This window comes from Muricoccus pecuniae, from assembly GCF_014199205.1.
In the GTDB taxonomy this organism is placed as follows: domain Bacteria; phylum Pseudomonadota; class Alphaproteobacteria; order Acetobacterales; family Acetobacteraceae; genus Roseomonas; species Roseomonas pecuniae.
Genome location: NZ_JACIJD010000012.1, coordinates 108,842 through 163,921, shown reverse-complemented (window position 1 = coordinate 163,921; position 55,080 = coordinate 108,842). Strand labels below are relative to the sequence as shown.

General features: G+C 73.5%; 53 protein-coding genes, 1 other RNA gene and 1 pseudogene (2 of these 55 only partly in view). 34 read left to right on the top strand and 21 right to left on the bottom strand.

Features of this window, described 5'->3' with window-relative positions; all coding sequences use genetic code 11:
- On the top strand, positions 1-114 hold the 3' portion of the coding sequence (locus FHS87_RS14455; protein ID WP_184519662.1) for a DUF1491 family protein. The gene continues 219 nt to the left of window position 1, outside the view; 114 of the gene's 333 nt are visible here — the last part of the coding sequence; the start codon falls outside the window, past its left edge; the stop codon is at positions 112-114.
- 4 nt (positions 115-118) lie between these two features.
- Here FHS87_RS14455 and FHS87_RS14450 read toward each other — a convergent pair whose 3' ends face one another.
- Genes FHS87_RS14450 through FHS87_RS14440 form a run of 3 tightly spaced genes read right to left on the bottom strand, consistent with a single transcriptional unit; the run spans position 119 to position 3,583 of the window.
- A complete protein-coding gene (locus FHS87_RS14450; protein WP_184519658.1) occupies positions 119-1,789 on the bottom strand; it encodes a peptidoglycan -binding protein in 1,671 nt (556 codons plus the stop codon).
- A gap of 37 nt (positions 1,790-1,826) precedes the next feature.
- On the bottom strand, positions 1,827-2,966 hold the full coding sequence (locus FHS87_RS14445) for an FUSC family protein (protein ID WP_184519655.1): 1,140 nt from the start codon (positions 2,964-2,966) through the stop codon (positions 1,827-1,829).
- A gap of 5 nt (positions 2,967-2,971) precedes the next feature.
- The gene (locus FHS87_RS14440; protein WP_184519652.1) at positions 2,972-3,583 is read right to left on the bottom strand and encodes a hypothetical protein; all 612 of its coding nucleotides are present in this window, start codon (positions 3,581-3,583) and stop codon (positions 2,972-2,974) included.
- 555 nt (positions 3,584-4,138) lie between these two features.
- Here FHS87_RS14440 and FHS87_RS14435 point away from each other — a divergent pair.
- Complete coding sequence (locus tag FHS87_RS14435; RefSeq protein WP_184519650.1) at positions 4,139-6,451, top strand: hypothetical protein; 2,313 nt, start codon at positions 4,139-4,141, stop codon at positions 6,449-6,451.
- 173 nt (positions 6,452-6,624) lie between these two features.
- Here FHS87_RS14435 and FHS87_RS14430 read toward each other — a convergent pair whose 3' ends face one another.
- The 5 genes from FHS87_RS14430 to FHS87_RS14410 all read right to left on the bottom strand — a co-directional run bounded on the left by FHS87_RS14430 (position 6,625) and on the right by FHS87_RS14410 (position 11,218).
- Positions 6,625-7,491: an inositol monophosphatase family protein gene (locus tag FHS87_RS14430; RefSeq protein ID WP_184519647.1), complete on the bottom strand. Its 867-nt coding sequence runs from the start codon at positions 7,489-7,491 to the stop codon at positions 6,625-6,627.
- A gap of 2 nt (positions 7,492-7,493) precedes the next feature.
- On the bottom strand, positions 7,494-8,063 hold the full coding sequence (gene efp, locus FHS87_RS14425; RefSeq protein ID WP_184519644.1) for an elongation factor P: 570 nt from the start codon (positions 8,061-8,063) through the stop codon (positions 7,494-7,496).
- A gap of 302 nt (positions 8,064-8,365) precedes the next feature.
- Positions 8,366-9,361, bottom strand: coding sequence for a tripartite tricarboxylate transporter substrate-binding protein (locus FHS87_RS14420; protein ID WP_184519641.1), 996 nt, complete (start codon positions 9,359-9,361; stop codon positions 8,366-8,368).
- 115 nt (positions 9,362-9,476) lie between these two features.
- Positions 9,477-10,163 carry an HAD family hydrolase gene (locus FHS87_RS14415; protein ID WP_184519638.1) on the bottom strand — a complete coding sequence of 229 codons (687 nt, stop codon included), beginning with the start codon at positions 10,161-10,163 and terminating at the stop codon, positions 9,477-9,479.
- Complete coding sequence (locus tag FHS87_RS14410; RefSeq protein WP_184519636.1) at positions 10,160-11,218, bottom strand: lysine-2,3-aminomutase-like protein; 1,059 nt, start codon at positions 11,216-11,218, stop codon at positions 10,160-10,162. Before FHS87_RS14410 ends, FHS87_RS14415 begins: the two co-directional genes overlap by 4 nt.
- 76 nt (positions 11,219-11,294) lie before the next feature.
- Between FHS87_RS14410 and epmA the strand changes: the two genes are divergently transcribed.
- Both epmA and FHS87_RS23790 read left to right on the top strand, forming a co-directional pair.
- Complete coding sequence (gene epmA, locus FHS87_RS14405; protein ID WP_184519633.1) at positions 11,295-12,470, top strand: EF-P lysine aminoacylase EpmA; 1,176 nt, start codon at positions 11,295-11,297, stop codon at positions 12,468-12,470.
- A 69-nt stretch (positions 12,471-12,539) separates the two neighbouring features.
- Complete coding sequence (locus FHS87_RS23790) at positions 12,540-13,712, top strand: tellurite resistance TerB family protein (protein ID WP_246418405.1); 1,173 nt, start codon at positions 12,540-12,542, stop codon at positions 13,710-13,712.
- 1 nt (position 13,713) lies between these two features.
- On the opposite strand, the gene FHS87_RS14395 is transcribed toward FHS87_RS23790, so the two are convergent.
- Complete coding sequence (locus FHS87_RS14395; protein ID WP_184519630.1) at positions 13,714-14,427, bottom strand: FkbM family methyltransferase; 714 nt, start codon at positions 14,425-14,427, stop codon at positions 13,714-13,716.
- A gap of 86 nt (positions 14,428-14,513) precedes the next feature.
- Between FHS87_RS14395 and FHS87_RS14390 the strand changes: the two genes are divergently transcribed.
- Positions 14,514-14,768, top strand: a complete 255-nt coding sequence (locus tag FHS87_RS14390; protein ID WP_184519628.1) for a hypothetical protein — start codon at positions 14,514-14,516, stop codon at positions 14,766-14,768.
- Between the two features lie 67 nt (positions 14,769-14,835).
- On the opposite strand, the gene thiE is transcribed toward FHS87_RS14390, so the two are convergent.
- The 3 genes from thiE to FHS87_RS14375 form a co-directional block, all read right to left on the bottom strand.
- Positions 14,836-15,483 (bottom strand): thiamine phosphate synthase, encoded by a 648-nt coding sequence (gene thiE / locus FHS87_RS14385; RefSeq protein ID WP_184519625.1) that lies wholly within the window; start codon positions 15,481-15,483, stop codon positions 14,836-14,838.
- A 58-nt stretch (positions 15,484-15,541) separates the two neighbouring features.
- A complete protein-coding gene (locus FHS87_RS14380) occupies positions 15,542-16,459 on the bottom strand; it encodes a class I fructose-bisphosphate aldolase (RefSeq protein WP_184519622.1) in 918 nt (305 codons plus the stop codon).
- A gap of 67 nt (positions 16,460-16,526) precedes the next feature.
- The gene (locus FHS87_RS14375; protein WP_184519619.1) at positions 16,527-16,988 is read right to left on the bottom strand and encodes a hypothetical protein; all 462 of its coding nucleotides are present in this window, start codon (positions 16,986-16,988) and stop codon (positions 16,527-16,529) included.
- Positions 16,989-17,116: 128 nt separating this feature from the next.
- Here FHS87_RS14375 and FHS87_RS14370 point away from each other — a divergent pair, with 128 nt between their 5' ends.
- The 6 genes from FHS87_RS14370 (at position 17,117) to FHS87_RS14345 (ending at position 22,225) form a co-directional block, all read left to right on the top strand.
- Positions 17,117-17,410 carry a hypothetical protein gene (locus FHS87_RS14370; RefSeq protein ID WP_184519616.1) on the top strand — a complete coding sequence of 98 codons (294 nt, stop codon included), beginning with the start codon at positions 17,117-17,119 and terminating at the stop codon, positions 17,408-17,410.
- Positions 17,411-17,429: 19 nt separating this feature from the next.
- Entirely contained in the window at positions 17,430-17,771 is a 342-nt protein-coding gene (locus FHS87_RS14365) for a cell division protein ZapA (RefSeq protein WP_184519613.1), read from the top strand.
- A gap of 71 nt (positions 17,772-17,842) precedes the next feature.
- A non-coding RNA gene (gene ssrS, locus FHS87_RS14360) (6S RNA) lies at positions 17,843-17,997 on the top strand.
- On the top strand, positions 17,984-18,595 hold the full coding sequence (locus FHS87_RS14355) for a 5-formyltetrahydrofolate cyclo-ligase (protein WP_184519610.1): 612 nt from the start codon (positions 17,984-17,986) through the stop codon (positions 18,593-18,595). The genes ssrS and FHS87_RS14355 overlap by 14 nt, the downstream gene beginning before the upstream one ends.
- Positions 18,592-19,413 carry a TIGR00282 family metallophosphoesterase gene (locus FHS87_RS14350; RefSeq protein ID WP_184519607.1) on the top strand — a complete coding sequence of 274 codons (822 nt, stop codon included), beginning with the start codon at positions 18,592-18,594 and terminating at the stop codon, positions 19,411-19,413. Before FHS87_RS14355 ends, FHS87_RS14350 begins: the two co-directional genes overlap by 4 nt.
- 310 nt (positions 19,414-19,723) lie before the next feature.
- Entirely contained in the window at positions 19,724-22,225 is a 2,502-nt protein-coding gene (locus FHS87_RS14345) for a mechanosensitive ion channel family protein (protein ID WP_184519604.1), read from the top strand.
- A 13-nt stretch (positions 22,226-22,238) separates the two neighbouring features.
- On the opposite strand, the gene FHS87_RS14340 is transcribed toward FHS87_RS14345, so the two are convergent.
- The 3 genes from FHS87_RS14340 to FHS87_RS14330 form a co-directional block, all read right to left on the bottom strand.
- Positions 22,239-22,802, bottom strand: a complete 564-nt coding sequence (locus FHS87_RS14340; RefSeq protein WP_184519602.1) for a DUF4337 domain-containing protein — start codon at positions 22,800-22,802, stop codon at positions 22,239-22,241.
- Between the two features lie 64 nt (positions 22,803-22,866).
- Positions 22,867-23,295 (bottom strand): alternative ribosome rescue aminoacyl-tRNA hydrolase ArfB, encoded by a 429-nt coding sequence (arfB, locus tag FHS87_RS14335; RefSeq protein WP_184519599.1) that lies wholly within the window; start codon positions 23,293-23,295, stop codon positions 22,867-22,869.
- Position 23,296: 1 nt separating this feature from the next.
- On the bottom strand, positions 23,297-23,926 hold the full coding sequence (locus tag FHS87_RS14330) for an MSMEG_1061 family FMN-dependent PPOX-type flavoprotein (protein WP_184519596.1): 630 nt from the start codon (positions 23,924-23,926) through the stop codon (positions 23,297-23,299).
- Positions 23,927-24,135: 209 nt separating this feature from the next.
- Between FHS87_RS14330 and FHS87_RS14325 the strand changes: the two genes are divergently transcribed.
- Genes FHS87_RS14325 through ruvA form a run of 3 tightly spaced genes read left to right on the top strand, consistent with a single transcriptional unit; the run spans position 24,136 to position 26,053 of the window.
- Positions 24,136-24,885 carry a YebC/PmpR family DNA-binding transcriptional regulator gene (locus FHS87_RS14325; RefSeq protein WP_184519593.1) on the top strand — a complete coding sequence of 250 codons (750 nt, stop codon included), beginning with the start codon at positions 24,136-24,138 and terminating at the stop codon, positions 24,883-24,885.
- 41 nt (positions 24,886-24,926) lie between these two features.
- The gene (ruvC, locus tag FHS87_RS14320) at positions 24,927-25,448 is read left to right on the top strand and encodes a crossover junction endodeoxyribonuclease RuvC (protein ID WP_184519738.1); all 522 of its coding nucleotides are present in this window, start codon (positions 24,927-24,929) and stop codon (positions 25,446-25,448) included.
- Positions 25,445-26,053, top strand: a complete 609-nt coding sequence (ruvA, locus tag FHS87_RS14315) for a Holliday junction branch migration protein RuvA (protein WP_184519590.1) — start codon at positions 25,445-25,447, stop codon at positions 26,051-26,053. Before ruvC ends, ruvA begins: the two co-directional genes overlap by 4 nt.
- 12 nt (positions 26,054-26,065) lie before the next feature.
- On the opposite strand, the gene FHS87_RS14310 is transcribed toward ruvA, so the two are convergent.
- Complete coding sequence (locus FHS87_RS14310) at positions 26,066-26,311, bottom strand: hypothetical protein (RefSeq protein ID WP_184519587.1); 246 nt, start codon at positions 26,309-26,311, stop codon at positions 26,066-26,068.
- Between the two features lie 171 nt (positions 26,312-26,482).
- Here FHS87_RS14310 and ruvB point away from each other — a divergent pair, with 171 nt between their 5' ends.
- The 13 genes and pseudogenes from ruvB to thiD all read left to right on the top strand — a co-directional run bounded on the left by ruvB (position 26,483) and on the right by thiD (position 40,656).
- Entirely contained in the window at positions 26,483-27,535 is a 1,053-nt protein-coding gene (gene ruvB / locus FHS87_RS14305; RefSeq protein WP_184519584.1) for a Holliday junction branch migration DNA helicase RuvB, read from the top strand.
- A gap of 57 nt (positions 27,536-27,592) precedes the next feature.
- Positions 27,593-28,030, top strand: a complete 438-nt coding sequence (locus tag FHS87_RS14300) for a YbgC/FadM family acyl-CoA thioesterase (RefSeq protein WP_184519581.1) — start codon at positions 27,593-27,595, stop codon at positions 28,028-28,030.
- 69 nt (positions 28,031-28,099) lie between these two features.
- Positions 28,100-28,846: a protein TolQ gene (gene tolQ, locus FHS87_RS14295; protein WP_184519578.1), complete on the top strand. Its 747-nt coding sequence runs from the start codon at positions 28,100-28,102 to the stop codon at positions 28,844-28,846.
- A 55-nt stretch (positions 28,847-28,901) separates the two neighbouring features.
- A pseudogene (tolR, locus tag FHS87_RS14290) lies at positions 28,902-29,288 on the top strand (protein TolR); the annotation flags it as partial.
- 135 nt (positions 29,289-29,423) lie between these two features.
- Positions 29,424-30,926: a hypothetical protein gene (locus FHS87_RS14285; RefSeq protein ID WP_184519576.1), complete on the top strand. Its 1,503-nt coding sequence runs from the start codon at positions 29,424-29,426 to the stop codon at positions 30,924-30,926.
- Between the two features lie 118 nt (positions 30,927-31,044).
- Positions 31,045-32,394: a Tol-Pal system beta propeller repeat protein TolB gene (tolB, locus tag FHS87_RS14280; protein WP_246418404.1), complete on the top strand. Its 1,350-nt coding sequence runs from the start codon at positions 31,045-31,047 to the stop codon at positions 32,392-32,394.
- 37 nt (positions 32,395-32,431) lie between these two features.
- Positions 32,432-32,938, top strand: coding sequence for a peptidoglycan-associated lipoprotein Pal (gene pal / locus FHS87_RS14275; RefSeq protein ID WP_184519573.1), 507 nt, complete (start codon positions 32,432-32,434; stop codon positions 32,936-32,938).
- A 171-nt stretch (positions 32,939-33,109) separates the two neighbouring features.
- The gene (locus tag FHS87_RS14270) at positions 33,110-34,015 is read left to right on the top strand and encodes a tol-pal system YbgF family protein (protein WP_184519570.1); all 906 of its coding nucleotides are present in this window, start codon (positions 33,110-33,112) and stop codon (positions 34,013-34,015) included.
- A gap of 50 nt (positions 34,016-34,065) precedes the next feature.
- A complete protein-coding gene (gene tilS / locus FHS87_RS14265) occupies positions 34,066-35,214 on the top strand; it encodes a tRNA lysidine(34) synthetase TilS (RefSeq protein WP_184519567.1) in 1,149 nt (382 codons plus the stop codon).
- 90 nt (positions 35,215-35,304) lie between these two features.
- A complete protein-coding gene (gene ftsH, locus FHS87_RS14260) occupies positions 35,305-37,230 on the top strand; it encodes an ATP-dependent zinc metalloprotease FtsH (RefSeq protein WP_312861999.1) in 1,926 nt (641 codons plus the stop codon).
- 104 nt (positions 37,231-37,334) lie between these two features.
- The gene (gene folP, locus FHS87_RS14255) at positions 37,335-38,399 is read left to right on the top strand and encodes a dihydropteroate synthase (protein ID WP_184519561.1); all 1,065 of its coding nucleotides are present in this window, start codon (positions 37,335-37,337) and stop codon (positions 38,397-38,399) included.
- 71 nt (positions 38,400-38,470) lie between these two features.
- Positions 38,471-39,850: a phosphoglucosamine mutase gene (gene glmM / locus FHS87_RS14250; protein ID WP_184519558.1), complete on the top strand. Its 1,380-nt coding sequence runs from the start codon at positions 38,471-38,473 to the stop codon at positions 39,848-39,850.
- Positions 39,847-40,656 carry a bifunctional hydroxymethylpyrimidine kinase/phosphomethylpyrimidine kinase gene (gene thiD, locus FHS87_RS14245; RefSeq protein WP_184519555.1) on the top strand — a complete coding sequence of 270 codons (810 nt, stop codon included), beginning with the start codon at positions 39,847-39,849 and terminating at the stop codon, positions 40,654-40,656. Before glmM ends, thiD begins: the two co-directional genes overlap by 4 nt.
- A 108-nt stretch (positions 40,657-40,764) precedes the next feature.
- On the opposite strand, the gene FHS87_RS14240 is transcribed toward thiD, so the two are convergent.
- Positions 40,765-41,799 carry an AI-2E family transporter gene (locus FHS87_RS14240; protein ID WP_184519552.1) on the bottom strand — a complete coding sequence of 345 codons (1,035 nt, stop codon included), beginning with the start codon at positions 41,797-41,799 and terminating at the stop codon, positions 40,765-40,767.
- Positions 41,800-41,962: 163 nt separating this feature from the next.
- On the opposite strand from FHS87_RS14240, the gene FHS87_RS14235 reads away from it, so the two are divergent.
- A complete protein-coding gene (locus FHS87_RS14235; protein WP_246418403.1) occupies positions 41,963-43,171 on the top strand; it encodes a phosphoserine transaminase in 1,209 nt (402 codons plus the stop codon).
- Between the two features lie 63 nt (positions 43,172-43,234).
- Positions 43,235-44,665, top strand: coding sequence for an MFS transporter (locus FHS87_RS14230; protein ID WP_184519549.1), 1,431 nt, complete (start codon positions 43,235-43,237; stop codon positions 44,663-44,665).
- A gap of 6 nt (positions 44,666-44,671) precedes the next feature.
- Here the strand turns inward: FHS87_RS14230 and FHS87_RS14225 are convergent, their stop codons facing one another.
- Complete coding sequence (locus tag FHS87_RS14225; protein ID WP_184519546.1) at positions 44,672-46,777, bottom strand: tetratricopeptide repeat protein; 2,106 nt, start codon at positions 46,775-46,777, stop codon at positions 44,672-44,674.
- Between the two features lie 66 nt (positions 46,778-46,843).
- Complete coding sequence (locus tag FHS87_RS14220; RefSeq protein ID WP_184519543.1) at positions 46,844-47,356, bottom strand: hypothetical protein; 513 nt, start codon at positions 47,354-47,356, stop codon at positions 46,844-46,846.
- A 187-nt stretch (positions 47,357-47,543) separates the two neighbouring features.
- Between FHS87_RS14220 and FHS87_RS14215 the strand changes: the two genes are divergently transcribed.
- The 5 genes from FHS87_RS14215 to FHS87_RS14195 all read left to right on the top strand — a co-directional run bounded on the left by FHS87_RS14215 (position 47,544) and on the right by FHS87_RS14195 (position 53,323).
- Positions 47,544-48,767, top strand: a complete 1,224-nt coding sequence (locus FHS87_RS14215) for an ATP phosphoribosyltransferase regulatory subunit (RefSeq protein WP_184519540.1) — start codon at positions 47,544-47,546, stop codon at positions 48,765-48,767.
- A 4-nt stretch (positions 48,768-48,771) separates the two neighbouring features.
- Positions 48,772-50,061, top strand: coding sequence for an adenylosuccinate synthase (locus FHS87_RS14210; RefSeq protein WP_184519537.1), 1,290 nt, complete (start codon positions 48,772-48,774; stop codon positions 50,059-50,061).
- A gap of 151 nt (positions 50,062-50,212) precedes the next feature.
- Complete coding sequence (glcF, locus tag FHS87_RS14205) at positions 50,213-51,553, top strand: glycolate oxidase subunit GlcF (protein WP_184519534.1); 1,341 nt, start codon at positions 50,213-50,215, stop codon at positions 51,551-51,553.
- 11 nt (positions 51,554-51,564) lie between these two features.
- On the top strand, positions 51,565-52,197 hold the full coding sequence (locus tag FHS87_RS14200) for a tetratricopeptide repeat protein (RefSeq protein WP_184519531.1): 633 nt from the start codon (positions 51,565-51,567) through the stop codon (positions 52,195-52,197).
- Between the two features lie 58 nt (positions 52,198-52,255).
- Positions 52,256-53,323, top strand: a complete 1,068-nt coding sequence (locus FHS87_RS14195; RefSeq protein ID WP_184519527.1) for a methylated-DNA--[protein]-cysteine S-methyltransferase — start codon at positions 52,256-52,258, stop codon at positions 53,321-53,323.
- A gap of 20 nt (positions 53,324-53,343) precedes the next feature.
- Here FHS87_RS14195 and FHS87_RS14190 read toward each other — a convergent pair whose 3' ends face one another.
- The gene (locus FHS87_RS14190; protein WP_184519524.1) at positions 53,344-53,748 is read right to left on the bottom strand and encodes a hypothetical protein; all 405 of its coding nucleotides are present in this window, start codon (positions 53,746-53,748) and stop codon (positions 53,344-53,346) included.
- A gap of 152 nt (positions 53,749-53,900) precedes the next feature.
- A protein-coding gene (gene pyk / locus FHS87_RS14185; protein ID WP_246418413.1) for a pyruvate kinase crosses the window boundary here: on the bottom strand, positions 53,901-55,080 show its 3' portion. The gene runs 254 nt beyond the window's last position; the window shows 1,180 of its 1,434 coding nt (coding positions 255-1,434); its start codon lies beyond the right edge, outside the window; it ends in the stop codon at positions 53,901-53,903.

Here is a 55,080-nt window from a genome sequence, read left to right as displayed (position 1 = left end):
GACGCGGCGGCGGACGCCTATGTCGCCCGGCAGGTGAAGCGCGACCCCGACCTCTGGGTGCTGGAATTCGAGGCGCCGGACCTGCTGCCGCCCTTCGAGGCGACGGTCCTCTGACCCCTCAGCGATCCGTCAGCCGCAGCTCGATGCGCCGGTTGCGCGCGCGGGCGGCGGGGGTGTCGGCCGTGTCCACCGGCTGGAACTCGCCGAAAGCCGTCGCCGCCACCCGGTTCGCGGGCAGCCCGTTCTGGATCATCAGCTGCGCCACCGCGATGGCGCGGGCGGCCGAGAGCTCCCAGTTCGTCGCATAGCGATTGCCGGAGCCGGAGCGGATGGGCGAGTTGTCCGCGTGGCCATCCACCCGCAGCACCCAGTTCGTGCCCTCCGGGATACGGCGCGCGATGTCGAGCAGCAGGGCGGTGACATTGGCAATCTGCTCGCGCCCGCCTTCGGAGAGATCCGCGCTGCCCACGGGGAACAGCACCTCCGACTGGAACACGAAGCGGTCCCCCGCGATGCGGATCTCGGGCCGGTCGCCCAGCACGTCCCGCAGCCGCCCGAAGAAGTCCGACCGGTAGCGCTGAAGCTCCTCCACCCGCGCGGCCAGGGCGGCGTTCAGCCGCTGGCCGAGGGCGGCGATCTGCGTGTCCTTCTCCCGGTCCTGCGCCTCCTGGGCATCGAGGGCGGAGGCGACGCGGCGCAGCTCGGTTCGCAGCGCGTCGAGCTGCTGCGTCAGCAGCGCGGCCTGGGCGCGGGCGCTCTCGGAGAGGCGCGCACTCTCCCCGGCCTGGGCCTCGGCGGCGCGCCGGGCCTCGGATTCGGTGCGCGCCGTGCGGGCGGCCTCGGCGAGCTGGGCCTCGCTCAGCCCCCGCGCGCGGGTCGCCTCGGCCAGGGCCGCCTCGGCGGCGGCGCGGGCACGCGCGGCCTCGGCGGTGGCGGCGGTCGCGGCGGCGGCGGTGCCCTCGGCCGTCCGGCGGCGGCGCTCCTCCTCATCGGCGCGGGCGAGGGCGGCGCGGGCCTGCGCCTCCGTCTGGTCCCGCAGCGCGGTCAGCGCGCGGATCTGCTCGTTGAGCCGGACGATGTCGGCCAGTCGGCCCTCAATCGTCGCGCGGTCGGCCACGCCCTGGCGCCCCAGGCGATCGGCTTCCTCCCGCAGGGCGGCGAGGTCGCGGCGGGCGGTCTCCAGCGCGGCGCGGGTCTCGGCCAGCGTGCGCTCCGCCCCTTGCCGCGCCGCCTGCTCGCTCGCCAGGGCGCGGCGGGTCTCGGTGAGGCCGGCGACGGTGCGCGCCGTATCGGCGCCCGCGGCCTGGGCGCCGGTCAGCGCCTCGGTCAGCCGGGCCTCGAGGCTGGTGATGCGCTCGGCCGTGCCGCGTGCGGCGAGTTCCGAATCGGCGAGGCGGGCGGCGAGGCGGTCCCGCTCGGCCTGCAGCGCGTCGCGGGCGGTGGCGCTGCGCCCGGCCTCGTCGCGGAGCCCGGTAAGGTCGCGCCGGGCCGCGTCCCGGTCGGTCGCGGCGGCGCGGGCCTCCTCCTGCGCGCGGGAGAGGGCGGAGCGCAGCTCCTCCGTCCCGCCGCGCTCAAGGGAGAGAAGTTCCGCCAGCTCCGCCACCTGCCGGTTCAGCCGGTCCAGCGCCCGGTCCCGCGAGGAGAGGGCGACGGAGAGGAAGCCCTGCGCCAGCACGAAGACGAGCAGGACGAAGATGATGATGATGAGGAGCGTGGCCAGCGCGTCCACATAGCCGGGCCAGGCGTTCAGCCCCTCCTGCTGGCCCCGGCGCGCGCGTCCTATCGCCACGGGTGGCCTTGCCCCTGCACGGTATGGGCGGGCGCCGTCACGGCTGCGGCGGCGCGTCGGCCAGCGCGGCGATGGTGCGGGCGAGGACCTTGATCTCGGAGCGCAGCTCCTGCGTGGACTGCGCGCGTCCCTGGGCCGATTCCTCCAGCAGGCGGGCGAGGTAGAGCTCCACGTTCCGCAGGTGCCCGCGCGAGGCCGCCTCGTGCTCCCCAGCCTCGGCCAGGCGCTGGAGGGTGGGGCCGAGGCCGGCCTGGCTCTCCGCCATGCGCCCCATCAGCATCTGGTTCGCGCGCATCTGGTCGGTCAGCACGGAGAGGCGTTCCGTCAGCGTCTCCAGCGCGCGGCCGGACTGGGCGCTGCGCTCCTCCCCGCGGGCGAGGATGCGCTGGAGCCCTTCCAGGTTCTCGGCCGTCTGCTCCAGCAGCGCCTGGACATAGGCGGGGACGGAGCCGCCCTCCGCGCCACCCTCGCCGAGCACGCCGGAGGAGAGCCGCGTGACGCCGGCCAGCCACTCCTCCAGCTCGTTGTAGAAGCGCGTCTGCGCCTGCCCCGCCGTGAGGTCGAGGAAGCCGAGGACGAGCGCGCAGGCGAGGCCGAGCATGGAGGAGGAGAAGGCCACTCCCATACCCGCCAGCGGCTGGGCGAGGCCGCTCTTGAGCTGGTTGAACAGCGTCGTCACGTCGCCGGTGCCGACGGACATGTTCTGGATCACGTCGGAGACGGAGCCGATCGTCAGGATCAGCCCCCAGAAGGTGCCGAGCAGCCCGAGGAAGATCAGCAGCCCCGTCATGTAGCGGGACAGCTCCCGCTGCTCGTCGAGGCGCGAGGCGATGCCGTCGAGCACGCTGCGCATCGCGCCCGTGGAGAGGCTGAGGCGCTCGCCCCGCCGGCTCGCCAGCATTGAGGCCATGGGGGCGAGGAGGCGCGGCGCGGGATGCGCCGTCTCGCCCGGCCGGTGCGCGCGGAAATTCTCCAGCCAGTGCACCTCGTTCCGCAGCATCAGCACCTGCCGCACGCACCAGCCCGTGCCGAGGAGGAGGATGCCGAGGATGAGCGCGTTCAGCACGGGGTTCACGGCGAAGGCGTGCCGGAGCTGGGCGAAGAGCAGTGCCGCCACCAGCGCCACGCAGACGAGGAACAGCACCATCCGGAGGAGATAGCGGTTGGGATTCGTCATCTGTCTCAGCCGCCTCGCGGCGCGGATGAGGTGGGGGCGGCGGGGGGCGGCGCGGCGGCCGCGTCCCGCGGGCGGGCGCGCGGCGGGGCGATGATGTCGATCGCGTCCGCCTCCTCATCCGTGCGGCCGAGCGGGCGGAGGTCGATCCGGGTGCCCGGAAGTCCGCCGCGGGTGAGGGACTGCTTCACCGTGATCGCGCGGGCGAGGCTCGTGCGCCGGGCGACGGAGGGGTCGTCCTCGGGCCCGGCGGCCTGGGCGAGCACCGTGACCCGCCCGCTCGTCTGCTCGGCGAGGTAGCGGCCGATCGTCTCGATGGCGAGCCGCGCCCCATGCTCCGGCTCCCCGCGCCCGCTCCGCCCACCCAGGCGCCAGCCGCCCGCGGGGAGGCGGGTGAAATCCGGGCCGAGGGGGAGGTTCGCGATGTCGGCCGGCAAGGCGGGGCGCGCGGCCGCGGAGAGATCGGCGGGCGAGGGGGCGGCGCCGGCGGGGCCGGCCGGGGCCTCCGCGTCCGCCTCTCCGGAGAGCACCGGCTGCGCGACCGCCGCAGGGACGGCGAGCGGGGCGGCGAGCAGGAGCGCCAGGGCCGCCGCGATGCGACGATGAGCGACAGTCTTCACCTCTCCACGGTAGGCCAGAAACGGAGCGGTTAGAAGAGAGATGGCCAAGTGTGTCCGGCTACCCCGGCGGGCGGCTGCCGCGAGTGAATCGGGGGTACGGGTGTGCTGGCGCGGGCTGACCCCACTCCCTCATCCCTCCCCCGGAGCGGGATGAGGGAGGGGAGGCCAGCGCATGCGAGCCTGCTTAATCCTTCGATCATCTCTCATGGTCATGATCGGCGATCAGCATCGATACGGAAAATCCGGCATGTGGACGCTGCGGGCGGGACAAGGTGAAGGGAGCGGTCAAGCCGCCCCGCTGTGGGGAGGCGACTCCACGAGTGGAAACGGACGAGCCGACCGGGGACAAATCCCTGGCCGTGACAGCCTACATGCCAGCGAAGCCAAGCATCAGGGCACGTCTCCTCCGCGAGTTACGGCTACCTCACCTGCAGGGATGGGGGGTGCCGAGCTCTCTTCCCGCCGCGTTTGGCAGGCCGAAGCCGGCCAAGCCAGGCTCTTGGGCGAGGATGCGCCGCTGTCGTCCCCCTTGGTGGCTGAAATGGGGCCGTGCCGATGAGCCCGCGCGACGCCATGCTCCCCCGCTTCAGCGCCCCCGCGGCAGATCGGCGCCACGATAACTCCCCACCTCAGCCTTCCCGCCGGCTGACCCTTACCGAACTGGCCAATCGGTACGGTTCTGACAAAGGGGACGAGATCCGCGACCGGCACGGATACACCTATGTCTACGATCTCATCTTCGGGCCCAGCCGGGACAAGCCCATCGTTCTACTGGAGATCGGTCTCGCGATCGGTGGTCCCGAGACGTCCGCCGGGCGCTTGGAAAGGCGAGTCGATAGCCCCTCTGTTGCCATGTGGCTGGAGTACTTCACGGAGGCGCAAATCGTCGGCTTCGACATCTCCGACTTTTCGCACATCAGGCATGAGCGCTTCAGCTTCGTGCGAGGTGATGCAGGGGATCGCGATCACCTACATCGGTTGAGCGAGGCCGCCCCTGCCTTCGATATCATCATCGATGACGGTTCCCATGCCTCCTATCATCAGCAGCACTGCCTGAAGCACCTCTGGCCTTCCCTGAAGAGTGGAGGGCTCTACATTATCGAGGACCTGCACTGGCAATCGCCGGTCTATGAAGCCGCGCTTCCCGATGTGCCTCGCTCGGCCGATTTGTTCGAGTCGGCGTTCAGGCATGAGAGATTGTTCGACTCCGCCCTGTTCTCGAGCGAGGAGCTTGCCCGGCTCCGAACCGAGGTAGAGACTTTCTCAATCTTTCGAGATGTCGTGGCCGGGGTAAGCGTGCCGAAGCTCCTCGTCCTGAGAAAGCGCGGGGAGGGGGGCGCCCAGTCGGTGCGTGCGAGCAGTCCCCTGACCTCCGGCGCGGAGAGAAGCGTCAGGCGTGAACTCCGCTCCTTCGATCTCTTCGATACCCTCATCGCGCGCCGCTGCGTTCAGCCGCATGCCGTATTCGATCTTGTCGAGCAACGCCTCGGCCTTACGGGGTTCGCTGCGCTACGGATCGCTGCCGAGGCCGGCATCGCGCACCGTGAGTACACCCTTCAGGACATCTACGATGCGATGGCTCTGCGCTGGCCGGATCTAACTGACAGGTTATCCGAGGCGAGGGACCTTGAGATCGAGACCGAGATCGAGAACCTTTTTCCGATCCCCGAGAACATCGCGAAGGTGTCACCTGGCGACATCGTCGTCTCGGACATGTACCTGCCCGCAGATGTTGTCGAGGTTCTGGTGCGTTCCGTGGCCGGGCTACGCGATGCCGGGGTTTACGTATCCTCTCACGGAAAGCGTCGCGGGACGGTCTGGAAAGCGCTAGAGGAACAGTTCAGGATTACGCACCACCTCGGCGATAATCCTGACACGGACATCGTCTCACCGACCAAGTTCGGCATCCCCGCGACTCTCACCAGAGTAGCCGAGATGACAGCCATGGAAGCGAGTGTTGCTGGCCGCGGCCTGCCCTCCCTTGCCCGGGCGATGCGTGAAGCGCGCCTGCGCAGCTGGCATGGTGAGCACGACGCTCGTCAACTGCAACTCCTGCAGGTGGGGGTGAACCTCCCCATGCTGCTGGTCGCTGCAGTCCTGGTGCTCCGTGCCGCGCGCGAGAGGGATGTTTCCCGCATCCTGGCATCCGGGCGCGATTGCTATCTGTGGTCCCACCTTCTGCGCTTCCTTCAAGATGAGTTCGCGCCGGGCGTTCAGACTGAGTACTTTTTCACAGGACGTATCCCCCGTAGTTTTCCATCCGTGAGTTACGCAGGCTATGTTCGGCATCTTTTGAAGGGTGAGAAAGCGTTCGTGCTGGATATCTGCGGCACTGGTTGGTCGCTGCAGCGTATGTGCGAGCAGCTCGACCTTACGAATGTCCAGCCCGTGCTGATTCAGATGATCGGGGATCAGTCGCTACGACGGCGATACGAGGGCTGGGGGCCCACACGATGTTCCGCCTCTTTGCTGACGCTTCTCGATTCTGACCGGCCCTTTGACAACGAGATCGCCGAGTTGGCCAACCCTGCGCCGCATCCAACCGTGCTGGACGTTGCCCTGAAGGACGGGCAGGCTGCGCCGCTCTTCGCGGACATACAGGCGAGCAGGGAGGAGCTTCGCACCAACAAGATTCAGGATGAGGCGTTTCTCTCATCATCCTGCTTCTTTCTTGGCAGGCCTGTCCTCGACGAGCTCAGCCGGGCACCGTCGGACCTTCTCTCTGCAACGCTCGAAGCGCTCTACGGCTCTTACGACCAGTTCCGCGACGCATTCGCCGGGCGCATCCCGGAACATCGCTTGCAGGATGCTGCCGTCTGCCGGTTGCTGGCGGAGATGGGGGAGAAATGGAGGTCCAGGGCGGCCTGAAGGGTCGAGAACGCGGCAAGGAGGTATGTCCGGTATCCGTACTACCCAGTGGGGCGGGAAGACCGGACCATCCCGTTCCGCGCCTCAGGCTCTTGCCTGCCGGGTGGATGCGCCTCCCAGGCATCCCTCCCGGATCGTAGGAGCGCGCGGCAGCGTGGCGACGCCACCAGGCGTCAGCCGGCCGCCTCGCCCCCGGCGCGGCGCTCCGCGACATAGGCGATGCCCTCGGCCACCGCCTCGCGCAGCTTCGGGTGCAGGAAGGGGTTGCCCGCCACGATGTTACCAGTGGCGTAGGGGTCCTCCTCGCCGGGGCCGGTCACATAGCCGCCAGCCTCGCGCACCATGATGATCCCCGCGGCGCAGTCCCAGCGCTTGAGGCCGAGCTCCCAGTATCCCTCGTAGCGCCCGGCCGCCGTCCAGGCGAGGTCGAGCGCCGCCGAGCCGAAGCGGCGGATGCCGGCGACCTGCGGCATCAGCCGGGCGAGGGTGGTGGAGAACTCGGCGCGGGTCGGCACCTTGGCGAAGGGGATGCCCGTCGCGAAGAGCGCCGAGTTCATCTCGCGCCGGCCGGAGACGCGGAGCCGCCGGTCGTTGAGGAAGGCGCCGCGGCCCTTCTCCGCCCAGAACAGCTCGTCGGTCGCGGGGTTGTAGATCACCCCGGCCATGATCTCGGTGGAGGTGGGCGAGACGCGCTTCTCGATGCCGACGGAGATGCACCACTGCGGGATGCCGTGGAGGAAGTTGCTGGTGCCGTCGAGCGGATCGACGACCCAGCGCCATTCCCAGTCCGCATCCCCGCTCTCGCCGCTCTCCTCCATGAGGAAGGCGAAGCCGGGGCGGGCGCGGCGCAGCTCCTCGCGCAGCGTCTCCTCGGCGCGCAGGTCGGCCTGGGAGACGAAGTCGCCCGGTCCCTTGCTGCTGACCTGGAGGTTCTCCACCTCGCCGAAGTCGCGCAGGAGGCGCCGCCCGGCCTTGCGGGCGGCGTTCACCACGACGGTGAGGGCGGGCGAGAGACGTGCGGAGGGTTGTGCGCCGGACATGCTCAGCCCTTGGCGCGCTCGAGGTAGGAGGCGTCCTCCGTGCGGACGACGATCCTCTCCCCGGCCGTGATGAAGGGCGGCACCATCGTCTTCACGCCGTTCGACAGGACGGCCGGCTTGTAGGAGGAGGAGGCGGTCTGCCCCTTCACCACCGGGTCGGCCTCGACGATCTCGAGCACGACCGTGTCCGGCAGGTCCATGGAGACGGGCTCGCCCTCGATGAGGCGGACGTTGACCGTCATGTTCTCGTTCAGGAAGGGCAGGCGGTCGCCCAGGATGTCCTTCGACACCGTGGTCTGCTCGAAGGTCTCGGGATCCATCAGGACGAGGTGGTCGCCCTCGGCGTAGGAGAAGGTGAATTCCTTGTCCTCGGTCGTCAGCCGCTCGACCGTGTCGGCGGTGCGCCAGCGCTGGTCCTTCTTCGCGCCGGTCTTGATGTTGCGCATCTCGACCTGGATGACGGCCGCGCCCTTGCCGGGGATCATGATGTTCTGCTTGAGCACGGTGTAGCGCGCGCCCTCGAACTCGATGACCATGCCGGCGCGCATTTGATTGGCCTGCATCTTCGCCATGGTGGGGCGTCCTGTTCGTCGTCTGGGATTGGGAAGGATCGGCGGCGGGCCATACACGGGCGGCCCGGTGCTGGCAACCGCGCGCCGGTGCCCGTGGCCGCCGGGCCGGGCGTCGCCTCTCGCACCGGCGGCATTGCTCACAGATTCGAGAGCGCATTTAAGGGGAAAAGCTGTGGGAACAGCTTCGGGCCGCCCTGCAATGTGTTGAAATAAAATCTGCTTTTCGCGTCAAGCCCTGTGGAAAACCCTGTGAGGAACCTGTTCCCGCATGGCATCCTTTCCGGGGATGAAGCTGGCAACGATCAGTCGGCATAGGTCCCGGCCGCCTCGATCACCGGCTTCCACTTGGCGATGTCGGCCGTCCAGAAGCGCTGGTGCGCCTCGGGCGTCGCATCGGCCTGGGAGACGGGGGCGGTGCCGATCTCGGCGAAGCGCTGGACGATCTTCGGCTCCCGCAACGCGGCCTGGAGCGCGCCGGTCAGCCGCGCGCGGACCGGGGCGGGGGTGCCGCGGGGCGCGTAGAGCCCGTGCCACACCGTCACCTCGAAGCCGGGCAGCCCGCCCTCCGTGGTGGTGGGGATGTCGGGCAGGGTGGCGATCCGCTGGCGGGAGGGCGTGGCGAAGACCTTCACCGATCCCGCGCGGATGTATTCCGTGGTCTGCGTCGTCTGGTCGCAGAGGAGGTCCACCCGCCCGCCCAGGATCTCCTGCATCGCCGGCCCCGTCCCGCGGAAGGGGATGACGGTCGGCCGCGCCCCCACGGCCCGGGCCAGCAGCGCGCCGCAGAGCGCCGAAGAGGAGCCGATGCCCGCATCCGCCAGGTTGAAGCGATCCCCCTGCGCCCGCATGAAGGCCACGAGATCGGCCAGGCTGCTCGCCGGGATGTCCTTCCGCCCCACCAGCGTCATCGGCACCTCGGTGACGAGGCCCAGCGGGTCGAAGCCGTTCACGGGGTCGTAGGCGAGGCGGCGGTACATGGTGGGGATCACCCCCATGCCGATGTGGTGCAGCAGGACCGTGTACCCGTCCGGCCGCGCCGTCGCCACGCGCTGGGCGCCGAGCGTGCCGCCCGCCCCCGTGGTGTTCTCCACCACGACCGGCTGGCCGAGCCCCTGCGCCATCGTCTCGGCCAGCAGCCTCCCCACGATGTCGGTCGGCCCGCCCGCGGCGAAGGGGATGACGAGGGTGATGGCCCGGGTCGGGAAGGCGGGCGTCGCGCCCTGGGCGCGGGCCGCGCGCGGGGGGGCGAGCATGGCAAGGCCGGACGCCGCGAGGGCGCGGCGGGTGGTCTGGGGCATGGACTGCTTCTCTCCGCGGGGATGCCCTGAGTCCGGGCGTCCCTCCTTGCGCGGAGTCTGGACCCGCGCCGCCGCCGGGGGGAAGGGGTTTCGGCCCCTGCCGTCCCGCCCGGCGCTACGGGGCTTCGCCCGGCGAGCTGCCCGGCAGCCGGCGAAGGATCCAGCGCCGCAGGCCCTCGTCGCGGAAATCCGCCACGGTCAGGGCCGCCCCTTCGCCCCTCATCTCCGCCTCCCCCCGGGAGGTCAGGAGGCCCGCGGTGGCGATGCCCGCGGCGCGGGCGGAGGCGAGGCCGGAGCGGGAGTCCTCGAAGGCCACGGCATCGCCGGGCGGCAGGCCGAGGCGCTCCAGCGCGCGGAGATAGGGCTGCGGGTCCGGCTTGTTGCGCTCCACATCCTCCCCCGTTACGAGGAAGTCGAGGAGGCCGGCCAAGCCGATGCTCTCCAGCACCGCCTCCACGCTGTCCCGCGGCGAGGTGGTGACGAGCGCGCGGGCCATGCCCCCCTCCCGCGCCCAGCGCAGGAAGTCGGCGGCGCCGGGCACGGCGCGCACCTCGTCCAGATGGGCGCGGACGAAATCCTCCTTCGCGCGGACGACCGCCTTCCGCTCCTCCTCCGGCGCGTCGGGGAGGGCTTCCGCGACGATGACGGCGTTCGGGCGCCCGGCCATGCGGCGGCGGTAGAAATCCCCGTCGATCGTCAGGCCGGGGCGGCGGAGGACGGCCTGGAAGGCGCGGAGATGGAGGGGGTCCGTATCCGCCAGCGTGCCGTCGAGGTCGAAGAGAAGAGCGAAACGGGGGCTCAAGGCGCCGCATCCGCCTGGAAGTGCTCGCCCCCGAGCGGCCCCCGCACGCGCCACCCGCCTTCCGCCCGCTCGGCGAAGTCGGGGCCGATGGGCGCCTTGCCCTGGCCCTCCGGGAGGTCGAGCGCGTAGGTCGGCCAGGCCAGCCCGGTCAGGCGGCCGCGCAGGGAAGCCAGCAGGGCGCGGCCCTCGGCGATCGGCACTTCGAAGCGGGCGGTGCCGGGCGCGCGGTCGAGCTGGTGCAGGTAGTAGGGCTTCACCCGGTTGGCGAGCATCGTCCGCAACAGCGCCTCCATCGCCTCCGCCGTGTCGTTCACCCCGCGCAGCAGCACGGACTGGCCGAGCAGCGCGACGCCCGCGCGGGAGAGGCGGCGGAGCGCCGCGCGCGCGGCATCGGTGAACTCGCGGGCGTGGTTGGCGTGCAGGCAGAGGAAGAGGGCGGTCTCCGTGTCCAGCGCCTCGGCCAGCGCCGCCGTCACCCGGCCGGGATCGGCCACGGGCACGCGGCTGTGCAGGCGGATGATGCCGATATGCGGCATGGCCGAGAGGCGGCGGACGATATGGGCGAGGCGGCGGGGGGAGAGCATCAGCGGGTCCCCCCCGGTCAGGATCGCCTCCCGCACGCCGGGATTGGCCGCGAACCAGTCCAGCGCCGCCTCCAGCTCCGCCTCGTCCAGCACCCCGCCCGCGGGCCCCACCTGCTCCCGCCGGAAGCAGAAGCGGCAGTAGACGGGGCAGGCGAGCAGAGGCTTGAGCAGCGCGCGGTCGGGGTAGCGGTGGACCACGCCCTTCACCGGCGTGTGCGGCCCGTCCGCGATGGGGTCGGCCAGCTCCTGCGCGGTGGCGTCCAGCTCCGAGGGGTGGGGGAGGTACTGGGCGGCGATCGGGTCCGCCGGGTCCGCGGGGTCGATCAGCGCCGCCATGGCGGGGGTGACGGAGACGGCGTAGCGGGCCGCGACGGCCCGCAGCGCGGGCAGGTCGCCGGGCGGCACCAGCCCGGCGCCGGCGAGGGCGTCGGCGTCGCGGAGGGGGCGGGCGGGGAGGGAGCCGTCGGGCATGGCCGGGGCTGGTAGCCCCAACCGGGGCGTTGTGTCACGGAGGCGGCGGCGCGTCCCGCGCATGGAGGCCCCCGCGATGCCGCATGATCCGCCCCCGCCGGCCCTCCCGCCCGCCGCTGCCGGAGCCCCGAGCCCCCCGGCACCCAGCGCGGCCCCGCCCAGCCCGACCTCTCCCAGCCCGGCCTCGCCCCGCACGACCTTGCTCCGGACGGCCCCGCCGCCCTGGCATCCCGATGCCCTCGCCGCCCGCCTGCCCGCGTTGCGGCGCCGCGCCGCGCTGCTGCGGGACACCCGCGCCTTCTGGGAGGGACGGGGCTGCACCGAGGTGGAGACGCCCGCCCTCGTCCCTGTGCCGGGGATGGAGGTGCATCTCCACGGCTTCCGCTCCCGCTTCGAGCCGCATCTCGGGCGCGGGGAGGGGCGGGACCTCTGGCTCCGCACCTCGCCGGAGCTGGCGATCAAGCGGCTGCTGGTGGGCGGCGCGGGGAGCGTGTTCGAGATCGCCCGCGTCTGGCGCAACGGGGAGGTCTCGGCCCGCCACGCGCCGGAATTCACCATGCTGGAGGTCTACCTGGCCGGGGCCGGGATGGAGGGGTTGATGGAGGCGGTGGAAGACTATCTCCGCGCCGTCCTGCCCCGCCGCGTCCTCCATACCGGGGTGGAGACCGACCTGTCGCTCCCCTTCGAGCGGGTGAGCGTGGCCGGGGCCTTCGCACGGCTGGGGCTGGACCTCCTCGCCTCCGTCGATCCCCGGACGGGGGAGGGGGATGCCGCCGCCCTCGCCGGGCTGGCACGGGAGGCCGGGCTGGCCGCGCCGGAGGGGCTGGGCTGGGAGGACCTCTTCTTCCACCTCATGCTGGAGCATGTGGAGCCCCGCCTGGGCCGGGAGCGCGCGACCTTCCTCACCCACTGGCCCGCCCCCCAGGCGGCCCTCGCCCGCCGCGACCCGGCCGACCCCCGTGCCGCCCTCCGCTTCGAGGTCTTCGCCGCCGGGCTGGAGCTGGGCAACGCCTTCGACGAGCTGCTGGACCCCGCCGAGCAGGCCGCGCGCTTCGCCCGTGACGTGGCGGAGCGCGAGGCGCTCTACGGCCCGGGCTGGGGGGTGGACAGGGACTTCCTCGCCGCCCTCGCCCAGGGCATGCCCCCCACCGCCGGCATCGCCATGGGCTTCGACCGCCTCGCCATGCTGGCCGCCGGTGTGCCCGACCTCGATGGGGTGCGCTGGCTCGGCGGCTGGCCCTACGAAGGGTAACGCCGGGCCGGTAAGCGCATCGAACCCGTGCATCGGGCGTTGTGTGCGTCGGAAACGGAGGACGTACACATGGTCGATACGAGGTCGTTGCTGGAAGGATTCCTGGGCGGCGGTTCGCGCGGGGGCGGGATTGGAAGCCTGGGCGGGGGAAGCTCCGGCTCCTCGGGCGGCATCGGCAGCCTCGGCGGGGGCGGCGGTTCGCTCGGTGACGTGCTGGGCGGGCTGTTCGGCGGCTCCGGCGGCGGCATCGGCAGCCTGGGCGGCGAGAGCCGCGGCGGCGGCGGGTTGTTCGGCGGCTCGGGCGGCGGCATCGGCAGCCTTGGTGATAGCGATAGCCGGGGCGGCGGGATGTTCGGCGGCCCGATCGGCAGCCTGGGCAACGAGGACCGCGGCGGCGGCGGGCTGTTCGGCGGCTCCGGCGGCGGCATCGGCAGCCTGGGCGGGGGCGGCATGGGTGGCGGCGGTCTCGGCGGCGGGCTCGGTGGTGGGCTGGGCGGGATGCTCGGCGGCGGGCTGGGCACGGCGGCCGCGGGCGGCCTGCTCGGCTCCCTGCTCGGCGGCGGGCGCCGGCGGCGCGGCGGCGGCGGGCTGATGCAGATGGGCGGCATGGCCGTGCTGGGCACGCTGGCCTATCGCGCCTGGAAGCAGTTCCAGGAGTCGCAGGGCGTGCCCGAGCAGGCGCGCGGCGGGGCTGCGGCGCCCTCCGCACCGCCGACCTCCGGCCCCTGGGCCGGCGCGACGGCACCGGCCGCGGGCGCGCCCGTGGGGGCCAGGGGCGACGTGCCCGACCCCAACGAGTTCGCGCAGGAGGAGATGGAGGCGGCCGACGGGCAGCCCTTCGGGCTCTCCGTGATCAAGGCCATGGTCTCGGCCGCCAAGGCGGATGGGCACATGGATGCCGACGAGCGCAACCGCATCTTCGGCGAGGTGGAGAAGCTCGGCCTCGATGCGGAGGCCAAGAGCTTTGTCTTCCAGGCGATGGACGCGCCGACCGATCCCATCGGCATCGCTGCCCTCGCGCGCACCGACGCGCAGAAGGCGGAGATCTACATGGCCTCCCGCCTCGTGGCGGAGCCGGACACGGCGGCGGAGCGCGCCTATCTCGACGCGCTGGCGCACCGGCTGGGCCTGGCCGCCGGGCTGCGGCAGTCGCTCGATGCCCAGGCCGACGAGGCGCACCAGCTCGTGGAGTCCGGTGCGCTGAACCAGCCGCAGGGGGGCGGCGCCGCGCCGCAGGCGTGACCTAGCCGGGCAGGAGCGCGCGCGCCTCGGCCGCGCGCTCCACCGGCCAGGCGTAGAAGTTGAAGATGTAGGGCTCCGACGCCTCGAAGACCGAGGGGTCGGGGCTCGCGCGCTGCATGGTCGGCCGGTGCAGCGCCTCCATCGGCCGCCAGCGCCCCTCATGGGCGAAGAAGGTCTCGTAGCCCAGCGCGTCGAGGAGGGCGGGCACGGCCCAGGTGCAACCCTCCGCGTGGCGCTCCTCCAGTTCGAGGGTCAGCACGGGGCGGCAGCGGGCGAGGGTCTCGCGGGCGCCGTGCAGCACGGCGAGCTCCGCCCCCTCAGCGTCGAGCTTGATGGCCGTGACATCGGGCAGGGCGAGGCTGTCGAGGGTGATGACCGCCACCCCCTCCCGCCGCACCGCCACCCGCCCGCCCTCGTGCTCGGCGAAGCTCTTGGCGGTGCTCGCCCACTGCCACTGGGGCTCGCCGTCGAGCACGGGGAGGGAGAGGTCGAGCCGGCCGGGCGCGTCGCCCAGCGCCTCCGGCCGGATCGTGATCCCGGGATGGCCGGCGGCGGCCCTCTCCAGCGCCGCGCGGGCATGGGAGAGGGGCTCGAAGGCGATCACCGAGGCCCCGGGCAGCGCCGCGAGGGGCAGGGTCAGCAGCCCCTCATGGGCGCCGACATCCACGATCGTGCCGGGGCGGTGCAGGGCGGTGATGAAGGCCAGCTCGTCCATCCCCCACCCCTGGCCCGCGCCGCGCGGGCGCGCAACCGGCGGGCGCCACGCGGCGTTGAGGGCGGCGGAACGATACGGAGCCGATCATGCGCGTCCCCGCCCTGGCCACCTGCGCGATGCTGCTGGCCGCCCCCGCCCTGGCCAACCTGAACGACGGCGTGTCGAACACCGGCCGCTCGCCCGGCGCGCCGATCGACCGCAGCCCGCACACGGCCGAGGCCGACAAGGCCTATTCGAGCGGCGGCGCCGTGCTGGAGAGCATGCCGGGCGCCCCCGCCCCGGCGCCGATCCAGACCGCCCCGGCCGGCTCGACCCGGCCGCAGAACATGCCGGCCCGCTGAGGGCGGGCGACCGCCGACAGGGGCCGCCACGCCCGGGTGCTCCCGGGGGTGCGCGGCCCCTTGCCTGTCACCCCTCCGCCGCGGCGATGGCCTCGTTCATTGCCCGCACCCCGGCCGCCGGCCCCTCCGGATGGGACCAGACCGCCCCGACCACGGCCAGGAAGTCAGCCCCCGCCCGCACCAGCGGGGCGCAGTTCGCCGCGGTGATGCCGCCGATGGCGACGCAGGGGATCTCGAAGATCGAGGACCACCACTCCAGGATCTCCAGCTCCGGCCGGTGCCGCGCGTCCTTCGTAGTGGTGGGGAAGAAGGCGCCGAAGGCGACGTAATCGGCGCCCATCTCGCCCGCCCTCATCGCGAGGTGCCGGCTGTCATGACAGGTAATGCCTAGAGTGGCCTCGCGCAGCAGGGCGCGGGCCGCGGCGTGGTCCCCGTCCTCCTGGCCGAGATGCGCGCCGTCGCATCCCGTGCGCGCGGCGAGTTCCGCGTCGTCGTTCAGGAGGAAGGCGACATCGCGGGACTGGGCGAGGGGGCGCAGCGCGTCGATGGCGCGCAGCACCTCATCCTCTGGCGCGTCCTTCAGGCGAAGCTGGAGGCAGGCCACGTCGCCGGCATCCAGCGCGCGGGCGAGGGTGTCGGGGAAGGTGGCGAGGTCGATGCGGGGCGGGGTGACGAGGTAGAGCCGGCAGCCGCGGGGCTCGGGGGGATGGGGCACGTCTTGGGGGTCCGGGAAGTGGGGGCGGGGCGGGCGGACGGCCCGCCCCGCACGGGGTTCAGGCCTTGTAGACCTCGATGATGTCGGAGAGGAGCTTCAGCGCCTCCGCCTTCGGCCGCTGGAAGGTGTTGCGCCCGATGATGGAGCCGTTGCCCCCGCCGGCCCGGATGCCGCGCGCCATCTCGGTCATCGCCTCGCTCGTGCCGGACTCGCCGCCGGAGAAGACGACGAGGCGGCGCCCGCCGAAGCAGGACTGGACCACGTGCCTGATGCGCCCGGCCAGCGTGCCGATCTCGGGCACCGGCGCCTTCTCGTAGGTCTTCTTCGCGGCGTCGAGGGAGATGGCCTCGGTGGGCGGCTTCACCTTGATGATGTGGGCGCCGAGCAGCGCGGCCATGTGCGCGGCATAGGCGCAGATGTCGAGCGCGGTCTCGGCGGTCTTGTCCAGCGTCGGGCCGCGCGGGTAGCTCCAGACCACCACGGCCAGCCCCGCCGCCTTCGCCTCCTCCGCCAGCTCGCGCAGCTCCTCCATCATCTCGAACTGGTATTCGGAGCCGGGATAGATGGTGAAGCCGATGGCCGAGCAGCCCAGCCGCAGCGCGTCCGCGACGGAGCCCGTCACCGCCTGGTCCTTGGTGGTGGATAGCGAGTTGGAGGAGTTCACCTTCAGGATCGTGGGGATCGCCCCGGCATAGGTGGAGGCGCCGGCCTCGATCATGCCGAGGGGCGCGGCATAGGCGTTCAGCCCGGCCTCAATCGCCAGCTCGAAATGGTAGCGGGGATCGTAGGCGGCGGGATTGGGGGCGAAGGAGCGGGCCGGGCCGTGCTCGAAGCCCTGGTCCACGGGCAGGATCACCATCCGCCCCGTGCCGCCGAGCCGCCCCTCCATCAGGATGCGGGCGAGGTTGCCCTTGGTTCCCGGATTGTCGCTCTCGTACCAGGAAAGGATGTCGCGGACCGCTGGCGTGAGCTGCACCTTCTATCTCCCTTTTCCTGCCCCGTTCCCGGGCCTGTGCGGAGTAAGCCGCAGCCACGCGGGGCTGTCACGGACAAGACGCGCCCGCCGCCCCGCCGGGCGCTGAACCCTCGGGCGCAGGCGCGCCGAGATGGCGGGCGAGGATCGCCCTGCCGCCGGGCTTCCTGAGATCCAGCCGGGAGAGGTCCAGCGCCTCCGGCGGAACCGGCAGCAGTGTGGCGCCGAGCTCCGCCGCCGCCGCCTCCACCGCTGGGAAGGAGGGATGCGCGGGGTCCAGCACCAGCAGGCGCCAGCCCTGGCGGAGTGCGTCGAGGGCGAGACCGGGCGCGGCGCCGCAGTCGAGCGCGGCGCGGTGCGGCGCGCTCGGATGCGCCGCCGCCGCCCGCGCGACCATGGCCGCCACCACCGCCGCCCCCGGCCAGGCCGCCGCGCCGGGCGCGGAGACGAGCAGCACCCCCGCCGGCCCGGCGAGGCGGAGGGCCGCCGCGGCCTCGGCCTCGGATCGGAAACGGATCGCGGGAATGGTCAAGGTTGACCCTCTTGCGGGCGGGTGCGTAAAGCCCTCACGCTCGCGTGTGAAGCCCGGGGACGGGCATCTTGCCATAACGGGCCCGCCGGGGCGCGAGCGCCGCGCGGGCGTTGAGGATCGAGGACGGGATGTCGGACAGCCTGGGTGAGGCGGCCGCGAGGCTGGAGGCGGCGGTGGAGCGCCTGGCCGAGGCGGCCGCGCGCCGCCCGCGGGCCGCGCCGGCCGGCGTTCCCCCGGAGGAGGTGGCGGCGCTCTCCGCGCGGCTGGAGGCGACCATCGCCCGGCTGCGCGCCGCGCTGCCCGAGGGGTCCGAGCCCGAGGGATCTGAGGTTGTCGGGGACCCCGAGAGCGATGATGGTGCGGACGACGAGGTCCCGCCGGGCGAGGCGCGGCACGGCGCCCCCGGCGGCGAGCGGGACTAGGCAGGAAGAGGGCTGAGCTTTGGGACAGGTCACGGTTCGCGTCGGCGGCTACAGCCACCCCGTCTCCTGCGAGGACGGGCAGGAGGCGCATCTCGTCGCCCTCGCGGCGGAGGTGGACCGGCGCGTCGCCTCGGTCCGGACGATGGGCGGCTCCTACGGCGAGTCCCGGCTGCTGCTGCTCGCCTCCCTTCTCCTGGCGGACGAGGTGCACGACCTGAAAGTGGAGCTGGCCCAGGCCCGCGCCGGGATGGCGCCCCCCTTGCCGCTGCCCGGGTCGCCCACCGACCCCCGGCTGGCCGAGCGCCTCGCGCGGGTGGCGGAGCGGATCGAGGTCATCGCCGCCGATCTCGGGAAATCCTGAACGGGATTCCTGACCCGGAATCCTGATCGGGCGCCCTGGCGCCGGGCGGGCCGAGCGCCTAGATAGGGTGGGCGGGGCTGCCTTTCGCGCCAGGCAAATCATCCCCAGGGCCAATAAGCATCCTCCGGGAGCTGGCTCTGTCCGGACCCTGGTCCGGGTATCTGGTGCCCACCTGCGCTAGCAGGCCTTGGGAGGACGAATCGCCAGCGGTCATGGTGGCTCCGCACCTGACTCCCCCTCCGGGCGACGATGCCCTTCTCCGCGCGGCCAAGGTCGTGGCGCGGGAGGAGGCGCAGGCGCGTCGTGCCCGCGCCGACGCGCGCGGTGCCGGCCCGGCGCTCGCCGCCCATGTGCTGCGCGACTCCTCGCCGCCGCCGGGCGCGGTGGTGGCCGGCTTCTGGCCGATGGGGCACGAGATCGACATCCTGCCCCTGCTGCGCGCCCTGGCCGCGCGCGGCCATCCCCTCTGCCTGCCGCGCACGCCCAAGCGCGGCCTTCCCCTCGACTTCCGCGCCTTCGCCTTCGGCGACCGCATGGCCAAGGGCCCCTTCGGGACCGTGCAGCCGGAGGAAGGGGCGCCCGCCGCCGTGCCGGGCTTCGTCATCGTGCCGCTCCTCGCATTCGACCTCTCGGGGCGGCGCCTGGGCTATGGCGGCGGCTATTACGACCGCACCCTGGCCGCGCTGCCCGGTGTGCCGACGCTCGGCGTGGCCTTCGCCTGCCAGAGGATGGAGGTGGTGCCCGCCGGCCCCCACGACGCCCCGCTCGACGCGGTGGCGACGGAAGCGGGGGTGATGCGGTTCCGGGAGGCGCAGGGCGCGTGAGAATCCTCTTCCTCGGTGATGTCGTCGGCCGGTCCGGGCGCGACGCGGTGGTCTCCCGCCTGCCCGGGTTGCGGCGGGAGCTGGCGGCCGACCTCGTGGTGCTGAACGCCGAGAACGCCTCCCACGGCTTCGGCCTAGCCCCCGAGATGGCGCGGGCCTTCCTGGAGGCCGGGGCGGACGTGCTGACGCTCGGCAACCACGCATGGGACCGCAAGGAGATCATCCCCTATATCGAGGGCGAGCCGCGGCTGATCCGCCCGATGAACTACCCCCCGGGCACGCCGGGGCGGGGGGCGACGGTGGTGGAGGTGCCCGGCCGCGGCCGCGCCCTGGTGATGCAGGTCATGGGCCGCCTCTTCATGGAGCCGCTGGACGACCCCTTTCGCGCCGCCCAGGCGGAGCTGGCCCGGCACAGCATGGGCGCGAACGGCTCCGTCCAGGCGGTGGTGGTGGACATCCATGCCGAGGCGACGAGCGAGAAGCTCGGCTTCGGCCACTCCTTCGACGGGCGGGTCAGCCTCGTCGCCGGCACCCACACCCATGTCCCCACCGCCGACCACCAAGTGCTGGAGGGCGGCACCGCCTATGTCAGCGATGCCGGCATGTGCGGCGACTACGACAGCGTGATCGGCATGGGCAAGGCCGGCGCCTCCATCCGCTTCTGGCGCAAGGTGCCGAGCGAGCGCCTCGCCCCCGCCGAGGGCGAGGCCACGCTCTGCGGCGTGCTGGCCGAGACGGACGACGCGACCGGCCTCGCCCGCCGCATCGGGCCGGTGCGGCTGGGCGGGCGGCTCTCCCAGGTCATGCCGGGCTTCTGAGCGCCCGGGCCGGTCCCGGCCCCCTTCCTCCCCGCTGAAACCGATCGCCGCCCCGGCCGCTCTCCACCGATGCGGCCAGGAGGCCGCCATCACCGGGCAGGCCGCGCGCCGCCCGGCCGCCGCTCATGGGCGGAGGGCTATCCCTCGCCCCGGGCCCTTCCGCCCGGACGGCCCCGCCCGTGCGCCGCCGGCCCGACCGCAGAGAACGGAGCGCATCCCAGGCATGACGGATCCCACCCTTTCCCGCCGCCCCAACGCACGTGCTCCCCAGGCGGGGCGAAGCCGGCGGGGATGCGGGGCGGGGTGGTGGATGGCGCTCCTCTCCGTGCTGCTCCTCGGCCTCGCGCCCGCCCCGGCCGCGGCCCAGGGAGGAGGCGCCGCGCTGACCCCGGAGGAGGCCCGGAACGCCCTCTCCGTGCTGGGGGACGATTCGAGGCGGCAGGCGGTGATCGACACGCTGCGCGCCCTGGCCGCCACGGCGCCCGATGCCGCGCCGGCCGCCGCGCCGGCGACTTCTGCACCAGCGACTTCGGCCCCGGCCACGCGGGCTACGGCAGCCCCTGCCCGGGCAACTTCGGCCCCGGCGGCTTCGGCACCGGCAACCCCGGCACCCGCCGCCGCGCCCGCCTCGCCGGGCGGGGCCGCGCCTGCGGAGCCGGTTTCCCTAACCTCCGACAGCCTCCTCGCCGAGATCGTCGCCGCGCTCTCGGAATGGCTCTCCGCCCTCTCGACGCAGCTCGCGGCGGTGGGGGCCGCCTTCTCCAGCATCCCCCTGATCTGGAACTGGCTCGTCCGCACCGCGGCGAACCCCTTCGCCCAGTCGGCGCTGCTCGACATCGCCTGGCGGCTGGCGGTGATCTTCGCCCTGGCCTGGGCGGCGCGCTGGGTGCTCCGCCGCGCGCTGCGGAGGCCGCGGGCCGCGCTGGAGCGACGGGCCGAGGCGGGCGCCGAGCGGCAGCGGGAGGAGCGGGTGGCCCAGGAGGCAGCCCAGGCGGCCGGCACCGCCGCGCCCCGGATCGCGACCGCGGCCGATCTGCGCCTGATGCAGCGCGCCCCGCTCGCGGCCCTCTGGCTGGTGCTGGAACTCATCCCGATCGGCGCCTTCGCCCTGGTGGGGAACCTGCTCCTGGCCACGCCGCTGGGGGATGGGGGTGTCACGCCCATGGTCATCCTCGCCGCCGTGAACGCCTTCGTCGCCCAGCACGTCGTCATGGCGGTTGGCTGCGCGGTCTTCTCGCCCTGCTCGCGCCGCCTGCGCCTGGTCCGCGTGTCGGACGAGACGGCCGCCTATGCGGAGGTCTGGCTCGGCCGCGTCTCGGGGGTCGCGATCTACGGCATGGCGGTGCTGGAGGTGGCGCGGCTGCTCGGCCTGTATCCCGCCGCCTATCTCGCGGCGGCCAAGCTGGTCATCCTGCTGAACCATGTCCTTCTCAGCATCGTAATTCTCCAGTGCCGCCGCGGCGTGGCGGTGCGGATCGCGCCCGCGGCCGGCACGGGCGGGGCGCTCGGCGTGGCGCGGAGCTGGCTGGCGCGGGTGTGGCACATCCTCGCCATCTTCCTCCTCGCCGCGCTCTGGTTCGTCTGGGCGCTCCAGATTCAGAACGGCTACGGGCTGCTGCTGCGCTATCTCGGCTCGACGGTCGTGGTGATCGTCGTCGCGCGGCTGGCGGCGGTGGCGCTGCTCGGGCTTCTCGACCGCGTCTTCCGCATCCGGGCCGAGACGACGCAGCGCCTGCCGCTGCTGGAGGGCCGCGCCAACCGCTACGTGCCGCTGATGCGCCGGGGCATCTCGGGGCTGATCGGGGTGGTCGCGGCGCTAGCGCTGCTACAGCTCTGGGGCCTGGACGTCGCCGCCTCCTTCCAGGAGGGGCGGCTAGGGCACCGGATCGCGGGCTCGGTGATCGTGCTGCTCGTCGCCGGCCTGCTGGCCGCCGTGATCTGGGAAGGGGTGAATGCCTGGATCGACCGCACCATCGCCGAGATGTCGGCGCGCGGGGAGCGGGCGCGCTCGGCGAGGCTGCGGACGCTGCTGCCGCTGCTGCACACCACGCTGCTGGTGCTGATCGTCGCGATCGTGGGCTTCACCGCCCTGTCCCAGCTCGGGGTGAACATCGCGCCGCTGCTGGCGGGGGCGGGGATCCTCGGCGTGGCCGTCGGCTTCGGCTCGCAGAAGCTGGTGCAGGACGTCATCACCGGCATCTTCCTCCTGCTGGAGAACACGATGCAGGTGGGGGACTGGGTGACGGTTTCCGGCCTGTCGGGGACGGTCGAGAACCTCTCCATCCGCACCATCCGGCTGCGGGCGGGGGACGGCTCGGTCCATGTGATCCCCTTCAGCTCCGTCACCACGGTGACGAACACCAACCGGGGCATCGGCAACGCCGCCGTCTCCGTCACCGTCGCCTTCTCCGAGGACCCGGACCGGGTAGGGCAGGCGCTGAAGGAGATCGGGGCGGGGCTGCGGGCGGACCCCGCCTTCTCGGGCCAGATCCTCGACGACTTCGCCCTCTGGGGCGTGGACAAGGTGGACGGTGCGACCTTCACGGTGCTCGGCCAGATGCCCTGCACGGATACGGGGCGCTGGGGCGTGCAGCGGGAGTTCAACCGCCGCATCCGGCAGCGCTTCGCGGAGCTGGGCATCGCCATCGCCGTGCCGGCCCAGTCCGTCATCCTCTCCCGCTTCGCCCGCTCCCCGGCGGAGGCCGAGAGCATGGGCGCCGGGCGGGAAGGGCCGGAGCAGGCCGCCCTGCCCGAGCCATCCGGCGCCGCGCGGAACTCACCCCCGCCGGCGGCGCTCGGCAACACGCAGTAGTTCTGCGCCCCGGTCAGAAGTGGATCAGCTCCGGCGCGAAGAAGCCGAGGCCGCTCAGCACGGCGCCGACAACGCCCAGCACCGCGCCGCCGAGGGCGAGCAGCGGCACGCCGGTCACGATGCTGGCCGAGGCGACGACGATCGCCACCTGGAAGGCGGCCGAGCCGTACTCGTGCATGTGGTAGGCGGCCATGGAGCGGTCGCGCACGCGCTCGGCGGCCTTGGCGCGCTCGGCGAGTTCCCGCCGTCCCTCGCCGGTGGAGGGCTCGCTCTCCCAGCGGTCGGCGGTCGCGCGCCAGGCGGCGACCTGGCGGGAGGTGGCGGCGCGGCGGGCCTCGTCCTCCGCTTCCGGCGCGAGGGCGGCGGCCTCGGCGGCCGTGCGGACCGTGGTTTGGCGAATGGTGCGGGCCTGGAAGAAGGCCCAGAGATTCGAGGCCTCGACGTTGCGGGACAGCGCCTCCGTCTGCGCGCTCTTCGCCCCCGTCTCGGCGATGGCCAGCAGCAGGGCCAGCACCGCGATCAGCAGCGCGACCCGCTTGTTCTCCCCGGAATGATCGACGTGACCGTGCCCGGCCATGGTGCATGAACCCCCTGTAATGCGGGCGGGGAGATGCCACCGGCTCCCGGTCCTGTGAAGGGGGCTAGTCTTCCCGCACGCGGCCGCGCCCCTGCTTGATGCCGGCGCGCACGCCCTTGGCCGCAAGGCGGCGTTCCTGGCTGCCCTTGGTCGGGCGCGTGGGGCGGCGGACGGGCGGGGGAGGGGCCGCGGCCTCCTTCAGCAGGGCGAGCAGCCGGGCACGGGCGGCCTCGCGGTTGCGGTCCTGCGTGCGGTGCTCCCGCGAGGTCAGGAGGAGGACGCCCTCCTCCGTCATGCGCCGCCCCGCCAGCTCGCGCAGGCGGGCCAGCACGCGCTCCGGCAGGCCGGGCACGCGCGCGGTGTGCAGGCGGAGCTGCACGGCGGTGGCCACCTTGTTGACGTTCTGCCCACCCGGGCCGGAGGCGGCGATGAAGCTCTCCTCCAGCGCCTCGGCTGGAACCGTCAGGCGCTGGGTGACGCGGAGCGGGTCCAAGCTAGTACAGGTTGTCCGCGCAGTAGGGCGCCATCTCGTTGTCGTAGGAATCGCGGGAGAGGCGGCCGGCGGTGTGCTCGTCGATCATCTCGCCCCCGGTCGGCACCCCCTCCGGCTTGCCCTGGCCGGACCAGAGCCCTGCCCGCAGCAGCGCGCGGGGGCACTGCATGAACACCTCCGTGACCGAGACGAGCATCACGGTGGCGGGCAGGGTGCGGCCCATCGCCATCCGCTCGCGGAGCGCAGGATCGGTCGTGATGCGCGCCGTGCCGTGGACGCGCAGAGTCTCCCCCATGCCGGGGACGAGGAAGAGCAGGGCCACGCGGGGGTCGTCCAGCACGTCCCGCAGCGCGTCCAGCCGGTTGTTCCCGCGCCGGTCGGGCAGGGCGAGGGTCTTCTCGTCCAGGACCTGGACGAAGCCGGGCGCGTCCCCTCGCGGCGAGGCGTGAGGCCCGCGTTCGCCGACCGTGCTGAGCACGGCGAAGGGCGAGCGGGCGATGAAGGCGGCGCTGCGCTCCCCGATCCGGTCCGTGGCCTTGGTGGCGACCACCGGCTTCGGCGCGGGATAGATGGTCGCCAGCGCCGCAGGGCTCGCGATGGCGAAGGGGTCGGAGGAGGGGTTGGCGTCCATACGGGCGAACCTAGACCCTCCGGGCGGCCGGAGTCAGGCGCGAATTGGCGGCGCGGGTGGCGCCGGGCGGGCGCTGCCCCTATGATCGGCGCTTCCAGCCCCGCCGCGCGGGCCGCCCCTCCGCTCCGGGGCCCGGGCCCCGGCGGGCCGGCGCGCGGCCGCCTTCCCGGCCGGCGCGCCGTCGCCGAGAAAGGGAACAGGACGCCGACATGGCCGGCCATTCGCACGCCAAGAACATCGCCCACCGCAAGGCCGCGCAGAGCGCCAAGCGCGCCCAGGCCTGGGGCAAGCTCATCCGGGAGGTGACGGTCTCCGCCAAGACCGGCCTGCCCGACCCCGCGCACAACCCCCGCCTGCGCGCGGCGGTGAAGGCGGCGCTGGTGGCCAACATGCCGCGCGACACGGTGGAGCGCGCGATCAAGCGCGTGGCCCAGGGCGCCGATACCGAGAACTACGACGAGGTCCGCTACGAGGGCTACGGCCCGAACGGGGTCGCCATCATCGTCGAGGCGCTGACGGACAACCGCAACCGCACGGCCTCCGACCTCCGCTCCATGTTCTCCAAGAATGGCGGCGCGCTGGGCGAGAGCAACTCGGTCGCCTTCCAGTTCGAGCGCGAGGGCGTGGTGCGCTACCCCCTCTCCGCCGGGGATGCCGACACGGTGCTGGAGGCAGCCATCGAGGCGGGCGCCCAGGACGTGGAGAGCGACGAGGACGGGCACGCCATCCGCACCGCGATCGAGGACCTCTTCGCCGTGCGCGACGCGCTGGAGGGCAAGCTCGGCCCGGCCGAGAGCGCGAAGCTGGAATGGCGCCCCAACGCCACCGTGCCGCTGGACGAGGACGCCGCGCGCGGCGTGCTGAAGCTCGTGGACGCGCTGGACGACCATGACGACGTGCAGAACGTCTACGCCAATTTCGACGTGCCGGACGACGTCCTCGACCGGCTGACCGCTTGAGCACCCAGTCCGGCGCCGCCGCGCCGCCAGGCGCGACGGCGTTGCGCGCGGGCGGGACCGTCCGCATCCTCGGCCTCGACCCCGGCCTCCAGCACACGGGCTGGGGGCTGGTGGAGAGCAGCGGCTCCCGCCTCCGCCATCTCGGCGACGGGGTGGTGAGCACGAAGGCCGACCTGCCGCTGGCGGACCGGCTCTGCATCATCCACCGCGCGCTCTCGGCCCTGATCGAGGAGCACCGGCCGGACGAGGCGGCGGTGGAGCACACCTATGTCAACAAGAACCCCGGCGCCGCGCTGAAGCTCGGCCAGGCGCGCGGGGTGGTGCTCCTCGCGCCCGCGATGCTCGGCGTGATCGTCGCCGAGTACCAGGCGATGGAGATCAAGCGCGCGGTCGTCGGCACCGGCCATGCCGACAAGGTGCAGGTGCAGGACATGGTGCGGCGCCTGCTGCCGGGCGCGGCGATCAAGCGGGCGGACGCGGCGGACGCGCTGGCGATCGCCATCTGCCACGCGAATCACCGCTCCACCCGCAACGCCCTCGCGCGCGGCTACATGACGGCATGATCGGCAAGCTGACGGGCCGCCTCGATTCGGTGCACGAGGGCGGCTGCATCCTGGACGTGAACGGGGTGGGCTACCTCATCGCCGCCTCCTCCCGCGCGGTCGCGGCCCTGCCGGCGGATGCCAAGGGCACGCTCTGGATCGAGACGGTGGTGCGGGAGGACGCAATCACCCTCTACGGCTTCGCCGATGCGGCGGAGCGGGACTGGTTCCGGCTGCTCACGGGCATCCAGGGCGTCGGGCCGAAGGTGGCGCTGGGGCTTCTCTCCGCCCTCTCGCCGCGCGACCTCGCGGCGGCGATCGTCGCCGGGGACCGGGGCAGCCTCACCCGCGCGCCGGGCGTCGGGCCGAAGCTGGCCGTGCGCCTCTTGAGCGAGCTGCGGGAGAAGGTGGGCGGGATGCCGACCGGCGACGCCGCCTTCGCCGTGCCCGCCGCGCCGGTTCCCGAGCGCGGGGCGGCGGCGGACGCCGTCTCCGCCCTGCTCAACCTCGGCTGGCGCCGGCCCGAAGCGGCGTCGGTGGTGGCGCGGGTGCAGGATCGGCTGGGCGAGGGGGCGGACCTCAACACGCTCATCCGCGAGAGCCTGAAGGAGATGGCCCCGCGCTGAGGCCCGGCCCGCTCAGGCGGGTTCCGGTTCGCGCCGTTCGATTCTCGCGGGGCTGTGCAGGCCGAAGCTGGCCGTGGCGGGCGCCGCTTCCGGGACCGGCGCGATGCGCGTGGCCCGGGCGACCCCCGGCCTGGTGGGCTCGGGCGTCAACGCCTCCCCGAAGAGGAGGAGGTAGATCCCGAACCCGACCGCCAGGATGGCGGTGACGAGCGGCAGCAGGAGCAGGAGCAGTGCGGCGGCGCTGAGGGAGGTGAGCATGGCGACCTCTGGTCGGGGTGCTGCCGGTGCGCGGAACTCCTTTCCGTCTCCGCCGGGCCTTTGCCCGGGGCGGCCGGCGCAGGATGCGGGGGATTCCTGAACGAAGGATTGACGGCGCTCACGAAACCGTGAGGTCGCGACAGCGGGCCGCGGTCACGCTATGTTCCGCCGATGAGTAGTGATCGCATCACCGCCGGCAACCGGCAGGAGGAGGACGCGGCGGAGGCCACGCTGCGCCCCCAGACGCTGGCGGACTTCACCGGCCAGCCGGCCCTGCGGGAGAACCTCTCCGTCTTCGTCCAGGCCGCCCGGGGGCGCGGCGACGCGCTCGACCACGTGCTGCTCTTCGGCCCGCCGGGCCTGGGCAAGACGACCCTCGCCCAGATCGTGGCCCGCGAGCTCGGGGTCGGGTTCCGCGCCACCTCCGGCCCGGTGCTGCAGCGCGCGGGCGACCTTGCCGCGATCCTGACGAACCTGCAGCCGCGGGACGTGCTCTTCGTGGACGAGATCCACCGCCTCCAGCCGGCGATCGAGGAGACGCTCTATCCCGCGATGGAGGACTTCCAGCTCGACCTCATCATCGGGGAGGGGCCGGCGGCGCGGACCGTGCGGATCGACCTGCCGCCCTTCACCCTGGTTGGCGCCACGACGCGGGCGGGGCTGCTCGCCACGCCGCTGAGGGACCGCTTCGGCATCCCGCTCCGGCTGCAATTTTACTCGCCGGAGGAGTTGGAGCGGATTGTGGCGCGCGGGGCACAAAAGCTCGGCTTCGTGCTCACCCCCGACGGCGCGCGGGAGATCGCGACGCGCAGCCGCGGCACGCCGCGCATCGCCGGGCGCCTGCTGCGGCGCGTCAGGGACTTCGCCGCCGTGGCCGGGCGGGACGCGGACCGGGCGCTGGCCGATTCCGCACTTGGCCGGCTGGAGGTGGACCGCCTCGGGCTCGACGCGATGGACCGCCGCTACCTCCGCCGCCTGGCCGATCACCACGGCGGCGGCCCCGTGGGCGTGGAAACGCTGGCCGCCGCGCTCGCCGAGAGCCGGGACACGCTGGAGGAGGTGATCGAGCCCTTCCTCATCCAGGAGGGGCTGATCCTCCGCACCCAGCGCGGGCGCGTGCTCGGCCTGCCCGGCTGGAAGCACCTGGGCATGACCCCGCCGCGCAGCGCCGTGGTTTCCCAGGGGGACATGCTGGGCGACCTGCTGGACGATTCCGGCGCCTGATCCCGATACGGATTCCCCTCTGGCAGCCGCGCCCGATCGGCGCTAGGCGCCTCCGCCATGGCCGTCCACCGCTATCCCATCCGCGTCTATTTCGAGGACACCGACGCGGGCGGGGTGGCCTATCACGCCAACTATCTCCGCTGGGCGGAGAGGGCGCGGACTGAATCGTTACGGGACATTGACTTGCCCCATCATCTTCTGATGGAACGTCACCGTTCGTTGCTTGTGGTGCGTCGCATCGAAGTGGCGTATCTGCGCCCGGCCCGGCTGGACGACGCGCTGGTGGTCGAGACGCGGGTGCTGAAGGCGGGGGCGGCCTCGGTCGAGGTGGCGCAGGACGTGGTGTCGGGGGATGGCGGGGTGCTCGCGCGGCTGAAGGTGGGTCTGGTCTGCGTCTCTCAGGAGACGCTGCGGCCCGTGCCCCTGCCCGAGCCCTGGCGCAGTGCCCTTCGCCCCGATCCGGCGCTCGAGAAGGTTTCGCCCGGAAGGGCCTGAGGGGATGCGCCCGGTGCGGGGCGCGGGGGATTGCCCCGGGATGGGGCAGGGGATTGAAGGAGACCGCCCGTGGGTGGTGTGACTGCGCAGAACCTGGCCGCGGCCGGGCACGACCTCTCGCTCTGGGGGCTGTTCCTCCAGGCGGACTGGGTGGTGAAGGCGGTGATGATCGGCCTGCTGCTGGCCAGCATCTGGGTCTGGGCCATCGTCTTCGAGAAGTGGAACACGATGCGCCGGGTGAACCGCGCGGCGGACGCCTTCGAGGACAAGTTCTGGTCCGGCGGCAACCTGGAGGACCTCTACCGCAGCGATGGCGAGCGCCCCTCCCATCCCATGGCGGCCGTCTTCGGCGCGGGGATGCGGGAGTGGAAGCGCGCCGCCGATCTCGGTCTGACCGGGGCACTCGCGCTGACCGGCATGAAGGAGCGGTCGGAGCGCGCGATGAACGTCGCTGTCTCCCGCGAGATGGACGGGCTGGAGAAGTGGATGACCTTCCTCGCCTCCGTCGGCTCGGTCGGCCCCTTCATCGGGTTGTTCGGCACGGTCTGGGGCATCATGAACTCCTTCTCCGCCATCGCGGGGATGAACAACACGAACCTCGCCGTCGTCGCCCCCGGCATCGCCGAGGCGCTGTTCGCGACCGCGATCGGCCTCGTGGCCGCTATTCCGGCCGTGCTCGCCTACAACAAGATCAACACGGACCTCTCGCGCTTCGCCGGGCGGCTGGAGGGCTTCGCCTCCGAGTTCGGCGCCATCCTCTCCCGCCAATCGGACGAGGCGGCGGTGCCACGGCCCCGCCAGCCGGCCCAGGTCTGACGCCGTGGCCGTTTCCCTGAACACGGGCGGGCGGCGCGGCGGGCGCCGCCGCCCGATGGCCGAGATCAACGTCACGCCGCTGGTGGACGTGATGCTCGTGCTGCTCATCATCTTCATGGTCGCCGCCCCGCTGATGACGGTGGGCGTGCCCGTGGACCTGCCCAAGACCCAGGCCGCCGCGCTCAACCAGGAGCAGGAGCCGCTGACCGTCACGATCAACCCGGAGGGGCGGATCTTCCTGCAGGAGACGGAGGTGCAGGCGGACGGCCTCGTGCCGCAGCTGCGTGCCATCATGCAGAACCAGCCCCAGGGGCAGCCGGAGCGCCGCATCTTCGTGCGCGGGGACCGCAACATCGCCTATGGCCGGATCATGGAGGTGATGGGCATCGTCTCCTCCGCCGGCTTCTCGCGCGTCGCGCTTTTGGCCGAGCAGCCGGCGGGACAGCCCGCCCGCGGCGCCGCCCCGGCCGCCGCTCCGCAGGCGCCGGCCCAGGGCCCGGCCGGTGGCGGCGCGCGCGGCACGGCCCAGCCGTCGCGTCCCGGCGCGCCCGCGCGGTAAGGAACGCGGTCGAAATCCATGTCCGAGGCCATCGGCACAATGGGGGGCGGCCACCGGCTCCGCCCCTGGATCATCGCCTCCCTGGTGCTGCACGCGCTGGTGGGGCTGATGATGCTCATCGAGATGCCCGGGCGGGATATTCCCGAACCCGTGGAGACCGCCGTCCCCGTCGAGATCGTGACGCCCGAGCCGCCCCAGCTCGCCCAGGCGCCCGAACCGCTGCCGCTGCCCGCGCCCCCCGCGCCGACGCCGACCCCGCCCGCCCCCAACGCCGCGCCGCAGCCGCCCGAGCCGGCGCGCAACGAGCCGCCCACGCCGCTGCCGCCGCCCCCGCCGCCCAACCCGGCCGCGGCGCCCATGCCCTCTCCCCCGGTTCCCACGCCGCCGGCCCAGGTGCCGCCCGCGCCGATTCCGCCCGCCCCCATCCCGCCCGCGCCAATCCCGCCGGCGCCCAGCCCCGCGCCGCCGGCCCCGTCGCCGCCGCGCCCGGCCCCGCCCGTGCCCGCGCCGTCCCCGCCGCAGCAGCAGGCCCAGGCGCCCGCCCCCGCCGCGCCGGCACCGCCCGCGCCGTCCCTGCCGCTCCCGCCGCCGCCCGCGCCCGCGGCGCCCGAGGGGGTGCAGCCGCCGGCACCGACCCCGCCCACGCCGCAGCGCCCGGCTCCCGCGCCGACGCCGCCCACCCCGCCCGCGCCGCAGCGCCCGGCCCCCGCGCCGACGCCGCCCGCCCCACCCGCGCCCCAGCGCCCGGCTCCGGCGCCGCCGAGCCCGCCCGCACCCCAGCGCCCGGCGCCCGCGCCGGCCACCCCTGCCCCGCCGGCGCCCGCGCCGCCCACTCCCGCCCCGCCGGCGCCGGCCACTCCCGCCCCGCCGGCGCCGCCCACGCCCGCCCCGGCGCGCCCGGCCCCACCGCAGCAGCAGGCCGCCGCCCCGGCAGCCCCGCCCGCGCCGGCGCGCCCGAACCCCGTGCCGAACCAGCCCCCCGTGCCGCCCGCGCGGGAGAGCAACAACCGGCCGGGCACGGGGCAGTCGCCGCCCGTGCAGAACCCCGCCGAGAACAGCAACTCCGTGCAGAACACGCTGGAGCGGCTGCGCGCCGCGGCGGCGCGCAACCAGGCGCCGGCCTCGCGCGCCAACCCGGCGGCGGGCAGCTCTGGCTCCGGCAGCGCCGCTTCCGCCCCCGCCGCGGGCGGCGGCGCGCCGACCGGCGCGGCCGCGCTCACCTCCGGCGAGATCCGGGGCGTGGCCGACAAGATCAGCGAGTGCTGGTCGGTGGATGCCGGCGCGCCGGACATCTCCAGCATCGTGGTGGAGCTGAAGGTGGAGGCGGATGCGAACGGCGTGGTGCGCGTGGTGCGCCCGGCCGGCAGCATCCCGAGCGAGCCCCGCGCCCGCGCCGTGTTCGAGGCCGCCCGCCGCGCGCTGATGGACCCGAAGTGCTCGCCGCTGCCCTTCCCGCGGGACAAGCTGGCCGCGATCAACAGCGCGACCTTCCGCTTCAACCCGCGCGGGCTGACCCGGTGAATCCCCTGGCGCCCCGGATCAACTCCCGGCGGGGGCAGGGCATCACGCCCGCCCCCGGCTTGCGCGCCGGCGCGGCTTCGGCTCTTTCCCCCATCCGCATTCCCGAGGTTTCGCATCCATGATGACGCCAGATGGGCTTGAGACGGGCCGGCGCGGCCTGATCCTGGGTGGCGCCGCGCTGCTGACGGTGCCGGCCGCCGCCCGCGCGCAGGGCTCGGGCCAGGGGGCCGTGATCGACATAACCCGCGCGCGGACCGATCCGATTCCGATCGCGGTGCCGGCCCTGGCCGGCGGCGGCGGGCGCGGGGCCGACATCGCGCGGGTGATCCAAGCGAATCTCCGCAATTCCGGCCTGTTCCGCCCCGTGGACAACGCCGCCTTCATCCAGAGCGCCGAGGCAGCCGCCGCGACCCCGCGCTTCCAGGACTGGCGCGTGATCGGCGCCAACGCCCTCGTCACCGGCCGGGTGGAGGACCAGGGCGGGCGGCTGCGCGTGGAGTTCCGCCTGTGGGACGTGCTGCCGGAGCAGCAGATCCAGGGCACCGCCTTCACCGCCCCGGCCGCCCAGTGGCGCCGCATCGCCCACCTCATCTCCGACGTGATCTACGAGCGCCTGCTGGGCGAGAAGGGCTATTTCGACACGCGCATCGTCTACGTCGCCGAGAGCGGACCGCGGGACCGGCGCGTGCGGCGGCTGGCGATCATGGACCAGGACGGCGAGAACAACCGCTTCCTGACCGACGGCTCCTTCCAGGTGCTCTCGCCGCGCTTCCACCCGAACGCGCAGCAGATCGTCTTCATGTCCTACTTCCAGAACCAGCCGCGCGTGTACCTGTTCGACCTGAACAGCGGCCGCTCGGAGGTGCTGGGCCAGTTCCCGGGCATGACGCTCTCGCCGCGCTTCTCGCCGGACGGGCGCACCGTGGTGCTCGCCTATGCCACGGGCGGGGACGCGAATATCTTCGCCGTCGATGTCGGCTCGCGCAGCCAGCGCCAGCTCACTTCGGGCGGCGGGCTGGACGTGTCGCCCTGCTACTCCCCTGATGGCTCGCAGATCGTCTTCAACTCCGACCGCGGCGGGGACCAACAGCTCTACGTCATGTCCGCGGGCGGCGGCGGGGCCCGGCGCATCTCCTTCGGGCGCGGGCGCTACGCCACCCCCGTCTGGTCTCCGCGCGGCGACCTCATCGCCTTCACCCGCATCTCCGGCGGGCAGTTCGGCATCGGCGTGATGCGGCCGGATGGCTCGGGCGAGCGGATCCTTTCCGAGGGCTGGGGCATGGAGGGGCCGACCTTCGCGCCCAACGGCCGCGTGCTCGCCTTCTACCGCGAGACGCAGGCGCGCGGCTCGCGGGGCGAGGGCTATTCCGCCCGCCTCTCGCAGATCGACATCGCCGGGTTTAATGAGAGACAGATCGTGACGCCGACGGATGCAACCGATCCGTCCTGGTCGCCGCTTCTCGCCTGATCCGCCCAACGAAACATTCCCTAAGGAGTCCTGACTGATGAACGTGAAGATCCTCGGTGCGCTGGGGGCCATCGCCCTGCTCGCCGCCTGCTCGTCCGACGATGCGGCGAACAGCGGCGCGGCCACCGGCGCGGGCGGCTCGGGCGGCGTGGGCGGGCTCGGCGGCGCGGGCATGGGCGCCGCCCGGCCGGGCAGCCAGGAGGACCTCGTCGCCAATGTCGGCGACCGCGTCTTCTTCGACACGGACAGCAGCCAGGTCCGCGGCGACGGCCGCACGACGCTGGAGCGGCAGGCCGCCTGGCTTGCCCGCTACCCGCAGGTGACGGTCTACATGGAAGGCCATGCCGACGAGCGCGGCACGCGCGAGTACAACCTCGCCCTCGGCCAGCGCCGCGCCAACTCCGCGCGCGACCTGCTGGTGGCGGGCGGCGTGTCCGGCCAGCGCATCCAGACGATCTCCTACGGCAAGGACCGCCCGGCGGCCCTCGGTTCGGACGACGCCTCCTGGGCGCAGAACCGCCGCGCGGTGACCACGGTCCGCTGAGCGGCGCCGGCCGCGCCCACGGGCTCGGCCGGGCATGACCCCGGCGCGGTTCCTCCCGCGCCGGGCACCGCCGCCCGCGAGGGGCGGCACGGACGGCCCCGCGCGGCGCCTTGCCGGGCCGGGTTTTCAGATCGGGGGTGATCGATGCTGCGAACCGGATCCTGGCGGGGAATGCGCCTGGGTGCCGCGCTGATGGCCGGGGCGGCGCTTTCCGCGCTGCTGCCCTCGGGCGGGGCGTTGGCGCAGGCGGAGAGCCGGGAGGGCATCTACCTCCAGAACCAGATCCTCCAGCTCCGTCAGGAGATGGATATCCTGCGCCGCAGCGGTGCGGCCGTGGCGCCGCAATTGCCGGCGCCGGGCCGCGGTGGCCCGCCGGCAGGCGGGGGCGAGCTGGTCGGGCAGCTTCTCGAGCGCGTCGGGACGCTGGAGGAGGAGGTGCGCCGCCAGCGCGGCCGCGCCGAGCAGGCGGAATACGCCAACCGCACCCTGCAGCAGCAGGTCGAGAAGCTGCAGGGCGACATCGAGTACCGCTTCAACGCGCTGGAGAGCCGCGGCGGCGCCGCGGCCGGGACGTCTCCCCCGGCGGGGCGAGCCGCGGGCGGGCAGGGAGGCGCGGTAGCCCCGCAGGCCGCCTCGCCCGCCCCGCCCAACCAGCCCGCACCCCCCGCCGGCCAGCCCGCCGCGCCCGCGCCGCGCACGCCCGAGCTGGCGCTGCGCGAGGGGCAGGCCGCGCTCGCCCGCCGCGACTACGCCGCCTCCGAGGCGGCGGCGCGGGAGGTTCTGGGCGCGCGCAACAGCCCGCGCGCGCAGGATGCGGGCATCCTGCTCGGCGATTCGCTGCTGGGCCGGCGCGACTTCCAGAACGCCGCCCTGGCCTATGACGACGCCTATCGCCGCAACCGCACCTCCGGCCGCGCGCCCGAGGCGATGATCGGCCTGGCCAACGCCTTCAACGGCTTCAACGCCAAGCGCGAGGCCTGCCAGACGCTGGACGACCTCCGCAGCCAGTTCCCCCGCCTCTCCGGCGCGGTGGCGGAGCGCGCGGGGCAGGCGCGGCAGCGCGCGGGCTGCCGCTGACGGGCGGATCGCCCGGCGGCGCGGAGCCGGCGGGCGACTTTGCGGTCGCGATGGAGCGGCTGGGGCCCTTCGGCCCGGCGCCGCTGCTGGCGGTGGGCGTCTCCGGCGGGCCGCACAGCCTGGCCCTGGCGATCCTGGCTTCCGAATGGGTGGCGGTGCGGGGCGGGCGGGTGCTCGCCCTCGTGGCCGATCACGGGCTGCGGCCGGGGAGTGCTGCCGAGGCGCGCGCTGTCCTGGCGCAACTGGGCGGGCTGGGCATCGCGGTACGGCTGCTCCCCCTCGAACTGTCTCCGGGCCCCGGCCTGCACGAGCGGGCGCGCGAGGCGCGGCTCGCGGCCCTGCTAGCGGCGGCCGGGGCCGAGGGCGCGCCCTGGCTTCTTCTCGGCCATCACCGGGCGGACCAGGCGGAGACAGTGGCCTTCCGGGCGCTGCGCGGCTCGGGCGAAGCGGGGCTGGCCGGCATGGCGCCCGCGCGCCCGGCGGTGGAGGCCCTGGTGCTGCGCCCCTTGCTCGGCGTGGCGCCCGGCCGGATCGAGGCCTTCCTCGCCGCCCGCCGCCTCGATCCCCTGCGCGACCCGTCCAACGACGACCCCCGCTTCGCCCGGGCGCGGCTTCGGCTGGCGCTGGGCGACCCCGGGGGGGAAGGGCCGGGCATCGCCGCCCTCGCGGCCGCGGGGGAGGGCTTCGCGGCCCGGCGGGCGCGGATGCGGGCGGCCATGGCGGAACGGCTGGCCGGGGCCGCCGAGTTCCGGGAGGAGGGCTGGGCGCGGCTGGACCGTGCCGCGCTCGGGCGGGACGCGGTGGCGGAGGCCGCGCTCTCCGCCCTGATCCGCGCGCTCGGCGGCGGGGTGCACCCGCCGGCGCGCGCCGCCGTCTCGGCCCTGCTGGCCCGGGGCGGGGGGAGCCTCGGCGGGGCGCTCTGGCGCGGCGGCCTGGTCCTGCGCGAGCCCGCGCGCTGCGCGCTGCCCGTGCCGGCGAGGGCGGGGGTGATGTGGGACGGGCGCTGGCGGGTGCTCTCCGCCCCCGGCGGGACCATGGTCGGGGCGCGGGGCGCGGGGCCGCGGATCGAGGGCCTGCCCTCCCTGGTGGCCGCCGGCCTTCCCGTCCTGCGGAACGCGGCCGGCGAAATCATTGCCGCACCGGGGCGGGAAGGGGGATGGGCGGTCGAATTCAGCCCGATTTCCGGGCCGCTCGCGTGAATGCCACGTCATCCGGTGGTTCCAAGATGCGCCGGGGCTCCCTATCTTGTTCCTGAGCCGGCAGGTCCGGCCAAGGATCGGGACCGTCAAGTGAACAATTTCGGCCGCAACCTCGCGCTCTGGGTGATCGTCGCCCTGCTGCTCGTGGCGCTGTTCAACCTGTTCCAGCCCTCAGGCAGCCAGTCCAGCCGGGGCATGCAGGTTGCCTATTCGGACTTCCTGAACGAAGTCCAGCAAGGTCACGTGCGTGACGCGACCATCCAGGGGCGGATCGTCTCCGGCCAGCTCCAGGACGGGCGGACCTTCAGCACCTACACGCCCGAGGACCCGCAGCTCGTCCAGCGGCTGACGGAGAAGGGCGTGCGCGTCGTCGCGCGGCCCGAGGAGAGCGACGTGAACCCGCTCTTCCAGATCCTCATCTCCTGGTTCCCCATGCTGCTGCTGATCGGCGTCTGGGTCTTCTTCATGCGCCAGATGCAGGGCGGCGGGGGCCGCGCCATGGGCTTCGGCAAGTCCAAGGCGAAGCTGCTGACGGAGAAGCAGGGCCGCGTCACCTTCGAGGACGTGGCCGGCATCGAGGAGGCGAAGGGCGAGCTGGAGGAGATCGTGGAGTTCCTCCGCGACCCCCAGAAGTACCAGCGCCTCGGCGGCAAGATCCCCAAGGGCGTGCTGCTCGTCGGCCCCCCGGGCACCGGCAAGACGCTTCTCGCGCGCTCCGTCGCGGGCGAGGCGAACGTGCCCTTCTTCACCATCTCCGGCTCCGACTTCGTGGAGATGTTCGTCGGCGTCGGCGCCAGCCGCGTGCGCGACATGTTCGAGCAGGGCAAGAAGAACGCCCCTTGCATCATCTTCATCGACGAGATCGACGCGGTGGGCCGCCACCGTGGCGCCGGGCTCGGCGGCGGCAATGACGAGCGCGAGCAGACGCTGAACCAGATGCTCGTCGAGATGGACGGCTTCGAGTCGAACGAGGGCGTGATCCTCATCGCCGCGACCAACCGCCCGGACGTGCTCGACCCCGCGCTGCTGCGCCCCGGCCGCTTCGACCGCCAGGTGGTGGTGCCGAACCCCGACGTGAACGGGCGGGAGAAGATCCTGCGCGTCCACATGCGGAAGGTGCCGCTGGCCTCCGACGTTGATCCGAAGGTCATCGCGCGCGGCACCCCGGGCTTCTCGGGCGCCGACCTCGCCAACCTCGTGAACGAGGCGGCGCTGCTGGCCGCCCGCACCGGCCGCCGCACCGTTGGCATGCACGAGTTCGAGGCGGCGAAGGACAAGGTTCTGATGGGCGCCGAGCGCCGCTCCCTCGTGATGAGCGAGGCCGAGAAGCGCATGACCGCCTATCACGAGGCCGGCCACGCCCTGATGGCGATGAGCGAGGAGGAGTGCGACCCCGTCCACAAGGCCACCATCATCCCGCGAGGCCGCGCGCTGGGCCTGGTGATGAGCCTGCCGGAGGGCGACCGCTACTCCAAGCACAAGTCCAAGATGAAGGCCGAGCTGGCCATGGCCATGGGCGGTCGCGTCGCGGAGGAGATCATCTTCGGCCCGGACAAGGTCTCCAACGGCGCCTCGGGCGACATCAAGATGGCGACCGACCTCGCCCGCCGGATGGTCACGGAGTGGGGCATGTCGGACAAGATCGGCATGGTCGCCTACGGCTCGAACGACCAGGAGGTCTTCCTCGGCCACTCGGTGACGCAGTCGAAGAACCTGTCGGAGGCGACGGCCCAGGCGATCGACGGCGAGATCCGCTCGATCATCGATGCCGCCTACCAGCGGGCGAAGAAGACGCTGACGGACCGGATCGAGGACCTGCACCTCCTGGCCAAGGGACTGCTGGAATACGAGACCCTCTCGGGCGACGAGATCCGGCAGGTGCTGCGGGGCGGGCCCGTGGTGCGGGACCGGCCGGACGAGCCGGTGAACCAGGGCCGGGGCAGCGTCCCCAGCTCGGGCCGGCCCAATCCGCGGCCCGACACGGGCGGGATGCATCCGGCCCCCTCGGGAGCCTGATAATCCGGCCCCGCCCCCTGGCGCGGGGCGCGCCGAGACGGTTGAATAGGAACGGGGGCCCTTGCGGCCCCCGTTCCCGTTTCCGGGTCATGGGGGCAGGCAGGATGCCGCGCTGGGTCGAACCGATAGGGCTGCTGCACGGGCGCGCGGCCTTCGCCGCCGTGGCCGCCGGTGCCGCCCTGCCGCTGGAGGGAGGCGCTGCCGCCTTCACCCTCGTCCGGCTGATCGAGGACGGGGCGATCGCGGGGCTGATGCCGGCGGTCGAGACGCCCGAGGGCTGGCAGGAGGAGGTCCTGGCGCTCACCCGCACGCCCCTGCCCTTCGCCGGCCTGCCCGACGCCGCGAGCCTCGGCCGCCCGCTGGTCATGGGCGTGCTGAACGTGACGCCCGACAGCTTCTCCGATGGTGGCCGCCACCTCGACCCCCGCGCCGCGCTGATGGCGGCGGACGCCATGCTGGAGGCGGGCGCCGACATGATCGACGTGGGCGGGGAGAGCACCCGCCCCGGCGCCCCGCCCGTGGATGCGGAGACCGAGATCGCCCGCGTCCTCCCCGTCATCAGGGAGATCGCGAAGAACGCGCCGGTGAGCGTGGACACCCGCCACGCCGCCACCATGCGCGCCGCGCTGGACGCCGGGGCGGAGGTGGTGAACGACGTGACCGCCCTCCGCCACGATCCCGGGGCCCTGGGCGTGGTGGCGGAGGCCGGCTGCTCCGTGGTGCTGATGCACATGCCCGGCACCGACCCCGCGACCATGCAGGACCGCGCCCGCTACGAGGACGTGGCGCTGGAGGTGACGCGCTTCCTCGCCGCTCGCATTGCCGCCTGCGAGGCGGCCGGCATCCCGCGCCACCGCATTGCGGTGGATCCCGGGATCGGCTTCGGCAAGACGATGGACCACAACCTCGAGCTGCTGGACCGGCTGCCCATCCTGCTCGGCCTCGGCTGCCCGGTGCTGGTGGGGGCGTCTCGCAAGCGCTTCATCGGCACCCTTTCCGGCGCCGCCGCCCCGCGGGACCGCATGGCGGGCAGCGTGGGGGTCGCGATCGCCGCCGCCTCGCGCGGGGCCTCGATGCTGCGGGTCCACGACGTCGCCGAGACGGTGGCGGCCTTGCGCCTCTGGCGGGCGAGCGTGGCCGGGGCACCGCAGGTTCCCGTCGAGGCCTGAGGAAACCGGCGCCTCCCTGCCCCTGGCGGCGGGGAGGCGCTACAGAGAGACGAACGCTGGGGAGGGCGGGCATGAGCGACGGCAAGAGGCGCCTTTTCGGCACGGACGGTATCCGGGGCGTGGCCAATCGCGCGCCGATGGATGCGGCGACGGCGCTGCGCCTGGGCCAGGCGGCGGGCCGCTTCTTCAACCGCGGCGGGCACCGGCACCGCGTAGTGATCGGCAAGGACACCCGCCTCTCCGGCTACATGCTGGAGCCCGCGCTGACGGCGGGCTTCGTGGGCGCGGGCATGGACGTGGTGCTCGTCGGCCCGCTGCCGACGCCGGCCATCGCGCTGCTGACGCGCAGCCTGCGGGCCGATCTCGGGGTGATGGTCAGCGCCTCGCACAACCCCTTCGAGGACAACGGCATCAAGCTCTTCGGGCCGGATGGGCTGAAGCTCTCCGACGCGCAGGAGGAGGAGATCGAGGCGATGATGGGCGGCGATCTCACCGCCGCCCTCGCCGCGCCGCGCCGCCTCGGCCGGGCCTCCCGGCTGGAGGACGCGCCCGGCCGCTACATCGAGGCGGTGAAGGCGAGCTTCCCGCGCGGGCGAAGCCTGGAAGGGCTGCGGATCGTCGTCGATTGCGCCCATGGCGCCGGCTACAAGGTGGCCCCCACCGTGCTCTGGGAGCTCGGCGCCGAGGTGGTCTCCGTCGGCGTCGCGCCCGATGGCTTCAACATCAATGCGGGCTGCGGCAGCACCGCGCCCGGCGCCCTGGCCGCGCTGGTGCGGGAGCGCCGCGCCGATCTGGGCATCGCGCTGGACGGGGATGCCGACCGCGTGGTGCTGGTGGACGAGACCGGCGCCGTTGTGGACGGCGACCAGATCCTCGCCCTCATCGCCGCCTCCTGGGCCGCCGAGGGGCGGCTGCGCGGCGGGGCGGTGGTGGCCACCGTCATGTCCAATCTCGGGCTGGAACGCTTTCTTCAGGAGAAGGGCCTTACCCTCATCCGGACGAAGGTGGGGGACCGCTACGTGGGAGAGGCGATGCGCGAGAAGGGCTGCAACCTGGGGGGCGAGCAGTCGGGCCACGTCATCCTCTCGGACCACGGCACCACCGGGGACGGGCTGGTGGCCGCGCTCCAGGTGCTCTCGGTCCTGGTCGAGGAGCGGCGCCCGGCGAGCGAGGTGCTGCGCCGCTTCCGGCCCCTGCCGCAGAAGCTGGTCAATGTCCGCCATTCCGGCGGCTCGCCGCTGGCCGACGAGCGGGTGGCGGAGGCAATCGCCGCGGCCGAGGCCGAGCTCGGCCCCCGCGGCCGCGTGCTGATCCGCCCGAGCGGGACGGAGCCCCTGATCCGCGTGATGGTCGAGGCCGAGGAGGAGGAGATGGTGGATCAGCTCACCGCCCGGCTGGCCGAGGTGATCCGCACGGCCTCTGCCGCCCCGGCCCGGGCCGCCGCCGAATGAAGGGGCGCGTGCTGATCGTCGCCGGCTCCGATTCGGGGGGTGGGGCGGGCATCCAGGCCGACATCAAGGCGGTGACGGCCCTCGGCGCCTATGCCGCGACCGCCGTGACGGCGCTGACCGCGCAGGACACGCGCGGCGTGCGCGCCGTCCACCCCGTGCCGCTCGATTTCCTGCAGCTCCAGATCCGCATGTCCTTGGAGGATATCGGGGCGGACTGCATCAAGACCGGCATGCTGGCCGATGCCGCGACGATCGACGCCGTCTGCGACGCGCTGGCCGGCTGCGGGGTGAAGCTGGTCGCCGATCCCGTGATGGTGGCCAAGGGCGGGGCCCGCCTGCTCGAGCCCGGCGCGGTGGAGACGCTGAAGCGCCGCCTCATGCCGCTGGCCACGATTCTCACCCCGAACCTTCCGGAGGCGGAGGTGCTGTCCGGCATGTCCATCCCCGATGCCGAGACGATGGAGCACGCGGCGGAGGTGCTGATGACGCTCGGCGTGCCCGCCGTGCTGCTGAAGGGCGGGCATCTCGATGGCCCCGTGGTGCGGGACGTGCTGGCGACCGAGGACGGGCTGGAGGTGTTCGAGAGCCCGCGCATCGACACTCCCCATACCCATGGCACGGGCTGCACCCTCGCCTCCGCCATCGCGGCCGGCCTGGCCCAGGGCCTGGGGCTCAGGGATTCGGTGGTGCGCGCGCGGGCCTATGTGGAGGCGGCGATTCGCTCCGCCCCGGGCTACGGGCACGGCCACGGGCCGCTGGACCATGCCGTGACGGTCGATCCCGCGCGGCTCGCGGCGCTGGGCTAGAGCCGATCCCGTTCCGGTGGAATCACCGGGACGGGTGAATCGGCTCTTCGAACAACATGCCCGAGCGGTTGAAGTGAGCCAGGGCGAACGGAAACCGCTCTAGGAGCCTCAGGCCGGGCGGATGATCCGCTTCTCATCGGTGTCGGCGGGGTCCTCGACCCAGCCCTCGACATAGGAGACGCGGAGCGCCGCCATCCCCGCCGCCGCGATCGGGGCGGCCAACAGGATGCCGAGGAAGCCGAGTCCCGTGCCGAACAGCGCCTGCGCCCCGAGCAGCAGGGCCGGCGGCACGTCGGACGACTGCTTCTGCACCATGGGCGTGAGGAAATTGCCCTCGATGTTCTGGGACGCGAAGAAAAGCGCGATCACCCAGGGCACGAGCGAGGTGTCGTGCGAGGCGGCGATGAGCACGGCCGGCACCGCGCCGATCACCGGCCCGATATAGGGCATGAAGCCGAAGATCGCCGTCAGGATGGCGAGCAGCGCCGCCAGCGGCACGCCGAGCGCCCAGAGGCCGAGGAAGGTGAAGACCCCCGTGAAGGCCATGCCGAACATCTGCCCGAGCAGCCAGCCGCGCAGCGAGTGCGCCATGGCGTTCAGCGTCGCCTCCCCGCGCGGGCGCAGGCCGGGGGAGAGCAGGGCGAGCGCACCGCGCCGGTAGAGGGTGGGGTCCGCGCCGATATAGAGGCCGAGCAGGAGGACGAGCAGCGCATTGCCCAGCGCGCCGAGCGTGCCGCTCACCCCGGCCAGCGCGAAGTTCGCCGCCGCCCGGGCGGAGGGCTGCACCGCCTCGGGCTGGGCCTGCCCCTTCAGCCAGTCGCCGCCGGGCAGCCCCTCCAGCAGGGTTCCGGCCCGCTCCAGCACGCGCGGGACGGCCCGGGAGAACTCCCGCGCCTGGTCGGCGAGGGTGGCGAAGCCGAACCAGACGAGCAGGCCGAGGGCGACCAGCGCGACCAGCGCGACGATCATCACCCCCCAGTGCTCGGCGATGCCCAGGCGCCGGGCCAGCGGCACGCCCGGCGCGCGCAGCGCCACCGCGAGGAGGCAGCCGGCGAAGACGATGAGGACCACGTCCGGGGCGAACCAGGCGATGAGCGCCACGACGGCGAGAAGAATGATCAGGGTGGCGGAGTCATGGCGCATCGGGGCGGCAACGAGGGGGGAGGGGCGGGGTTGCGCGCCCCTCGCGCGCGCCCTTCGCTTGACCGGAACGGCGGGCGGGGGCTAGCCCGCGGGGCCACCGGGCGGTAGCCCGCGGGGGCGTCGGGCGGTAGCCCGCGGGGACACCGGAGCGGGAGAGGTTCTCATGGCGGCAGCGAGCGGCGAGATGGGCGCGGCGAGGCCGGAGGAGCGCCCCCGCAATCCCTGCTTCTCCTCCGGCCCCTGCGCCAAGCGCCCGGGCTGGTCCCTGGCGGCGCTGGAGGGCGCGATGCTCGGCCGCAGCCACCGGGCCGCGGAGCCGAAGGCGCGCATCGCGGAGGTGATCGAGCGCTCGAAGGCCCTGCTGGGCATGCCGGCGGACTGGCGGCTCGGCGTCGTCCCGGCCTCCGACACCGGCGCGGTGGAGATGATCCTCTGGTCCGTCCTCGGTACCAGGGGCGTGGACGTGCTGGTCTGGGAGAGCTTCTCGAAGGAGTGGGCGACGGACATCGTGCAGCAGCTGAGGCTGGGCGATGCGCGCATCCGGGAGGCGGCCTACGGGCGGCTCCCGGCCCTCGATCCCGTGGACCCCGCCCGCGACGCGGTCTTCGTCTGGAACGGCACGACCTCGGGCGTGCGGCTGGCGGATGCAGACTTCATCAGCGACGAGCGCGAGGGGTTGGCCATCTGCGACGCGACCTCGGCCGCCTTCGCCATGCGGCTTCCCTGGGAGAAGCTCGATGTCGTCACCTGGTCCTGGCAGAAGGTGCTGGGGGGCGAGGCGGCGCACGGGATGCTGGCCCTCTCGCCCCGCGCGGTGGCGCGGCTGGAAGCCACCAACCCCGGCCGACCCCTGCCGAAGATCTTCCGGCTGACCAAGGGCGGGAAGCTCATCGAGGGCATCTTCCAGGGCGACACGATCAACACGCCCTCCATGCTCTGCGTGGAGGACGCGCTGGATGGTCTCCGCTGGGCGGAATCGATCGGCGGGCTGGACGCGCTGATCGCGCGGTCGGAGGCGAATCTGGCGGCGGTGGCGGGCTGGGTCGCCCATAGCGGCTGGGCCGACTTCCTGGCCGTGGAGGAGGCGACGCGCTCCTGCACCTCCATCTGCCTGACGATCACCGTCCCCTGGTTCAAGGCGATGGACGCGGCCGGCCAGGCCCGCGCGGCCAAGCGGCTGGCCGCGATCCTAGAGGAGGAGGGGGTGGCGCTCGACATCGCCTCCTACCGCGACGCGCCGCCCGGCCTCCGGATCTGGGGCGGGGCGACGGTGGAGACCTCGGACATCGAGGCGCTGCTGCCCTGGCTGGACTGGGCCTTCGCCGAGCTGGCCGTGGAGCTGGCGCGGGAGGAGGCGGGTTCGGCCGGCTGATCACGCCTGGAACCTTCCGCCCCTAGCAGGGTTCCCCACCCGGGAACGACGGGGAGCGAGAACTTGTCCAAGGCCTTCACCACCGACCTGCCGCACCGGCTGGACCGGCTCCCCTGGTCCCGCTTCCACTGGCTCGTCGTCATCGCCCTTGGCGTGACCTGGGTGCTCGACGGGCTGGAGGTGACGCTCGTCGGCTCGCTGGCGGGCGCCATCAAGGAGAGCCCGCGGCTGCGGCTCAGCGAGACGGAGGTGGGGCTGACCGCCTCGGCCTACCTCCTCGGCGCGGTCTTCGGAGCGCTGTTTTTCGGCTGGCTGACGGACCGGCTGGGGCGGAAGAAGCTCTTCACCCTCACGGTGCTCGTCTACCTCCTGGCGACGATCGCCACCGGGTTCTCCTGGGATTTCTGGTCCTTCGCCATCTTCCGCTTCTTCACCGGGGCCGGGATCGGGGGCGAGTACTCCGCCGTGAACTCCGCAATCCAGGAGCTGATCCCGGCCCGCCGGCGAGGCACCACGGACTTGGCCGTGAACGGCACCTTCTGGGGCGGAGCGGCGATCGGCGCGGCGTCCTCCCTCCTGCTGCTCGATCCCGCGGTGATCGACCCCGAGTTGGGCTGGCGGCTCGCCTTCGGCGTGGGCGGCGCGCTCTCGATCTCCGTGCTGTTCCTGCGGAAGTGGATCCCGGAGAGCCCGCGCTGGCTGATGACCCATGGCCGGCGCGAGGAGGCGGAGCGGATCGTGGGCGACATCGAGGTCTGGGTCGCCCGGGAGAAAGGTCCGCTGCCTCCCGTCGTGGGCGAGCCGATCCGGATCGACCCGCGCAGCCACACCACCCTGGGCGAGGTAGCGCGCACCCTTTTCCGCACCTATCTCGACCGCGCCCTGCTGGGCATCGTGCTCATGGCCTGCCAGGCCTTCTGCTACAATGCGGTGTTCTTCACCTACGCCCTGGTGCTGACGCGCTTCTACGGCATTCCCTCCGCCCATATCGGCTGGTTCATGCTGCCCTTCGCGCTCGGCAACCTCGCCGGGCCGCTGATCCTCGGGCACTTCTTCGACACGATCGGGCGGCGGATCATGATCACGGCCACCTACGGCCTGGCCGGGGTGCTGATGGCCTTCACCGGCTTCGCCTTCGCCCAGGGCTGGCTCTCGGCCTGGGAGCAGACCGCCGCCTGGACGGTGATCTTCTTCTTCGCCTCCGCCGCCGCCTCTGCCGCCTATCTGACGGTGGGGGAGAGCTTTCCGCTTGAGATGCGGGCCATGGGCATCGCCCTGTTCTACGCCTTCGGCACGCTCGTCGGCGGCGTGGTCGGGCCCGCCCTGTTCGGCGCGCTCATCGAGGGCGGGCAGCGGACCGACATCATGTGGGGCTACCTGCTCGGCGCCGCGCTGATGCTCGTGGCGGCGGGGACGGAATGGAAGCTCGGTTTCGCGGCGGAGGGCAAGTCGCTGGAGAGCGTTGCCCGCCCGCTCTCCCAAGCGGCGGACTAGCCCCCCTTAGGCCGCCATCCTCTCCCCCGCGGCGAGGGCGGCGGCGACGCGGGCGATCACGGCCTCCCAGTCCTCGCCCCTCGCGCGGCGGTGCAGGCGCATGGAGGGGTACCAGGGCGTGTCCTCCCGCTCCAGCATCCAGCGCCAATCCGGCAGGGAGGGCAGGAGCAGGTGGGCGGGCCTGCCGAGGCTTCCCGTGAGATGCGCCACGCTCGTGTCGACGCAGACCACCACGTCCATGGCGTGCAGCGCGGCGGCGGTCTCGGTGAAGCTCGTCAGGCGCGGGCGCAGGTCGGTGAGGTTCGGGGTCGCGGTGAGGAAAGCCTCGTCGCTCTCGCGGATCTCGGTCTGCACGATGAAGCCCTCCACGCCAGGGCCGAGAAGGGGCGCGAAGAGCGCCAGGGGGATGGAGCGGTGCCGGTCCCCGCGATGGGCGGGGTTGCCGGAGCAGGCGAGGCCGAGGCGCAGCCCCGTGCGGGGAAGATCGCGCTGCCAGGCCTCGATCCGGGCGGGATCGACGGCGGGGAAGGGGATCGGGGCGGGCACCGTGTCCGCCCGGGTGGCCAGGACATGGGGCAGGCTGAGAAGCGGGCACTGGGCGTCGTGCGGCGGCACGGGGTCGGCCGGCGTGATCAGTGCCGCCACGCCCGGCACGCCCTCGAGCAGCGGGACGAGCGGGCGCTGGACCTGCAGCACCACCCTTGCCCCGCTCGCGGCGGCCAGGGGGAGGTAGCGGACCATCTGGATCGTGTCGCCGAGCCCTTGCTCGGCATGCAGGAAGAGCGTCCGCCCCTCCATCGGCTCGCCCTGCCAGAGAGGGCTCGCGGCATGGGGGTTGGGCGGGAAGCCCTTGCGCCGCCAGCGCCACTCATAGGCGGCGAAGCCCTCCTCCAACTCGCCGAGGGCGAGCACGCTCAGGGCGCGGTTCCAATGGGCCTCGGCGAAGTCCGGGTCGAGGGCGATCGCCTCGTCGAAAGAGGCGACGGCCTCGCGGTGACGGCCCATGCCGCGCAGCGTGTTGCCCCGGTTGTAGATGATGCTCCGGTTGCCCGGATGCAGTGCACTGGCCCGGGCGAAGCACTCCATCGCCTCCTCGAAGCGGCCCAACTCGGTGAGGGCGTTGCCGCGCCCGTTCCACGCCTCCCCGCAGGAAGGGTTGGTGCGGAGCGCGAGGCGGTCGGCCTCCTCGGCATCGGCATGGCGGCCGAGAAGGGTCAGGGTCGCGGCGCGGTTGCGGTGCGCGTTCGCGCTGTCCGAGAGGGCGAGGGCGGTCTCGGCGCTGAGCAGCGCCTCCTCGTGCCGGCCGAGGTCGCAGAGGACGGCCGTCCGGCTGCTGTGGAGGTCGGACAGATCCGGGGCGAGGGAGATGGCGAAATCGAGCGTCTCCAGCGCCTCCTCCGGGCGCCGCAGCCCGCGGAGGATGACACCCTGGGTGTTCAGCGCGTTCGGGTCGTTCGGACGGAGGGCGAGCGAGATGCCGACGCTGACCAGCGCCTCGGTGTCCCGGTGCAGGTCGGCCAGGGCGGTCGCGCGGTTGGCATGGGCGGCGGCATAGACCGGGTTCCGCGCGATGGCGGCGTCATAGGCCAGCAGGGCCTCCGCGGGGCGACTCAGGGAGCGGAGCGCGTTGCCGCGGTTGTTGTGCAGCTCCGGCATGTCGGCCCCGAGGGCTTCGGCGGAGTCGAAGGCGTCCAGGGCCTCGGCGGAGCGGCCGAGGGCGTGCAGGGCGTTGCCGCGCCCCACCCAGGCCTCGATCAGTGCGGGCTGGAGGGCGACGGCGCGGTCGAAGGCCTCGAGCCCCGCCTGTGCCTGGTCGATCTCCACCAGCGCGTTGCCGAGGTTGCTGTGAACGAAGCCGTGGCTCGGGTCCACCGCGATCGCGCGGTGCAGCAGCGAGGCGGCGCCGACGGGGTCCCCCGCCATGGCCCGCAGCAGGCCGAGAAGGTGCAGGGCCTGAAAGTGCCGGGGCTCCTCCTCCAGGACGGCGCGGTAGATCGGCTCCGCCGCCCGCAGGTCTCCGGCCCGGTGCAGGGCGAGGGCCTGGGCCACGGCGGCTTCCCTGTCGAGGCCGGTGGAGAAAGCGGGGCCTCTCTCGATGGTCGGGGCGTGCAAGGAATCCCTCCGGCCGTTCTGGCAGGAGGGGATGGTGCGGCCGAAAGGTGAAGGGCCGGTGAAGGCCTACCTGCTCCGGTCAGGCCTGTTCGCCTCGTTCGCGACGGCCTGGGCCGCCTCCTCCACCCGCGGCAGCCGGGGCAGGGCGCCGAGCCGGGCGAGGGTCGCCGCCCCGCCGACCGGCGCCAGGGCGGCGGTGGCCGCGGCCGTGTCGTAGCGGCGCAGGGCGAGGGAGGCCGTGGCGAAGGACCGCTTCGCCACCTCAGGCGGAACCCCGCGCGGCACGCCGAGTGCCTCGCGGAACTCCCGCCGCGCGATCTGGAGCTGCGGCAGCAACTCGGCGCTGCGCCCATAGGCCCAGAACGGGTCGCTCTCGGCGGCCTGGGCGAAGGCCTCGATCTCGGCGGCGGCGCGGGCGGCCTCGGCGGGGCGGCCGGCGAGGGCGTTCGGATGCCCGTACTCGAAGGGCGCCGCCCGCGCCGGCTCGCGCAGGGGATCCGCCAGGGGGACATAGCCGTTCAGCGCCTCGCCCGCGCAGGCGGCCAGCGAGAGGAGAAGCAGGAGAGGCGTGGAACGCATCGGCGAGGCCTTCCGGAAGGGCGTGTGGCGCAGGGGTCCCCCGGGGAACGCTGCGCGGGCCCCGCCGTTCCGGCCGGACCGCCATGACGGGGCAGGGCGGCTGGTCCGAGCGGGGCGGGCTTGCGGCAGGCCGCCCGCGCTGCCATTCACCCCCGCGCAGAACCGTCGAGACCCCTCTCGCGTCCCCATGACCGACGATTTCACCGATTCGGCCAACCCGGCCCTGCTGCCCGCCGGCCTGTCCGACCTGCTGCCGCCCGATGCGGCCCGGGAGGCAGCGCTGGTCGAGGCGATGATGGCCGTCTTCGCCTCCCACGGCTACGAGCGGGTGAAGCCGCCCCTGCTGGAGTTCGAGGAAGGCCTGCTCACCGGCTCCGGCGCCGCGCTGGCAGACCAGACCTTCCGGCTGATGGACCCCGTGAGCCAGCGCATGATGGGGCTGCGGGCCGACACCACGCCGCAGGTCGCCCGCATCGCCGCTACCCGGCTGCGCGAGGTGAGGCGGCCCCTGCGCCTCTCCTATGCCGGGCAGGTGCTGCGCGTGCGCGGCACGCAGATCGCGCCCGGCCGCCAGCTCCCGCAGCTCGGGGTGGAGCTGATCGGGGTGGACAGCGCGGAGGCCGATGCGGAGGTCGCGGCGCTGGGCGTCGAGGCCCTGGGCGCGGTCGGCATCCCTGGCCTTGCGATCGACATCACCCTTCCCGCCATGGCGCCCGCCCTGCTGGACGCGGCCGGGCTCGAGGGCCCCGCGCGCAGCCGGCTCGCCCGCGCGCTGGACCGCAAGGACGCCGCCGAGGTGGCGCGTCTAGCGGCCGAGGTCGGGCCGCCCGCCATCTTCCTCACGGGGCTGCTCGCCGCGGCGGGCCCGGCCGATGGCGCGCTGGCCGCCCTGCGCGCCGCGCCGCTGCCCGAGGGGCCCCGCCGCATCGCCGACAACGCCGCCGAGGTGGTGGCCGCCCTGCGCCGGCGCCTGCCCGCGCTGCGGATCACGCTCGACCCCGTGGAGTTCCGGGGCTTCCGCTACCACACCGGCATCGCCTTCACCCTCTACGGCCCCGGCCGCACGGGGGAGCTGGGGCGCGGCGGGCGGTACATGAGCGGGGAGGAGGCGGCGACCGGCCTCAGCCTCTATCCCGATGCCGCGCTCCGGGCCGCGCCGCCTCCCGCCGCTCCGGCCCGCGTCTTCCTGCCTGCCGGGCACGACCCGGAGGCGGCCGCGGCGCTGCGGCGCGCGGGGCGCGTGACGGTCGCCGCCCTCTCGCCGGCCGACGATGCGCGCGCCCTCGGCTGCACGCACGAGCTGCGCGGCGGCACCCTTTTCGAACTGGCGGGCGCGGCCGACGCGCCGGCGACAGGTGCGGACGACGCGCCGGTGAGGGGCGCGGACACCGCGCCCGGGATGAAGGAGTAGTCTCATGGCGAATGTCGCCATCATCGGCGCCCAGTGGGGCGACGAGGGCAAGGGCAAGGTGGTGGACTGGCTCGCCAGCCGCGCCGATATCGTCGTTCGCTTCCAGGGCGGCCACAATGCCGGCCACACGCTGGTGGTCGGCGAGCAGACCTACAAGCTCTCCCTGCTGCCCTCGGGCGTGGTGCGCGGCAAGCTCGGCATCATCGGCAACGGCGTGGTGCTGGACCCCGACGCCCTGCTCGGCGAGATCGAGAAGGTGACGGCGCAGGGTCTGAAGGTGACGCCGGAGAACCTGCGGATTGCCGAGAACACGCCGCTGATCCTCCCCCTACACCCCGCGCTGGACAAGGCGCGCGAGGCGGCGCGCGGCGGCGACAAGATCGGCACCACGGGGCGCGGCATCGGCCCGGCCTATGAGGACAAGGTCGGCCGCCGCTCCATCCGCCTCTGCGACCTCGCGGAGCCGGAGACGCTGTCGAAGAAGCTCGACGAGCTGCTGCTGCACCACAACTCGCTGCTCCGCGGCCTCGGTGCGCCGGAATTCGAGAAGGCGGCGCTGCTCCAGCAGATCCTCGGCTGGGCGCCCAAGCTCCTGCCCTTCATGGAGGCGGTGTGGGAGCGGCTGGACGCCGCGCGCGCCGAGGGCAAGCGCGTGCTCTTCGAGGGCGCGCAGGCCGTGATGCTCGATGTCGACCACGGCACCTTCCCCTATGTCACCTCCTCCAACACGGTGGCCGGCAACGCCGCGGCGGGCTCGGGCATCGGGCCGCACGCGATCGGCACGGTGCTCGGCATTGCCAAGGCCTACACCACCCGCGTGGGCTCCGGCCCCTTCCCGACGGAGCTGTTCGACGACACGGGCAAGCTGCTCGGCCAGCGCGGGCACGAGTTCGGCACCGTCACCGGCCGCCCCCGCCGCTGCGGCTGGTTCGACGCCTGCCTCGTGCGCCAGGCGGTAAAGGTGGGCGGCGTGCAGGGCCTCGTGCTGACGAAGCTCGACGTGCTCGACGGCCTGCCCGAGCTGAAGATCTGCACGGGCTACGAGATCGACGGCGAGCGGATGCGGCGCCTGCCCTCGGCCATGGCGGCCCAGGCGGCGGCGAAGCCGGTCTACGAGACGGTCGAGGGCTGGTCCGGCAGCACGCGCGGCGCGCGGAGCTGGGCCGAGCTGCCGGCCCAGGCGGTCAAGTATGTCCGCCGGATCGAGGAACTGGTCGAGGCACCGGTGACGCTCCTCTCCACCAGCCCGGAGCGGGACGACACCATCACGGTGACCGACCCCTTCGCGGGCTAGGGCGCCACCCGGCCCCGTGCCCTCGCGGCACGGGGTTTCCGGCCCTTCCCGCGCTGATTTTGGCCCTGCGCCGCACCATGTTCTATAAAGGAACCGGCCCCGACCTGCCGGGCCACGCGCGCCCTGGCCGGGCGGCGAATGGGGGAAGCGGATGAGGACGGAGTTCACCGAGGCGCAGCTGGCGGATCCCGATATCCGGGAATCGAACAAGATCCTCCGGACCTGCGTGCATTGCGGCTTCTGCACCGCCACCTGCCCGACCTTCGTGCTGCTGGGCGACGAGCTGGATAGCCCGCGCGGCCGCATCTACCTCATCAAGGACATGCTGGAATCCGGCCGCGCCGCCTCGGAGCACGAGGCGAAGCACGTCGACCGCTGCCTTTCCTGCCTCTCCTGCATGACCACTTGCCCGAGCGGCGTCCACTACATGCACCTCGTGGACCACGCGCGGCAGCATATCGAGGACACCTACAAGCGCCCGCTGATGGAGCGGCTGATCCGCGCCACCCTGTCCGTGGTGCTGCCGCGCCCGAAGCTCTTCCGCGCGGCGCTGCTCGGGGCGCGGGCGGCCCGGCCCTTCAAGGGGCTGCTCGCCGGGAAGTCGATGACGATGAGGCGGCTGCGGGCGATGCTGGACCTCGCCCCCTCCACCCTGCCGCCGCCGAGCGAGTCCTCCGGGGCGCGCGTCTATCGGGCCGAGGGCACGCGGCGCGGGCGCGTGGCACTGCTGACGGGCTGCGCCCAGACCGTGCTCGCCCCCTCCATCAACGAGGCGACCATCCGCCTCCTCACCCGCATGGGGGTGGAGGTGGTGGTGACGGCGGAGCAGGGCTGCTGCGGCGCGCTGACGCATCACATGGGCCGGCAGGAATCCTCCCACGCCCTGGCGCGCGCGAACATCGATGCCTGGGTGCGGGAAGCCGAGGGCGAGGGGCTGGACGCGATCGTCATCAATGCCTCGGGCTGCGGCACGACGGTGAAGGACTACGGCCACATGTTCCGCGAGGCCGAGCCCGGGCTGCGGGACCGCGCCGCCCGCGTGGCCGAGTTGGCGAAGGACGTGTCCGAGGTGCTCTCGGCCTTCGGCTACGCCCCGACGCGGGAGGCGCCGGGGATCGCGGTCGCCTATCACGCCGCCTGCTCCCTCCAGCACGGGCAACAGATCACCGGCGTGCCGAAGTCCCTGCTGGAGAAGGCGGGCTTCGAGGTGCGCGTGCCGGCCGAGGCCCATCTCTGCTGCGGCAGCGCGGGCACCTACAACATTCTCCAGCCGGAGATCGCGGGGAAGCTGCGGGAGCGCAAGCTCGGCTTCCTCCATCGCACGGGGGCGGACATCGTGGCTTCGGGCAATATCGGCTGCCTCACCCAGCTCGGTGGCGGCGGGCTGCCCGTCGCGCATACGGTGGAGCTGCTGGACTGGATGGCCGGTGGGCCGGCACCCTCGGCGGTGACGGCGGCCCGCGCCCGGCAGGAGGCGCTGGCGGCGGAGTAGGGAGGGACGGGATGCGTCTCCGCGCAGGGATCATCGGGCTGGCCCTTCTCCTCGCCACCGGAGCAGGGGCGCAGGTGCTGCCCGTCCCAGGCGGGGGCGGCGTCGGCCCGGCCATCCCGCCCCAGGCCATGCCGATGCCGCGCTCCGGCGCCGCCGAGGCCCGGCGTGTGGAGCTGGACCGGCTGCTTGACGCCCTGGCCACGGCGCCCGACGAGGAGGCGGCGGCACCGCTCCAGGCACGCATCCAGGCACTCTGGGCCGAGGGCGGCACCCCCGCCGTCGGGCTGCTGCTCCGCAAGGGGCTGCGCGCGATGGGGGCCAACGAACCCGGCGATGCCGTGGAGGACCTGGACGCCGCCATCACCCTCCAGCCCGACTTCGCGGAATCCTGGGTGCTGCGCGCCCAGGCCCAGGCCGCCGTCGGGGAGCGCCGCGCCGCCGCGGCGGACCTGCGCGAGGCGCTGCGGCTGGAGCCCCGGCATTTCGGCGCCCTGCTCGCCCTCTCCGAGTTGCAGGAGGAAGCGGGGGATGCGGAGGGCGCGCTTCGGAGCGTGGAGGCGGCGCTGCGGATCCACCCGCAACTGCCGGGCGGTGCCGCGCGGCGGCGCGAGCTGACGCGCCGGGCGCGGGGCGACCAGACCTGATCCATTCGGGCGCAACGCCCGGATGGCCCGGCGCGCGCCCTTCCGGCGAGATGGCGGCATGAGCACCGCGACCGACACCACCCCCCGCCCCATGGACGATGACGGCCTCTGGCAGGCCCTGCTGCGGCGAGAGGCGCTTCCGGGCCGCTTCTACGGCGTGACGAGCCAAGGAATCGTCTGCCGCTTCGGCTGCCCCGCCCGGCCGCCCCTGCGCCGGAACCTGCGCCTTTTCGGTGGGCTGCCGGAGGCGCTGGCCGAGGGCTTCCGCCCCTGCCGCCGCTGCGATCCCGGCGGCGAGCGGGCGGCGATCCAGGCCGAGGCGGTGCGCGCGGCCTGCGCGCTGATCGATGCGTCGGAGACGATGCCCTCGCTCGCCGAACTCGCGACCCGCGCGGGCTATGCCCGGCACCACTTCCTCCGCCTGTTCCGGGAGGTCACCGGCGTCACCCCCCACGCCTATGCCGCCGCGCGACGCGCGAGCCGCCTCTCGGCGGCGCTCGCCGCAGGGGAGCGGGTGGCGGATGCGGTGGCGGGGGCAGGCTTCGGCAGCGAGAGCCGCGTCTATGAGGACGCCCCGGGCCTGCTGGGCATGACCCCCGGCCGCGCCCGCCGGGGCGGGGAGGGGGAGGTGATCCGCACCGCCTTCGGCAACGGCGCGCTGGGCCCGGTGATGGTGGCGATGACGGCGCGCGGGGTCTGCGCCATCGAGCTCGGCGGAGAGGAGGAGGCGCTGCGCCAATCCCTCGCCGCGCGCTTCCCCCGCGCGCGCATCGAGGAGGCGGACGAGGCGGCGCGGCGCGCCGTCGCCGCCGTCATCGCCTGGATCGAGGAGCCCCGCGCCGCGCTCGACCTGTCACTCGATCTCCGCGGCACCGCCTTCCAGCGGCGGGTCTGGGAGGCGCTGCGGGCCATCCCCCCGGGCGAATCGGTGGACTATGCCGGGCTGGCCGCGCGGCTCGGCCTGCCGCGCGGTGCCAGGGCGGTGGCGCGGGCCTGCGCGGGCAATTCCGTGGCCCTGGCCGTGCCTTGCCACCGCGTCATCGGGCGGGACGGGACGCTCAGGGGCTATCGCTGGGGGCTGGAGCGCAAGGCGGCGCTGCTGGCGCGGGAGAGGGGCGCGGGCTAGCGCGCCCCGTCACCGCCGCCTCAGCGCGGGCGCGATCCCGGGGGCGGCTCGATCGGGGCGAGATTCTCGGTGCCGATGGCGCTGCTGCCGATGAGGGTCCACTGCCCCGTCATGCTGCCGTCGGACCCCACCTGATAGATCGCGATCCCCGGCCGCTCGCCGAGGATGAAGCCGATGGAGAAGACCGGGCCGGCGGACATGCCATAGCCCTCGAACCGGTTCTCCCCGATCTGCCAGGCCACCCGCCAGGAGGCGAGGCCCACCTGCTGGACGATCATCTGGCCGGTATAGGGGGATCCGTCGGGGTTCAGGCCGCGGACGTCGTAGAGCCCGTTCCGCTGGGCCTTCGCCGGGGCCGGCGAGAGGGCCAGGGCCGCCGCCGCCAGCGCGGCCCATGCAGTACGCTTCAGGGCGATACGCTTCATCGTCTTCCTCTTGGTGCGCCGTCCTGCGGCACCGGGCTCATCATCGGGCCGGAGGCCCGCCTTGTGAATGCCCGCCGGAGGCCCGCCTTGTGAATGGGCGCCGGAGGCCCGCCTTTTGAACGGGCCCTGCGGCGCTTCGTGAATAGGCCGCGCTATTCCACCAGCGCGACGCGGAGGGCGTTGGTCGTGCCCGGGGTCCCGAAGGGCACGCCGGCGACCACCACCACCTCGTCCCCCGAGGTCGCGAACCCCTCCGTGACCGCGGCCCGCACGCCTTTGGCGACCATGTCGGTCATGCTCGCCGGCTCCTTGCTCGGCACGGAATGCACGCCCCAGACGAGGGCGAGGCGGCGCGCGACCGTCTCGCTGGCCGTCATGCCGATGATCGGCGCGGCCGGGCGCTCGCGGGCCACGCGCAGCACGGTGGAGCCGGTGGAGGTGAAGGCGGCGATTGCCTCCGCCTCGATCGTGCTGGCCACCTGCCGCGCGGCGGCGGCGATGGCGTCCGATGAGGTGTGGCGCGGCTCGGGCCGGGCGTTGTCGGTGATGGCGCGCCAGTCCGGGTCCTGCTCGGTGCGGGCGACGATGCGGTCCATGATGTTCACCGCCTCGAAGGGGTACTGCCCGGCGGCGGTCTCGGCCGAGAGCATCACGGCGTCCGCGCCGTCGAACACCGCCGTCGCCACGTCGCTCGCCTCGGCGCGCGTCGGGGTGGGGGCGGAGATCATGCTCTCGAGCATCTGGGTCGCCACCACCACGGGCAGGCCGCGGGTGCGGGCGGCGCGGATGATGCGCTTCTGGATCAGCGGCACCTCCTCGGGCGGGCACTCCACGCCGAGGTCGCCGCGCGCGACCATCACGGCATCGGCCAAGTCGAGGATGGCGTCCATCTGCTCGACGGCCTGGGGCTTCTCCATCTTCACCATGATCCAGGCGCGCCCGGCGGCGATCTCCTTCGCCTCCGCCACGTCCTCCGGCCGCTGGACGAAGGAGAGGCCGATGAACTCGACGCCCTGGGCGAGGGCGAAGTCGAGGTCGGCGCGGTCCTTCACCGTCAGCGCCGGGATGGGGAGCGCCACGTCCGGCACGTTCACCCCCTTGCGGTCCGAGAGCGGGCCGCCGACCAGCACCTCGGTCTCCAGGTGGTCGTCCCGCTGGCGGGTGACGCCGAGGCGGAGCTTGCCGTCGTCCAGCAGGAGGGAGGTGCCGATCCGGGCGGCGTGGATGATCTCGGGATGGGGAAGCTGCACGCGCCGCACGTCGCCCGGCACGGGGGAGAGGTCGAGGCGGAAGGGCTGGCCCTGCTGGAGCTGGACCCGCCCGCCCGCGAAC

Coding starts and splice junctions, on each gene's coding strand:
- efp (WP_184519644.1), bottom strand. CDS start 8,063: ATGGCGAAGATGCAGGCCAATCAAATGCGCGCCGGCATGGTCATCGAG.
- FHS87_RS14390 (WP_184519628.1), top strand. CDS start 14,514: ATGCGCGTCCCCGCCCTGGCCACCTGCGCGATGCTGCTGGCCGCCCCC.
- thiD (WP_184519555.1), top strand. CDS start 39,847: ATGAAGGGGCGCGTGCTGATCGTCGCCGGCTCCGATTCGGGGGGTGGG.
- FHS87_RS14355 (WP_184519610.1), top strand. CDS start 17,984: ATGGTGGCTCCGCACCTGACTCCCCCTCCGGGCGACGATGCCCTTCTC.
- tolB (WP_246418404.1), top strand. CDS start 31,045: ATGATGACGCCAGATGGGCTTGAGACGGGCCGGCGCGGCCTGATCCTG.
- FHS87_RS14325 (WP_184519593.1), top strand. CDS start 24,136: ATGGCCGGCCATTCGCACGCCAAGAACATCGCCCACCGCAAGGCCGCG.
- FHS87_RS14435 (WP_184519650.1), top strand. CDS start 4,139: ATGAGCCCGCGCGACGCCATGCTCCCCCGCTTCAGCGCCCCCGCGGCA.
- FHS87_RS14220 (WP_184519543.1), bottom strand. CDS start 47,356: ATGCGTTCCACGCCTCTCCTGCTTCTCCTCTCGCTGGCCGCCTGCGCG.
- folP (WP_184519561.1), top strand. CDS start 37,335: ATGCCGCGCTGGGTCGAACCGATAGGGCTGCTGCACGGGCGCGCGGCC.
- FHS87_RS14310 (WP_184519587.1), bottom strand. CDS start 26,311: ATGCTCACCTCCCTCAGCGCCGCCGCACTGCTCCTGCTCCTGCTGCCG.
- FHS87_RS23790 (WP_246418405.1), top strand. CDS start 12,540: ATGGTCGATACGAGGTCGTTGCTGGAAGGATTCCTGGGCGGCGGTTCG.
- FHS87_RS14215 (WP_184519540.1), top strand. CDS start 47,544: ATGACCGACGATTTCACCGATTCGGCCAACCCGGCCCTGCTGCCCGCC.
- ruvA (WP_184519590.1), top strand. CDS start 25,445: ATGATCGGCAAGCTGACGGGCCGCCTCGATTCGGTGCACGAGGGCGGC.
- epmA (WP_184519633.1), top strand. CDS start 11,295: ATGCCGCATGATCCGCCCCCGCCGGCCCTCCCGCCCGCCGCTGCCGGA.
- FHS87_RS14240 (WP_184519552.1), bottom strand. CDS start 41,799: ATGCGCCATGACTCCGCCACCCTGATCATTCTTCTCGCCGTCGTGGCG.
- FHS87_RS14410 (WP_184519636.1), bottom strand. CDS start 11,218: ATGCCCGACGGCTCCCTCCCCGCCCGCCCCCTCCGCGACGCCGACGCC.
- FHS87_RS14345 (WP_184519604.1), top strand. CDS start 19,724: ATGGCGCTCCTCTCCGTGCTGCTCCTCGGCCTCGCGCCCGCCCCGGCC.
- FHS87_RS14430 (WP_184519647.1), bottom strand. CDS start 7,491: ATGTCCGGCGCACAACCCTCCGCACGTCTCTCGCCCGCCCTCACCGTC.
- FHS87_RS14445 (WP_184519655.1), bottom strand. CDS start 2,966: ATGACGAATCCCAACCGCTATCTCCTCCGGATGGTGCTGTTCCTCGTC.
- FHS87_RS14235 (WP_246418403.1), top strand. CDS start 41,963: ATGGCGGCAGCGAGCGGCGAGATGGGCGCGGCGAGGCCGGAGGAGCGC.
- tilS (WP_184519567.1), top strand. CDS start 34,066: ATGGAGCGGCTGGGGCCCTTCGGCCCGGCGCCGCTGCTGGCGGTGGGC.
- FHS87_RS14190 (WP_184519524.1), bottom strand. CDS start 53,748: ATGAAGCGTATCGCCCTGAAGCGTACTGCATGGGCCGCGCTGGCGGCG.
- ruvB (WP_184519584.1), top strand. CDS start 26,483: ATGAGTAGTGATCGCATCACCGCCGGCAACCGGCAGGAGGAGGACGCG.
- FHS87_RS14330 (WP_184519596.1), bottom strand. CDS start 23,926: ATGGACGCCAACCCCTCCTCCGACCCCTTCGCCATCGCGAGCCCTGCG.
- glcF (WP_184519534.1), top strand. CDS start 50,213: ATGAGGACGGAGTTCACCGAGGCGCAGCTGGCGGATCCCGATATCCGG.
- FHS87_RS14210 (WP_184519537.1), top strand. CDS start 48,772: ATGGCGAATGTCGCCATCATCGGCGCCCAGTGGGGCGACGAGGGCAAG.
- FHS87_RS14195 (WP_184519527.1), top strand. CDS start 52,256: ATGAGCACCGCGACCGACACCACCCCCCGCCCCATGGACGATGACGGC.
- FHS87_RS14370 (WP_184519616.1), top strand. CDS start 17,117: ATGTCGGACAGCCTGGGTGAGGCGGCCGCGAGGCTGGAGGCGGCGGTG.
- FHS87_RS14420 (WP_184519641.1), bottom strand. CDS start 9,361: ATGCCCCAGACCACCCGCCGCGCCCTCGCGGCGTCCGGCCTTGCCATG.
- FHS87_RS14340 (WP_184519602.1), bottom strand. CDS start 22,802: ATGGCCGGGCACGGTCACGTCGATCATTCCGGGGAGAACAAGCGGGTC.
- pal (WP_184519573.1), top strand. CDS start 32,432: ATGAACGTGAAGATCCTCGGTGCGCTGGGGGCCATCGCCCTGCTCGCC.
- FHS87_RS14395 (WP_184519630.1), bottom strand. CDS start 14,427: ATGGACGAGCTGGCCTTCATCACCGCCCTGCACCGCCCCGGCACGATC.
- FHS87_RS14285 (WP_184519576.1), top strand. CDS start 29,424: ATGTCCGAGGCCATCGGCACAATGGGGGGCGGCCACCGGCTCCGCCCC.
- FHS87_RS14300 (WP_184519581.1), top strand. CDS start 27,593: ATGGCCGTCCACCGCTATCCCATCCGCGTCTATTTCGAGGACACCGAC.
- FHS87_RS14270 (WP_184519570.1), top strand. CDS start 33,110: ATGCGCCTGGGTGCCGCGCTGATGGCCGGGGCGGCGCTTTCCGCGCTG.
- FHS87_RS14200 (WP_184519531.1), top strand. CDS start 51,565: ATGCGTCTCCGCGCAGGGATCATCGGGCTGGCCCTTCTCCTCGCCACC.
- glmM (WP_184519558.1), top strand. CDS start 38,471: ATGAGCGACGGCAAGAGGCGCCTTTTCGGCACGGACGGTATCCGGGGC.